46 protein-coding genes and 1 pseudogene (1 of these 47 running past the window's edge) are annotated in these 57,671 nt (G+C 33.3%); 17 read left to right on the forward strand and 30 right to left on the reverse strand.

Going from position 1 to position 57,671, the window contains the following annotated elements; translation table 11 throughout:
- From IWX83_RS12095 to IWX83_RS12110, 4 genes are all read left to right on the forward strand, one after another.
- Positions 1-180 (forward strand): transposase domain-containing protein (locus IWX83_RS12095; protein ID WP_196829956.1); only part of this gene is annotated, 180 nt, incomplete at its 5' end.
- Between the two features lie 181 nt (positions 181-361).
- Entirely contained in the window at positions 362-1,648 is a 1,287-nt protein-coding gene (locus tag IWX83_RS12100; protein WP_073352938.1) for an anthranilate synthase component I family protein, read from the forward strand.
- A 27-nt stretch (positions 1,649-1,675) separates the two neighbouring features.
- The gene (tilS, locus tag IWX83_RS12105) at positions 1,676-2,986 is read left to right on the forward strand and encodes a tRNA lysidine(34) synthetase TilS (RefSeq protein WP_196829958.1); all 1,311 of its coding nucleotides are present in this window, start codon (positions 1,676-1,678) and stop codon (positions 2,984-2,986) included.
- Entirely contained in the window at positions 2,986-5,019 is a 2,034-nt protein-coding gene (locus tag IWX83_RS12110; protein ID WP_196829960.1) for a protein-disulfide reductase DsbD, read from the forward strand. The genes tilS and IWX83_RS12110 overlap by 1 nt, the downstream gene beginning before the upstream one ends.
- Before the next feature lie 119 nt (positions 5,020-5,138).
- Here the strand turns inward: IWX83_RS12110 and IWX83_RS12115 are convergent, their stop codons facing one another.
- From IWX83_RS12115 to IWX83_RS12135, 5 genes are read right to left on the reverse strand one after another with little or no spacing between them, the layout of a single operon-like run.
- A complete protein-coding gene (locus tag IWX83_RS12115; RefSeq protein WP_196829962.1) occupies positions 5,139-6,212 on the reverse strand; it encodes an alanine/ornithine racemase family PLP-dependent enzyme in 1,074 nt (357 codons plus the stop codon).
- Positions 6,212-7,363 (reverse strand): alanine racemase, encoded by a 1,152-nt coding sequence (alr, locus tag IWX83_RS12120; RefSeq protein ID WP_196829964.1) that lies wholly within the window; start codon positions 7,361-7,363, stop codon positions 6,212-6,214. The genes IWX83_RS12115 and alr overlap by 1 nt, the downstream gene beginning before the upstream one ends.
- A complete protein-coding gene (locus tag IWX83_RS12125; RefSeq protein ID WP_073352942.1) occupies positions 7,353-8,495 on the reverse strand; it encodes an amidohydrolase in 1,143 nt (380 codons plus the stop codon). The genes alr and IWX83_RS12125 overlap by 11 nt, the downstream gene beginning before the upstream one ends.
- Positions 8,496-8,501: 6 nt before the next feature.
- On the reverse strand, positions 8,502-8,936 hold the full coding sequence (locus IWX83_RS12130) for a GNAT family N-acetyltransferase (RefSeq protein ID WP_073352943.1): 435 nt from the start codon (positions 8,934-8,936) through the stop codon (positions 8,502-8,504).
- Complete coding sequence (locus tag IWX83_RS12135) at positions 8,917-10,389, reverse strand: sodium:solute symporter (RefSeq protein WP_196829966.1); 1,473 nt, start codon at positions 10,387-10,389, stop codon at positions 8,917-8,919. The genes IWX83_RS12130 and IWX83_RS12135 overlap by 20 nt, the downstream gene beginning before the upstream one ends.
- Before the next feature lie 618 nt (positions 10,390-11,007).
- Between IWX83_RS12135 and IWX83_RS12140 the strand changes: the two genes are divergently transcribed.
- Positions 11,008-12,855 carry a CocE/NonD family hydrolase gene (locus IWX83_RS12140; RefSeq protein WP_196829968.1) on the forward strand — a complete coding sequence of 616 codons (1,848 nt, stop codon included), beginning with the start codon at positions 11,008-11,010 and terminating at the stop codon, positions 12,853-12,855.
- Between the two features lie 255 nt (positions 12,856-13,110).
- Here the strand turns inward: IWX83_RS12140 and IWX83_RS12145 are convergent, their stop codons facing one another.
- The 4 genes from IWX83_RS12145 to IWX83_RS12160 form a co-directional block, all read right to left on the reverse strand.
- Positions 13,111-14,427 carry an ammonium transporter gene (locus IWX83_RS12145; RefSeq protein ID WP_196829970.1) on the reverse strand — a complete coding sequence of 439 codons (1,317 nt, stop codon included), beginning with the start codon at positions 14,425-14,427 and terminating at the stop codon, positions 13,111-13,113.
- A gap of 329 nt (positions 14,428-14,756) precedes the next feature.
- Positions 14,757-15,134, reverse strand: a complete 378-nt coding sequence (locus tag IWX83_RS12150; RefSeq protein WP_073352947.1) for a PH domain-containing protein — start codon at positions 15,132-15,134, stop codon at positions 14,757-14,759.
- A gap of 9 nt (positions 15,135-15,143) precedes the next feature.
- Positions 15,144-16,451, reverse strand: a complete 1,308-nt coding sequence (locus IWX83_RS12155) for an amidohydrolase family protein (protein ID WP_196829972.1) — start codon at positions 16,449-16,451, stop codon at positions 15,144-15,146.
- A 70-nt stretch (positions 16,452-16,521) separates the two neighbouring features.
- The gene (locus IWX83_RS12160; protein WP_196829974.1) at positions 16,522-19,512 is read right to left on the reverse strand and encodes an amidohydrolase family protein; all 2,991 of its coding nucleotides are present in this window, start codon (positions 19,510-19,512) and stop codon (positions 16,522-16,524) included.
- A 233-nt stretch (positions 19,513-19,745) separates the two neighbouring features.
- Here IWX83_RS12160 and IWX83_RS12165 point away from each other — a divergent pair, with 233 nt between their 5' ends.
- From IWX83_RS12165 to IWX83_RS12175, 3 genes are all read left to right on the forward strand, one after another.
- The gene (locus IWX83_RS12165) at positions 19,746-21,281 is read left to right on the forward strand and encodes a YifB family Mg chelatase-like AAA ATPase (protein WP_073352950.1); all 1,536 of its coding nucleotides are present in this window, start codon (positions 19,746-19,748) and stop codon (positions 21,279-21,281) included.
- Between the two features lie 442 nt (positions 21,282-21,723).
- Positions 21,724-22,329 carry a transposase gene (locus IWX83_RS12170; RefSeq protein WP_073352951.1) on the forward strand — a complete coding sequence of 202 codons (606 nt, stop codon included), beginning with the start codon at positions 21,724-21,726 and terminating at the stop codon, positions 22,327-22,329.
- 242 nt (positions 22,330-22,571) lie between these two features.
- On the forward strand, positions 22,572-23,270 hold the full coding sequence (locus IWX83_RS12175) for a pseudouridine synthase (protein ID WP_196829976.1): 699 nt from the start codon (positions 22,572-22,574) through the stop codon (positions 23,268-23,270).
- Positions 23,271-23,531: 261 nt separating this feature from the next.
- Here the strand turns inward: IWX83_RS12175 and IWX83_RS12180 are convergent, their stop codons facing one another.
- The 11 genes and pseudogenes from IWX83_RS12180 to panB all read right to left on the reverse strand — a co-directional run bounded on the left by IWX83_RS12180 (position 23,532) and on the right by panB (position 37,534).
- Positions 23,532-24,197, reverse strand: coding sequence for an RloB family protein (locus tag IWX83_RS12180; protein ID WP_073352953.1), 666 nt, complete (start codon positions 24,195-24,197; stop codon positions 23,532-23,534).
- A gap of 2 nt (positions 24,198-24,199) precedes the next feature.
- The gene (locus IWX83_RS12185; RefSeq protein WP_073352954.1) at positions 24,200-25,576 is read right to left on the reverse strand and encodes an ATP/GTP-binding protein; all 1,377 of its coding nucleotides are present in this window, start codon (positions 25,574-25,576) and stop codon (positions 24,200-24,202) included.
- A gap of 406 nt (positions 25,577-25,982) precedes the next feature.
- Complete coding sequence (locus IWX83_RS12190; RefSeq protein WP_073352955.1) at positions 25,983-27,272, reverse strand: DEAD/DEAH box helicase; 1,290 nt, start codon at positions 27,270-27,272, stop codon at positions 25,983-25,985.
- Between the two features lie 167 nt (positions 27,273-27,439).
- Positions 27,440-28,300 (reverse strand): neutral zinc metallopeptidase, encoded by an 861-nt coding sequence (locus IWX83_RS12195; protein ID WP_073352956.1) that lies wholly within the window; start codon positions 28,298-28,300, stop codon positions 27,440-27,442.
- Positions 28,301-28,377: 77 nt separating this feature from the next.
- On the reverse strand, positions 28,378-32,388 hold the full coding sequence (locus tag IWX83_RS12200) for a PAS domain S-box protein (RefSeq protein WP_196829978.1): 4,011 nt from the start codon (positions 32,386-32,388) through the stop codon (positions 28,378-28,380).
- Between the two features lie 135 nt (positions 32,389-32,523).
- On the reverse strand, positions 32,524-33,306 hold the full coding sequence (locus tag IWX83_RS12205) for a hypothetical protein (protein WP_231379980.1): 783 nt from the start codon (positions 33,304-33,306) through the stop codon (positions 32,524-32,526).
- A 24-nt stretch (positions 33,307-33,330) separates the two neighbouring features.
- Entirely contained in the window at positions 33,331-34,068 is a 738-nt protein-coding gene (locus IWX83_RS12210; protein WP_196829980.1) for a nitroreductase family protein, read from the reverse strand.
- Positions 34,059-35,387, reverse strand: coding sequence for an aldehyde dehydrogenase (locus IWX83_RS12215; RefSeq protein WP_196829982.1), 1,329 nt, complete (start codon positions 35,385-35,387; stop codon positions 34,059-34,061). The genes IWX83_RS12210 and IWX83_RS12215 overlap by 10 nt, the downstream gene beginning before the upstream one ends.
- 145 nt (positions 35,388-35,532) lie before the next feature.
- Positions 35,533-36,222 (reverse strand): RluA family pseudouridine synthase, encoded by a 690-nt coding sequence (locus IWX83_RS12220; RefSeq protein ID WP_196829984.1) that lies wholly within the window; start codon positions 36,220-36,222, stop codon positions 35,533-35,535.
- Between the two features lie 56 nt (positions 36,223-36,278).
- Positions 36,279-36,592 (reverse strand): annotated as a pseudogene (locus IWX83_RS12225) (four helix bundle protein).
- Positions 36,593-36,715: 123 nt separating this feature from the next.
- Positions 36,716-37,534 (reverse strand): 3-methyl-2-oxobutanoate hydroxymethyltransferase, encoded by an 819-nt coding sequence (panB, locus tag IWX83_RS12230; protein WP_073352961.1) that lies wholly within the window; start codon positions 37,532-37,534, stop codon positions 36,716-36,718.
- Positions 37,535-38,084: 550 nt separating this feature from the next.
- Here panB and IWX83_RS12235 point away from each other — a divergent pair.
- On the forward strand, positions 38,085-40,517 hold the full coding sequence (locus IWX83_RS12235) for a glycosyltransferase (protein ID WP_196829986.1): 2,433 nt from the start codon (positions 38,085-38,087) through the stop codon (positions 40,515-40,517).
- A gap of 428 nt (positions 40,518-40,945) precedes the next feature.
- Here the strand turns inward: IWX83_RS12235 and IWX83_RS12240 are convergent, their stop codons facing one another.
- The 6 genes from IWX83_RS12240 to IWX83_RS12265 form a co-directional block, all read right to left on the reverse strand.
- Complete coding sequence (locus tag IWX83_RS12240; protein WP_196829988.1) at positions 40,946-41,098, reverse strand: hypothetical protein; 153 nt, start codon at positions 41,096-41,098, stop codon at positions 40,946-40,948.
- Between the two features lie 167 nt (positions 41,099-41,265).
- The gene (locus IWX83_RS12245) at positions 41,266-41,436 is read right to left on the reverse strand and encodes a hypothetical protein (RefSeq protein ID WP_175547740.1); all 171 of its coding nucleotides are present in this window, start codon (positions 41,434-41,436) and stop codon (positions 41,266-41,268) included.
- A gap of 334 nt (positions 41,437-41,770) precedes the next feature.
- Positions 41,771-42,181 carry a hypothetical protein gene (locus tag IWX83_RS12250; protein ID WP_073352962.1) on the reverse strand — a complete coding sequence of 137 codons (411 nt, stop codon included), beginning with the start codon at positions 42,179-42,181 and terminating at the stop codon, positions 41,771-41,773.
- 125 nt (positions 42,182-42,306) lie between these two features.
- Entirely contained in the window at positions 42,307-43,479 is a 1,173-nt protein-coding gene (locus tag IWX83_RS12255; protein WP_231379982.1) for a cation:proton antiporter, read from the reverse strand.
- Positions 43,480-44,339: 860 nt separating this feature from the next.
- On the reverse strand, positions 44,340-44,792 hold the full coding sequence (locus IWX83_RS12260; protein ID WP_196829990.1) for a Gmad2 immunoglobulin-like domain-containing protein: 453 nt from the start codon (positions 44,790-44,792) through the stop codon (positions 44,340-44,342).
- A 424-nt stretch (positions 44,793-45,216) separates the two neighbouring features.
- Complete coding sequence (locus IWX83_RS12265; RefSeq protein WP_073352965.1) at positions 45,217-46,644, reverse strand: L-serine ammonia-lyase; 1,428 nt, start codon at positions 46,642-46,644, stop codon at positions 45,217-45,219.
- A gap of 238 nt (positions 46,645-46,882) precedes the next feature.
- Here IWX83_RS12265 and IWX83_RS12270 point away from each other — a divergent pair, with 238 nt between their 5' ends.
- Positions 46,883-49,390, forward strand: coding sequence for a M14 family metallopeptidase (locus IWX83_RS12270; protein ID WP_196829992.1), 2,508 nt, complete (start codon positions 46,883-46,885; stop codon positions 49,388-49,390).
- An 87-nt stretch (positions 49,391-49,477) separates the two neighbouring features.
- Here IWX83_RS12270 and IWX83_RS12275 read toward each other — a convergent pair whose 3' ends face one another.
- A complete protein-coding gene (locus tag IWX83_RS12275) occupies positions 49,478-49,651 on the reverse strand; it encodes a hypothetical protein (protein WP_196829994.1) in 174 nt (57 codons plus the stop codon).
- A 531-nt stretch (positions 49,652-50,182) separates the two neighbouring features.
- Here IWX83_RS12275 and pyrR point away from each other — a divergent pair.
- From pyrR to IWX83_RS12310, 7 genes are all read left to right on the forward strand, one after another.
- Positions 50,183-50,722, forward strand: coding sequence for a bifunctional pyr operon transcriptional regulator/uracil phosphoribosyltransferase PyrR (gene pyrR, locus IWX83_RS12280; protein ID WP_066076432.1), 540 nt, complete (start codon positions 50,183-50,185; stop codon positions 50,720-50,722).
- A gap of 47 nt (positions 50,723-50,769) precedes the next feature.
- Positions 50,770-51,696: an aspartate carbamoyltransferase catalytic subunit gene (locus IWX83_RS12285; protein ID WP_196829996.1), complete on the forward strand. Its 927-nt coding sequence runs from the start codon at positions 50,770-50,772 to the stop codon at positions 51,694-51,696.
- Between the two features lie 74 nt (positions 51,697-51,770).
- Positions 51,771-52,103: a ribonuclease Z gene (locus IWX83_RS12290; RefSeq protein WP_066076426.1), complete on the forward strand. Its 333-nt coding sequence runs from the start codon at positions 51,771-51,773 to the stop codon at positions 52,101-52,103.
- A gap of 10 nt (positions 52,104-52,113) precedes the next feature.
- Positions 52,114-52,326 carry a hypothetical protein gene (locus IWX83_RS12295; protein WP_196829998.1) on the forward strand — a complete coding sequence of 71 codons (213 nt, stop codon included), beginning with the start codon at positions 52,114-52,116 and terminating at the stop codon, positions 52,324-52,326.
- A 73-nt stretch (positions 52,327-52,399) separates the two neighbouring features.
- Positions 52,400-53,305, forward strand: coding sequence for a ribonuclease Z (locus IWX83_RS12300; RefSeq protein WP_073352968.1), 906 nt, complete (start codon positions 52,400-52,402; stop codon positions 53,303-53,305).
- 96 nt (positions 53,306-53,401) lie between these two features.
- Entirely contained in the window at positions 53,402-54,046 is a 645-nt protein-coding gene (gene pdxH / locus IWX83_RS12305; RefSeq protein WP_073352969.1) for a pyridoxamine 5'-phosphate oxidase, read from the forward strand.
- A gap of 164 nt (positions 54,047-54,210) precedes the next feature.
- Positions 54,211-54,714, forward strand: coding sequence for a CAP domain-containing protein (locus IWX83_RS12310; protein WP_073352970.1), 504 nt, complete (start codon positions 54,211-54,213; stop codon positions 54,712-54,714).
- Positions 54,715-55,186: 472 nt separating this feature from the next.
- Here IWX83_RS12310 and IWX83_RS12315 read toward each other — a convergent pair whose 3' ends face one another.
- The 3 genes in view from IWX83_RS12315 to IWX83_RS12325 are tightly spaced (at most 42 nt apart) and all read right to left on the reverse strand, a layout consistent with a single transcriptional unit that may run on beyond the window.
- Positions 55,187-57,127: an OmpA family protein gene (locus IWX83_RS12315; RefSeq protein WP_196829999.1), complete on the reverse strand. Its 1,941-nt coding sequence runs from the start codon at positions 57,125-57,127 to the stop codon at positions 55,187-55,189.
- A gap of 42 nt (positions 57,128-57,169) precedes the next feature.
- Complete coding sequence (locus tag IWX83_RS12320) at positions 57,170-57,565, reverse strand: hypothetical protein (protein WP_073352972.1); 396 nt, start codon at positions 57,563-57,565, stop codon at positions 57,170-57,172.
- A 12-nt stretch (positions 57,566-57,577) separates the two neighbouring features.
- A protein-coding gene (locus IWX83_RS12325) for a type IX secretion system membrane protein PorP/SprF (RefSeq protein WP_196830001.1) crosses the window boundary here: on the reverse strand, positions 57,578-57,671 show its final stretch. 815 nt of this gene lie beyond the right edge of the window; only the last 94 of its 909 coding nucleotides appear in the window; the start codon falls outside the window, past its right edge; it ends in the stop codon at positions 57,578-57,580.

Consider the following 57,671-nt stretch of genomic DNA (forward strand, 5'->3'; position numbering starts at 1 on the left):
GATGCTGCTCAAAGAGCGGCTATGGCCTATACCTTTTTTACTAACTGCAAAAAGCATAACGTAAATCCTTTTGAGTGGCTAAAATATACCCTTGAAAATATCCAATCTATAAACCACAAGAATATTACAGACCTGTATCCCCACAATTACAAGCAGCTAGCGGAATCTAAACCATTGTAAAATTACGCTCCTATCATTAATCTTATTGAACTAAACAATATGTAGTTGCTCGGGTGGATACGAAAAAACCAAAATTGATTCTGCTTTACCAAATTTACAAAAAAATAAGCTATTTTTAGTAAAATCAATTATTGAAGGTTTATTTTTTATTGTAATTTTGAATTTTAAATACCAATACTTTTTGAGAACTTCAATTTACAAGACCATTTCTGATCCAAAACTGTTTAAAGAACAGCTTTTATTATGGTCTCAACAGTTTCGAGAAATCATTTATTTGGACAGTAATGATTATCCACAAAATTATTCCAGTTATGATTGTGTTCTTGCTGTTGATGCATTAACATCCATTAAAACTGATTTTCACAATGCTTTTGAAGACTTGAAACAATACCAGCAAAGTACCAAAGACTGGCTTTTTGGCTATTTATCGTATGATTTAAAAAATGATATTGAGGAGTTACAATCTCATAATTTTGACGGATTAGAATTTCCCGATTTGTATTTCTTTCAGCCTAAAAAACTGTTTTTATTGAAAGGAAATGAACTCGAAATTCAATACCTCAATATGTGTGGTGATGAAGTGGAGGAAGATTTTGAAGAAATAAGTGTTCAGTATTCAGTGTTCAGTAATAAGGATTCACAAACAGCCATTCAACAACGAATTCGGAAAGAGAATTATCTTCAAAAAGTGGCTAAAATTTTGGAATACATTCATCGTGGGGACATCTATGAAGCCAATTTTTGCATGGAGTTTTTTGCCGAAAATGCAATCCTAGATCCTTTTAAAAAATTTATAAAACTTAACGAAATTTCTCAGCCTCCATTTGCTGTTTTTTTTAAAAATAATACACACTTTTTACTTTCGGCGACACCAGAACGCTATGTAAGGAAAGAAGGAGAACTGATTGTTTCGCAACCGATTAAAGGAACTTCAAAACGATTTTTAGACCCAATTGAAGATGAAAAATCAAAAAATGAATTGGCGGCAGATGCAAAAGAGAGATCAGAGAATATTATGATAACGGATTTAGTGCGAAACGACCTATCACGCACTGCACAAAAAGGATCTGTTGAAGTAAAAGAACTCTGTAAAATTTATTCTTTTATGCAAGTGCACCAGATGATCTCAACTGTTATTTCAAAATTAGATGCGCAATATTCGGCTTTAGATGTTTTGAAAACAACTTTTCCAATGGGGAGTATGACTGGAGCACCAAAAATTTCGGTGATGAAAATCATTGAAGAACTTGAAGAAACAAAACGAGGTTTATATAGTGGAGCAGTAGGGTATTTTACACCAAACGGAGATTTTGATTTTAATGTAGTTATTCGAAGTATTTTATACAATCAAGAAAAGAAATATGTTTCATTTTCTGTAGGAAGTGCCATTACTTCGCAGTCTATTCCTGAAAAAGAATACGAGGAATGTTTGCTAAAAGCAAAAGCAATGCGAGAGGTTTTAAGTTAAATCAAAAGGAATTAATTAAATTTGAATATGCTACAAAAATTTCAAAATCACCTGTTACATAATTTTCAGTTTCTACGCGGTAAAAAGATACTTATAGCTACTAGCGGTGGCAAAGATAGTATGGTGATGGTGCATTTGTTGCAGCACTTGGACTACGAAATAGGAATTGCACATTGTAACTTTCAACTTCGCGGAATAGAAAGTTTTGGAGATCAGAATTTTGTGCAGGAATATGCTTCCGCAAATAATATTCCAATTTTTATAACACAATTTGACACCAAAGCCTTCTCCGAAGATTATAAAATATCTACTCAAGTTGCGGCTCGCGAGCTGCGATACAATTGGTTTTATGAATTATTAGAAACAGAAAAATACGATTATATTCTTACCGCACATCATGCTGATGATAATTTAGAAACCTTTCTTATCAATCTGTCACGTGGTACTGGTTTAGAGGGATTAATAGGTATTCCAGAACAAAACGAAAAAGTAGTACGCCCACTTTTGGCATTTAGCCAAGAAGAAATGGAAGAATATGCGATTTTACATGGTATACAATGGCGTGAAGACAGCAGTAATGCCTCTGATAAGTACCTTCGCAATAAAATCCGCCATCATGTTGTTCCACTGTTAAAGGAATTGAATCCCAATTTCCTCTTATCGTTTCACAAAACACAAGGATATTTGCAACAAGCTCAGGATATGGTCGATGATGCGGCTATTATGGTGTATCAACAAGTTGCACAGCAAGATGGCGATACCATTTATTTTGATTTAAAGAAATTACAAAAGTTACCGAACTACAAATCGTATTTGTACCAATGGCTCAATGAATTTGGATTTAAAGCATGGGTTGATATTTATGATCTAGTCGATAGCCAATCGGGTAAATGTGTTTATTCTTCGGAATACCGCTTGCTAAAAGATCGGGATTCCTTACTCTTGAGCCGCCTGAATGAGGAAGATGAAATTCAGGAGTATGCAATTTTAGAAAATCAAAAAGAAGTTAATATTCCCTTAAATCTTACCTTTTGCAAAGTAATGGACATTAGTATCGGTTCAAATAAAACTATATTTGTGGACGCTGATAAATTACACTATCCATTGGTTTTGCGCCACTGGAATGAAGGCGATCATTTTCAACCTTTTGGGATGGATGGTAAATCAAAAAAGATCAGTAAACTGTTTAAAGATGAAAAATTATCCTTGATTGAGAAAGAAAGCAAATGGCTTTTATGTTCCAATACTGAGATAGTTTGGGTAATAGGTCTTCGTCAGGATGAGCGCTTTAGAATAGACAACACAACAAAGAATATACTTAAAATACAATTAGAATAATGAAGAAACTACTATTTATACTTCTTGCTTTTTTGGCTTTTGCCAATGGAAATGCCCAGATTTTAGATCCAGCAAAATGGACTACTAAAATTGAAAAAAAATCCGAGACTAATTACATCCTAACCTTCAATACGGTTATAGAAAATGATTGGCATTTGTATTCGCAGTTTACTCCAGATGGTGGGCCATTACCATTAGAAATCATCTTCAAAAATCAAAAAGGAAATTTTACTTTAGTAGGTAAGGCTAAAGAAAGTAAAACAAGAACGGCCTATAATGACATTTTTGAGGTTAACGAAACATTCTTTGAAAAGAAAGGTCAAATCCAACAAGAAATTACAATAATAAATCCGAAGCTTACGGAAATAAAAGTTGATTTTAATTATCAGGTTTGTAAAGATGTTTGTATTAATATAGAAAAGAGTTTCACGTTTACCATTCCTGCGGCTTCAAAAGCAGCAGAAATCGCTACTATACCAACAAATTTAACGACAATAGATTCAGCTAATGTTGACACTGTAGTTACAAATACAGATGCAAATAAAGAACAGGTTGTTACTCCTGAAAAAGTTCCTGTTCTGGATACGAAGCCTTCCAAACAAAGGGGATTGTGGTCTATTTTCTTCATTGCTTTTTTATCTGGATTTGCTGCATTGCTTACGCCATGCGTCTTCCCGATGATTCCTATGACGGTAAGTTTCTTTACGAAACAAAGTAAAACAAAGGCAAAAGGAATTAGAAATGCCATTATTTATGGAATTGCTATCATCTTCATTTATGTAGTTTTAGGATTCTTAGTGACGTGGATTTTTGGTGCCGATGCACTGAATGCGTTGTCGACCAATGTTTGGTTTAATATTATTTTCTTTGTTTTGTTAGTCACATTTGCGGCTTCATTTTTAGGTGCTTTTGAGATTATGCTGCCTAATTCTTGGGCAAATAAAGTAGATAATCAGGCCGATAGAGGCGGAATAATTGGAATTTTATTTATGGCTTTGGCACTTGCGATTGTATCTTTTTCATGTACCGGACCAATCGTAGGAACCCTTTTAGTCGAAGCTGCTTCTAAAGGCGGAATCGCACCTATTGTTGGAATGTTCGGATTTTCATTGGCTTTAGCCTTACCATTCATGTTATTTGCGATGTTCCCGGGTTGGTTGAATTCTTTACCAAAATCGGGTGGTTGGTTGAATACCGTTAAAGTAGTTTTAGGATTCTTAGAACTGGCATTGGCCTTCAAATTTTTGTCGAATGCAGATTTAGTATTACAGTTGCATTTCTTGGAAAGAGAAGTTTTCTTGGCCATTTGGATTGCTATTTTTGGAACATTGGCATTCTATCTTTTTGGAAAAATTACACTTCCACATGATAGTCCCATGACACATATTTCTGTGGGCCGATTGTCTTTTGGCTTAGTAGTTTTGGCTTTTACAATCTATTTAATTCCTGGTATATGGGGAGCGCCATTAAAATTAATTTCTGGTTTCCCACCACCAATGACTTATAGCGAAAGCCCTTATGGTGTAGGAAATTCAAAAGGCAGTTCAAACGCAACAGCTCAAATTTTGCCGGAAGGCGCACATTTAGGGCCGCATGACCTGATTGCTTTTGAAGATTATGAAAAAGGATTGGCCTACGCCAAATCAGTAAATAAGCCGATTTTGCTTGATTTTACAGGATATGCTTGCGTCAATTGTAGAAAAATGGAAGATTATGTTTGGTCCGATCCTGCGATTCTAAAAATATTACAAGCAGAAGTGGTGTTAATCTCTCTTTATGTTGATGACAAAAGAGAATTACCAAAAAGCGAACAATATGTATCCAAAGAAACGGGGAAAGAAATTGTAAGTATTGGAAATAAATGGAGTGATTTTCAAATTACCAAATTTAAAGCCAACGCACAACCGTATTATATCATTTTAGACACAGAAGGTACTATGTTATCCGATAAACCAGAAAGTTATAACTCCGATATAAATGCTTACAAAGGTTGGTTAAGAGAAGGAATTGACCGCTTTGTAAAGGTAAAATAGCACTTAGCATCTGGACAAAATAGTAAACGTAAATTGCACTAATTTCTAAGAAGTAATCTTTAGAAATTAGTGCAATTTTTTGCTTTTGATCTAGCAATGCGCCTCGCTTAAGTACTTTACTACTCGATTGTTTTTTCGATGTAATCTGAATTTAAAAGATACAAAGCACCCATGTACCTAATTTTAAAAGCAACTAAATCTCCAATTTTATAAATCTTTTTAGAATTTGAAATGTCAATAACAAGCATATCAGAACTGGCATCTACAATAGTAATATCAGCATCATCCGATTCTAAATACTGCGGTTGCATATCTAACAACCCAATATCTAAGATGGCTCTTAAGGACGTGATTCCTAAATCGGTAACGTCATTCATAGAAAAAGAATTTCCTGCGACATTCTCACCTAATTCACCTGTAGGTGTATTTGGTTTTTCGGTAATTTCTATAATTTCAGCGTATAATTTGAATACATCGTTATGCATTCCCTCCATAGTATCGCCGGTAAATAGATCTTTTCCAAAAAAGAGCGCTTCGCCTATTCGAAAATGATTGACAGCCATTGGGCGGGCATTTTTAAGTATAAGCGGAATTGCCACGGAGGTTCCACCAGAGACAAACGGAATGCTTATATTGAATTTAGCTTCAATTAATTGCTTATATAAACTCAATTGAATGAGCTTGTCTTGCGTAGGCATTACACCGCTAAGGCAATTGAGATTAGTTCCTATTCCTGAAATCTCGATGTTTGGCATTTTTAAAATAGTACCGTAAAAAGCGATTAGCTCTTCACCCATAACACCTTCTCGAAGGTCACCCATTTCGATCATGATAATGACTTTATGAATCTTATTTTGCTTTACAGCTTCGTTAGAAAGCAATTGTATGGTGTAGATTTCAGTATTAAAACTGATGTCGGCATACTTAACAATACTTTCAATACTTCGTTTTGCTGGTGGTTTTATATAAACAGTTTGAATTTCTGGATCCAATGCTTTGATTTTTTTTAAATTGCTCACTCTGGAATCATGAATTTCCCGAACTCCTAAAGCAATTATTTCTTTGAGATATATTTTATTTCCACATAAAAGTTTGGAAACTACGCCCCACTGGATATTTCTAGATTTAAAAATGTGATCCAGAAAGGCATAATTTTCTTCGAGTTTTTTGCGATATAATTTTATAAAGGCCATTATTCTATAATTTTACGTGGAATTGCTTTAGAAATCCGAGTTAATAATTCGTAATTAAGTTGGTTGCTGAAGTCACTAAATGAGGCTACAGAAACGGATAGCTCTTTTTGCGTACCAATCAGCATAACTTCATCTTCTTTTTTTGCTATATCGACATCAGTCACATCAACGGTCATCATATTCATATTTACGGAACCCACTACTATGCAGCGTTGGCCGTGGATCAGTACCCGTCCTTGGTTGCTTAAAGAGCGACTGTATCCATGACAGTAGCCAATGGGGATAACCGCAATTTTCATTTTCCTTTTAGCCATAAAACTGCTGCCATAACCTATGAAATCGCCAATATTGACTTTTTTAATACTCATGATCGTGCTTTTCCAACTGATAACGCGTTGCAGCGGGTCAATTTTGCTTTTTTTAGAGTTTAAATAGGTTACAAATACTTCTGGACTGGACCACAAGCCGTACTGCATTATTCCAATACGCACCATATCCATTCTCGTTTGCGGAAACATTATTGATGCTGCAGAACAAGCGGAATGTCTTATTTCAGGTTTCAGGTCATTTTTACAAAAGTATTGGTATATTTCTTCAAATTTCTTAATTTGCTTATCAACTCTGTAATATTTGTCTATACTTTCCGCTCCGGCATAGTGTGTGCAAAGTCCTTTAAAAGTAAGCTGCTCTTTCCCTTTTTGTAAAAAAGAAATCACATGACTAAGCTCATTCTTGTCAAAACCAGTCCGGTTCATTCCAGTTTCAACTTCAATATGTAAAATCGCTTTTTTATTGAGTTTTTTTGCTGTTTTTGAAGCTTGTGTTAACCTGCTTTTATCAAAAACAAAAAATTCAACATTGTTTTTAATAACCCATTCCATATCTTCATCCTGAACAAGACCCATAACCATTACGGTCGCTTGATCTTGTAAGGCTTCTTTCACTACTTTCGCTTCTTGAACGTCAAATACTGAAAAATGGGTTACACCACACTGATACGCCATAGTTACAAACTCTTCCGCGCCATGACCATACGCATTTCCCTTTACAACCGAGGAAAGAACTACTTTTTTACCGAAAGTTTTTTTTAGAAAATCGATATTATTTTGATAGGCTGAACGGTTAAGTTCTATAAGTGAATTAGTATGCATTTGTAATTTCTTTACTGATTTGGTAAAAAATAGCCACTCCTGTTGCAATAATTTCATCTGGGAAATCATAATCAGGATTGTGTAAAGCAGGTGTGTTTATTCCAGATCCCAGACCAAACATAGCGCCAGGATACTGTTGTGTAAATAAACCAAAGTCTTCACCCCAAGTAAATGGTTTGTCTTTTTCAAGCAATGCAAAATTATTTATTTTTGCTGCTTTTTTGATTGCATCTACTGCCATCTTATTATTCTCATTGGCTTGAAAGCCCTGTGTCCATTTAATTTTACAACTCAAGTTATATTTATTTGCAATTGTTTGAGCTACATTTTCTAGCGTACCTTCTATTTTTCTCATTTGCGAATTGCTGTCACTCCGCACTGTAAAATGAACTTCTCCTGCGCCCGCAGAAACGCCATAGGCTTTTTTGCCCATTTTGGTGTAAATTGGAGTAATTAAGCAAAAGTCTTCTTGAGCAATATCGGCCTGAATAATTGCATTGAATTCCGTAATGATAGCGGCTATCGCCAAGGCAGGGTTAATTCCTTTTTCAGGTTCACCTGCATGGGAAGTCTTGCCTTTTAATTTAATTATGATACTATTGACAGCACAAGTAAAAGTATTGTTTTTAACTACAATTTGATGCATTTCATATCCAGGCAAATTATGCAAAGCAAATACATAGTCGGGTTGAAGTATAGCAAATTTTGGATCTAAATATACTTTTTGTGCTCCAGTGCCATCTTCCTCAGCAGGTTGAAATAGTAAAATTACATTCCCTGATACTGGTCGTTTTTGATGCAATTCTATGGCTAAACCGCATAAAATAGCGATATGACCGTCGTGTCCACATTTATGAGAAACTCCTTTGGACAGGGAGCGATGTTCAAAAATATTAATTTCTTCAATTGGTAAAGCATCTAATTCGCAGCGAAACAATATTGTTTTACCGGTTTTTGTACCTTTATAAATAGCAGCTACGCCAGTTTTTCCTATTTCCGTAATTACTTCATCAGGAGGATAATTTTCAAGGAAAGAAAGAACACGTTTTGCCGTGTGAATTTCTTGTCCTGAAACCTCAGGATGTTGGTGTAATTCCTTTCTTAAAAGAATGAGTGCGTTTGAATTTTCCATTTTGGTCTATTTTATGAGACGCATTTCTAAGTATTTGTTGGTAAAACCTAATTTTTCATATAATTTTTTAGCCGGATTATCAGGTTCTACATGTAGCGCAATATTTCCTTCAGCGATCGATATGGCTTTTTGCATTAATTGTTTTCCAAAACCTTTTCCGCGTTGACTATTGTCTACGGCGATATACACTAAAATATTTTCGGGAATAAAATCTTTCATTCCAGTATTGTTTAAGATCACAACACCTACAATTTTTTGTTCTTCGATACCAACTATGATGTTTCCTCCTTTACTGGGATTCATAACATAATCCATACATTTAGTAATATCCGCAACGGTATCGCCGTATTGTTCTAAATGAGCATAAAGAAATAAGGCTATAATTGGATTGGTATAAACGGCATCTTCTCCTGTTGTATCGTTAATTTGTTTGAATTCCATTTTGTCTTTCTTTTTTATTAGTATGATAAAGTGATAGTGTAACGAATAATAGCAGTGAAATGCTAATTCCGTAAATATTAGCATCTAAGTGCTCTGGTAATTTTATACCTAAAGGTAGTTTATTCTCGGTGACGATTAGTAAAATTGTGGTTGCACCTCCAAAAAGCATACTCCAAAAAGCAGCAATTGGATGACTTTTCTTCCAAAACAAAGCGCCTATTACTGGAATGAATAAGCCTGAAACCATAAAAGCATAGGAGTACAGCATCAGTTCTAGTACATTTTGCATTTGTGAGGCCAATAAGATGGCGAAAAATCCAACAAGTAAGGTTACAATTTGTGACAGTTGAAGTTCTCTTTTATGGCTCATTTCTTTTTTAGAAAATTTAGCGATAATATCAGTAACAATATTTCCAGAAGCAGCCATCAAGCAACTATCCGCAGTGGAAAGTATTGCTGAGAAATAAGAAGAAAGCATTAATCCCATGAGTCCTACTGGAAGTATAGTGGCTAATAAAATAGGCAATCCCATTTCGCTATCCATCGAAGCGGCATCGGTAATTCCGTTAAACATTCCTTTTGTTGCCGCCACTTTTGCCAGCATTCCCAGAATTACGCCCATAAAGGCCATTATCGGCCATTCAAAAACACCGGCAATCAGCCATGCTTTTTTCGCCTCTTTTTCGCCTTTGCTGGCATAAATTCTTTGGTACAAGGTCATTCCCACAAACCAAATAGGAATTATAGTGATGGACCAGTTTAAGATTTGATACCATTTTACATTGGTCAGCGATAAATATTCGGGTGCTAAGGTAGTTTTGATTGCATCGTAACCTCCCACGGCAGTATAGGCAATAGGAATTCCGATGAAAACTAATCCTCCAATTAAGACTAACCATTGGATTGTATCGGTATATATAACTGCTTTCAATCCACCTATAGCGGTATAAATAACTGCTATAAGGCCCATAACTATTAAAGCCGTTTGTAGATTTAGTCCTTCTATGGTCGCGGAAGCTAATTTGGCTCCAGCCAAGACTTGAGAACTGGTAAATCCTATATATCCAATAGCCGAAATTATTCCCGCTAGCAAAGCGACTTTAGCGTTATAGAAATGGCCAAAAATTTGTGGAAAGGTAAAAAATTTATATTTATGTCCTAAAGCACTCACTTTTGGAATAAGATAAACTGCACTTAGCCAAGCTCCTAGTAATCCCGTAAATAACATCCAAGAACCGGAGATTCCCATAGTAAATCCCAGTCCGCCTAACCCAATTGAAAATCCACCACCAACATCTGTGGCCACTACCGATAAACCGATGTGCCAACTGCTCATATTTCTGCCGCTTACATAAAAATCTTCAGCAGTTTTATTCTTGTTGAAAAAATAAACGCCAACTCCTAGCATAGCAAGCATATAAACAACAAAGATTACATAATCTATTATGTGCATTTTATTAATTTTCGATTATTTAATAGCCTGTAAATGGAATTTTTCCAAGAGGCAAAGGATGCAGTAAACTGCATTAATATAAAGACGTTTTTTTCAGAATTAGTTCCGAAAGAAGAGATCTTGATTTTGGATTAAAAGTTCGTAAAATGAACAAATAGTAATCGCAAAACATAATTTGGTATTTTACAAAGGTAGGTTAAATTTACCCAAAATGCCCCATAAAAAGGTCTTTTCCAGTTTTTACATACTTTTATAGAGGCTTTTTTTTGTGTTTTTTATTAAAAATAAATCAATATAAATTACATAAATAGCTGTTTTAAAGTGTTTTATAAAATATTTTTTATTTTTGTTTCCAAAATATAAGATTTGCTTTTTAAATTTTATAAAAAAGGGATATTTCACTTCAAAAAAATATAAAGGAATAGTTTACAATTGCAATTTGAATGAAGATTTTCTTATTAAATTCTTTTATTTTAAATTGTAATTGATAGTAAGAAAGTTATTTATTTTTTACAAAATCCTAAATCAGGAGTAATCATTAAAAAAAAAAACGGTGAAGGATATTATATTCGAAGAGATTTTTTATCTTTAAAAACTATTTAAACTCAAAAAATACAGATGAAAAAACTATTAAGTATTTCTCTTCTTTTTATTGGTGTGATTCTTTTTGCCCAAGACAAAGCAGTAAATTATGTCGCTAATAATTACACTAAAAAGGAAGTACATATCAAGATGCGCGATGGAGCAGAATTGTTTACGGCTATTTATACTCCAAAGGATGTTTCTAAAAAATATCCAATTATAATGCAAAGAACTCCATATAATTCAGGTCCTTATGGGGAAGGTCAATTCAAGAGAAGTATTTCTCCAAGTGAAACGATGATGAAAGAAGGATATATCGTCGTGTATCAAGATGTACGAGGCAGGTTCATGAGCGATGGATTATATGATAATATGCGAGGCTTTATTCCAAATAAAAAAGGGAAGTCAGCTATTGATGAAGCTTCAGATACGTATGATACAATTGATTGGCTGGTTAAAAATGTGGCCAATAACAACGGAAATGTTGGGACTTGGGGGATTTCATATCCTGGATTTTATGCTACATATTCTTTGTTGAGCAATCATCCAGCTTTGAAAGCGGTTTCGCCTCAAGCGTGTATTGCCGACTTCTTCTTTGATGATTTTCGTCATAATGGTGCTTATTTGTTGAGCTATTGGAAAGTAACGCCATTATTTGGCCCTCAAAAAACAAAGCGTACTACCGAGCCTTGGTATAAATTCAGCAACATAGGAACGAATGATGATTATCAGTTTTTCTTGGATGCTGGACCTTTATCAAATTTGGACAAATATTATGGTAAGGAGAATGAATTTTGGCAGCAGCTGAAAGACCATTCTAGCTATGATGATTTTTGGCAAAAACGTGGGATATTGCAACATTTGAACAATATTAAACCAGCAGTAATGACAGTTGGAGGTTGGTTTGATGCGGAAGATTTATACGGTCCATTAAACACCTATGCTACTATCGAAAAGAGTAGCAAAAACTACAACACGATCGTTATGGGACCATGGAGTCACGGCGATTGGGCTAGAAATTCAGCAAAACAAGTGATTGGTAATATTAATTTTGGAGATAGTATTTCTGGTTATTATCAAAAAAATATCGAAGCTAATTTCTTCCGTCATTTCTTGAAAAATAATGGAAAAGGTGAAAATAAATTACCGGAAGCGTATGTTTTTGATACGGGTAGAAAAGAGTGGAAAACGTATGAAACTTGGCCTCCTCAAAATACTGAAAAGCAAGATTTCTTTTTGCAAGGAAGTCAATTGACAAAAATGGCAAAGCGTAATATTTCTTTTGAAGAATTCATCAGTGATCCTAAGAAACCGGTTCCTTATTCTGAAGACATTAAACAAGCAGGGCTAACGCCAAGGAAATACATGACAGATGATCAGCGTTTTGCTGCTCGACGTCCAGATGTTATTGTTTTTGAAACAGAAGTATTGGCCGATGATATCACATTAGCAGGAGAAATATTGGCTAAATTACAAGTTTCAACAACAGGAACTGATGCGGACTGGATTGTTAAAGTGGTAGATGTTTTTCCAAGTGACGAGTCAGAGACGAAAGATGTGGCTCCTTATTTGAAAATGAGCAATTACCACATGATGGTCCGTAGTGAAGTAATGCGCGGTCGTTTTAGAAACAGTTTTTCAAAACCAGAAGCTTTTGTTGCCAATGAGAAAACAGCAGTAAATATTAAACTGCAAGATGTGTTTCATACGTTCAAAAAAGGACATAAAATCCAGATTCAGGTTCAAAGTACATGGTTTCCGTTTATTGATTTGAATCCGCAAACGTTTGTTGATAATATATTTTATGCTAAACCAGAGGATTTCCAAAAACAAACACATAGAATATATAATGACTCTAAAATTGAGTTTACAATATTAAAATAAGACGGTAATCTAGTTCTGTGCTAAAAAAGCATTCCACTATACTAAAAGCAAAATCCCAATCTTTTTCTTAAGATTGGGATTTTGTTTTTAAATGACTGAGACTAAAACTAGTCTGGTAAATTCAGTTTTGAAAGATAGTTTTTCTTGTCTAAATAGATTCGCAGACCGCACTAAATCATCAGTATATAAATGACTTTATTGCAAAAAAAACACTCTGAATTTCAGAGTGTTTTTTGATTTCATCTAAAAATAGATTTATAAAAACTCACCATGTTGAGAAATATCCAAACCTAATTCTTCTTTTTCTTCGCTTACACGAAGTGGAGTAATTTTGTTTACAATAAAGAAAAGGAAATAAGACATTGAAAATGCAAACACTGAAACCACAACTAATGCTGTTAATTGGTTTAAGAATAATGTAGCATCGCCAAAAATTAGTCCTTGATTATCACCTACAACAGAGTTGATTGATTTTGAAGCGAACACGCCCGTTAGAAGCATACCAACCATTCCACCTACACCGTGACAAGCGAAAACGTCTAAAGCGTCATCAATTTTTCCTTTGTGGAAACTTCTAACCACTAAATTACTCACAATACTGGCAAAAATACCGATGAACAAAGCATGAGGAATACTAACAAAACCTGCGGCAGGAGTAATGGCCACTAGACCTACAACTACACCTATACAAGCTCCCATTGCAGAAAGTTTGTGACCGAGAATTTTATCAAGAAATACCCAAGCCATTCCAGCGGCAGCGGCAGCAACTGTAGTCGTACCAAGTGCCTGAACTGCTAGGCCATTAGAACCTAATGCTGAACCTGCGTTGAAACCAAACCATCCAAACCACAATAAACCGGTTCCTAATAACACATATGTAATACGCGCTGGATTTACTTTTTGTCCTTTTCTTCTTCCTAAGAAAATGGCTCCTGCCAATGCTGCCCATCCAGCACTCATGTGAACAACTGTTCCACCTGCAAAATCCAAAACTCCCATTTTAAAGAAAATACCATCTGGATGCCAAGTCATGTGTGCTAATGGTGCATAAACAACTAATATGAATAAAACCATAAATAGTAAGTACGCCCAAAAACGTATTCTCTCTGCAAAAGCTCCAGTTATTAATGCTGGTGTAATTATAGCAAATTTTGCCTGAAATAAAGCAAATAACATAAAAGGTATTGTAGGTGCAAGGCTCCAAGCAGTATTTGTACCGACACCTTGGAAAAATAAATTCGGTAGAGGGTTTCCTATAATCCCTCCAATTGATGGACCAAAAGACAATCCGAAACCAATAACAACCCAAAGTAGGGTTACAATTATCATAGCCATAAAACTTTGAAGCATGGTACTGATTACATTTTTCTTACCTACCATTCCACCGTAAAAGAAACCTAAACCAGGAGTCATGATTAATACAAGTGCTGTAGCAACAATCATCCAAGCGGTGTCGCCAGTGTCAAATTTGACAACTTCAGCAGGTGCGGGGCTGTCTATTAGAAAATAATTTGAAAAAAGGGTCACTACCAAAATGGTGATCAATAATACACTTAAAATAATTTTTCGCATTGTTTTTAGTTTTAAATTTCGATAAAAATAGAAAAATACTGAATATACCCCCTTAAAAAATCAGTTGAATGTTTAATTTTTATGATTTAAATAATCTATACCCCTTTTTATTGTGGGTATTATATAATTTAATCTTAATATCTATAATTTGTTAAAATTAGGTTAAAGAAATATTAGTATAAAGCCCAGTAACGCGTTATTTTTAGAAAAAAAATCTATTGAATTCTAATTACGGGCTCTCATTTCCAACTAAAAATGGGTTAAACTAAAAAAGGCACTAATTGTTTGGATTACAATTAGTGCCTTTCGATGCTGAAAATTATGTTTTTTTATTTCAACGTATGTTGACTTAAAATTTTATAGACTTCATTAATATTATTTCCACCTTTTCCAAATTGCTTCACAATTGGATTATTATCGTGGTTTAACCAAATTTTTAATTCGGCATCCAAATCTAATATTCCTGCACTTTCTTTAGAGAATTTCTTGATACTTGAATATGGAATCGACATATAATCAACTTTGCTACCTACCAATTGTTTTTCGACTAGAATCAGCCTTTTATTGGTAAAGATAAACATATCGCGAATGAGCTTATATGCTTTTTCAATTACCTCTCCATCAATTAAGATAGGCTCGAATTCCTTCGAAACATTTTCAATGTTAACTTCAGATGCATTGCCTAAAATGGCGTTAAATAGTCCCATGATATTATTTTATTTTTGATTGTATTTAGTCTTGTATCTCTCGTTCAACCTAGTTTGATGCGTTTCTAAACTGATCATTCTCCCTTGAATAAAAGCATTTGTTAATTTATTGGTTCTCATATCTAAAGCATCACCTTCGGATATAAATAACGTAGCATCTTTTCCTTGCTCTAAGGTACCACATTGCGCATCAATTCCTAATATTTTTGCAGTATTTGAAGTGATTAATTGTAACGCTTTTTCTTTATCCATTCCGTAAGCAGCGCATGTTCCTGCTAAAAACGGTAAGTTTCTGGTATTCATCCTTTCATGAGCACCACTATTTTCTAAACCAACCAAAACACCTTTGTCTGATAATAATTTAGCTGCCTTGTAAGGCAAATCGATATCATGATCATCATTGTCAGGCATGTCATGAACTCTCCTTAATAACACACCAATATTGTTTTTTTGTAATAATTCAGCAACTTTGTAGGCTTCATATCCACCAACAATAACCATTTTCTTAATACCATTTTCTTTGGTAAATTGCACCGCATCTATAATTTGCTTTTCTTCATTGGCATGAATGAATAGTGTTTGGCTTCCGTCATATATACCTTTCGTGGATTCTAAAACTAAGTTTCTTTCTTTTGAACCATCGCCTAAATAGGCTTTTGCATTAGATAAAAATCCTGATAATTCTAAAATTTGTTTTGTATAATCTTTATTGGTTTCGATATTTCCGGGTTCAAATAGTGATCCACCTCTTCTAAAAGTAGTTGGGAAATTTACATGAATTCCGTCATTTTCTTTTACCAAAGCATCTGTCCAGTTCCAGGCATCCAATTGAACAATTGAGGAAGATCCAGAGATTGTTCCACCACGAGGCGTAATTTGAGCCATTAAAATACCGTTGGGTCTCACGGTTTCTATTACTTTTGAATCGGCGGTGTATGCAATAATACTTCTTACATTTGGATTCATAACTCCAATTTCATCTTCATCATCGGATGATTTTACAGCATCAATTTCAACAAGTCCCAATGTAGAGTTTGGTGCAATAAATCCTGGATAGACATGTTTTCCGCTGGCATCAATCGTTACATCGTATGCTCCTGCAGCTAATCGGATTACTGTAGCATCCGCAACCAAAGTGATTTTTCCATCCACAAATCCGATGGCGCTATTTTCAATTATTTTACCATTCCCTAAATGCGCTGTTGCATTTAGAATTAAAACAGATTTTGATTGTTTAGCGGCAGGTGTTTGTTGTGCTCTTGTAAGTATTGATATACTACATACCAACGCTAAAAGATATATTTTTTTATTAATCATATTTATACGTTTTTTAAAATTGCTTAGCTTTTTTATAAAAGCTCGGGTTTTTGAAATTCAAATTGTTCCGTTATTCTTCCATCGAATCACAGTGATATTCTGTTTTTTCCTTCTTTTTAGGTTCCTGAGTATTCATACCTTTATTTTTTTCTTGCAGTAACTGACCAATAAGCTCATTTCTTTCTTTAGCAATTGCCACTCTTTGCGCTTCATCTTTTTGCGCATCATAATACACAACTCCTTCAATTAAGGTTTTTTCAGCTTTAGCATAAATAGACAACGGATTTGCATTCCATAATACGATATCTGCATCTTTACCCACTTTTATACTTCCTACTTTGTCATCAATATGCAACAATTTAGCAGGATTCAGTGTTACGAATTTCCAAGCATCTTCTTCCGAAATGTTACCATATTTCACTGCTTTTGCTGCCTCTTGATTCAGTCTTCTTGACATTTCAGCATCATCAGAATTGTAAGCTACTACAAGTCCTGCATTGTGCATAATTGGTCCGTTGAAAGGTATAGCATCATTTACTTCAAATTTATACGCCCACCAATCTGAGAAAGTAGAGGCTCCAACGCCGTGTTCTTTCATTTTATCTGCCACTTTATATCCTTCAAGAATGTGAGTATATGTATTTACTTTAAAATTAAATTTTTCGGCAACATTCATCAACATCAAAATTTCCGATTGAACATAGGAGTGACAAGTAATAAAACGTTCTTTGTTTAAAATTTCGGCTAATGTTTGTAATTCTAAATCCACTCTTGGCGCATTTCCTTTTGCTTTTTTACCACCAGAATTGTATGCTTTCCAAGCCATATCATATTCTTTTGCACGTTGGAAATAATCTGTAAAAACTTGTTCAACTCCCATTCTGGTTTGCGGAAAACGAGTAGGATTAGTGATTCCCCAATTGGCTTGTTTTACATTTTCTCCCAAAGCAAATTTGATGAATCCTGGTTGATTTTTATACAGCATTTCTTCTGCAGAAGCACCCCATTTCCATTTTACAATTGCAGAGCGTCCACCAATAGGATTAGCGGAACCGTGTAATAATTGCGAAATAGTTACTCCACCAGCTAAATCTCTGTAGATATTAATGTCTTCTGAATTTACCACATCTTGTATTGTTACTTCGGCACTGGAATTGTGTCCGCCTTCATTGACACCGTTTGAAATAGCGATATGTGAATGTTCATCAATAATTCCGCTGGTTAAATGTTTGCCTTTGGCGTCAATGATTGTTGCAGCTGCGTCAGAAATATTTTTCCCGATAGACGCGATTTTTCCGTTTTTAACTAATACATCCGTTTCTTCAAGAATCCCTTCTTTTTCATTGGTCCAAACAGTAGCATTTTTGAATAATAAGGTTTCTGCAGTTGGTTTTTTCAAATTACCATAAGCAACATTTGGAAATGTTGTTGGGATAATCATGTTGTTTTTCTCAATTTTGGAGGAATCCACCACTTTTACGAAAGGTGCCGTTTTTACAGCCGACCATTTTACTTCATTTCCATTAAATAAAACGGCTTTTCCAGAAAGATTTTGTGTGTCTTCAATGTATCCAATTAATCTTGTAAAGCTGGTTTTTGTTGAATCATTAGGTTTGATTACTGTCGAAATCCAATTGTTGGTCATCGTCAGTTTTGAGTTTACTTTTTTTGCATCAACTGTTGTAATTTCTGATTTTGGTGCGCTAATTTCGCCATTAATCTTCCATTTGTATTTTTCATTGTTAATGGTTAAATCATAATTCCCACGAATATCTTTTGTAGTCAAGTCATTTATAACAAATTTGTTTCCTTGAACCCAGTTTTCATAGAGTATTGTTTTTTCTTCGAAAATTTCTCCAGAAGTAATAACGAAATTGGCTAAACTTCCTGTTTTCAAAGTTCCCATTTCGTTACTTTTTCCTAAAAGTGCAGCAGGAATTGTAGTCAATGCTTCTAACGCTTTTGTTTTATCAAAACCATATTTGATGGCTCTTAAAAGATTAGGTCTAAAATCTTCCATCTTCTTTAACTTGTCTGTCGTCAATGCGAAAACAATTCCGTTATCAGCTAAAACTTTAAGGTTAGTAGGCGCTTGGTTCCAAAAACGCAAATCTTTCAATTCCATTTGGTTCGCTTGATTTGGATCAGAAACATCATAGGCTTCAGGGAAATTGACTGGAATAATAAATTTTGAATTTGTTTTTTTGATTTCCTCAATACGTTCAAATTCGTTTCCGTTTCCTTTTAGAACATAATTTAAACCAAATTCCTTCGCTATTTTGGCAGCACGCAAACTGTTTAATTTGTCTTCAGAAGCGAATATTTGGATCAATTTTTCATTATTTGCTAAGGCTTCTAATGATAAATCTTTGGTTTTTGAATTGCCTTTTTTATACCAATCCAAATCATGATACATTTGGCGTAATAATGCCATCATTCCCATTAAAGAACTTGGGTAGGATTGATTTGTGGTTACACTTTTAGTAAACGCAAAGTGATTGGTTACTTTATCAGAAAGCAATTGATTCTTTTTTTCAAAGTTGTTCAAAGCGATTAAAGTTCCTGATCCGCGTGCAATTCCGTCCGGGATATGAGTTCCCACAACACCAAATCCGGCTTTTAATAATTCTTCGGCTTTAGTTTGGTCGTATTTGAAAGCCTCGTAGGCATTCACCTCGGAACGAATGCTCTCATTCCAATAAAAACCGGATCTTTTTGTATCATACAAAGGGTTTCTTTCGGTGATTCCTTTTGGTTTTTCAACTCCAAAACTGGTATACATATCAATAAAAGATGGATAAATGGATCTTCCCTCCAGATTGATTGTCGTGCAATTTTTTGGGATGGAAATATTTGTTCCAACACCAATAACTTTTCCGTTTTGAATCAGTAATGTACCTTTTTCGACAATTTGTGTGGGCGTTACATAAATTCTTGCATTGGTAAAAGCGGTAAAATTGGTGTTTTTGTTTTGAACACTTTCATTATTCGGAAAGTATTCTTGTGCGTAGGTTTTTGGCAGTAAAAAACTAAAAAAGAGAAGTAGTACAATTTTTTTCATAATGTGGTTTCTAATTATTTCCTAAAAGTAGAAAAATGTTAATATTATACCTTCAATTTTTTAAATTTTAACATTTCGTTTTTGCGAATAATAAATGGTATTGGGTTAATCATCATACTATTTGGAGTGTTTTTTGAATATTTTATGTTATTTAGTATTTTATCAGAAGTTATGTAAGATTTTTTATAATAATAAGAAAAGTTTTCTCTAATTTTAGAATAAAATAAATACAGATGCTAGTTAAAGTTTTTGGAAGTGCAGTTTTTGGAGTCGAAGCCACAACGATTACTGTTGAGGTAAATATTGATAAAGGGATTGGTTATCATTTAGTTGGCTTGCCAGACAATGCCATCAAGGAAAGCAGTTATCGAATTGCGGCTGCACTTAAAAATAATGGGTACGCCATGCCCGGGAAAAAAATAACGATTAATATGGCTCCCGCTGATTTGCGCAAAGAAGGTTCTGCGTATGACTTAACTTTAACTATCGGAATTTTGGTCGCTTCCGGACAAATCAAAGCGGAGGATATTGATAAATATATTATTATGGGAGAACTTTCTCTTGATGGCAGTCTTCAGCCGATACGTGGCGCTTTGCCAATTGCGATAAAAGCCAAAGAAGAAGGTTTTAAAGGTTTTTTTCTTCCAAAGCAAAATGTAAAAGAAGCAGCAATTGTTGCTGGATTGGATGTTTATGGAATCGAAAACGTTCAGGAAGTGATTGATTTCTTGGAAGGTAAAGGAACCCTAGAACCGACAACTATAGATACACGGGCCGAATTTTATAAAACATTAGATTTTCCCGAATTCGATTTTTCGGATGTAAAAGGACAAGAAAGCATCAAGCGTTGTATGGAAATTGCCGCAGCGGGAGGACATAATATTATCTTGATTGGTCCGCCCGGCGCAGGGAAAACGATGCTGGCCAAACGATTACCTAGTATTTTACCGCCGATGACGTTACGTGAAGCCTTGGAAACCACTAAAATTCATAGTGTGGCAGGGAAATTAAAAGAAGTAGGTTTGATGAATCAACGCCCTTTTCGTAGTCCGCATCACACGATTTCGAACGTCGCGCTTGTTGGTGGAGGAAGTTATCCGCAACCGGGTGAAATTTCTATGGCGCATAATGGCGTTTTATTTCTGGATGAATTACCGGAATTTAAAAGAGACGTTCTGGAAGTAATGCGTCAACCTTTAGAAGATCGTGAAGTGACAATTTCGAGAGCCAAGTTTACGGTTACCTATCCTTCCTCTTTTATGTTAGTGGCAAGTATGAATCCAAGTCCAAGCGGTTTTTTTAACGATCCAGATTCTCCACAAACATCTTCTCCACACGAAATGCAACGGTACTTAAGTAAAATTTCCGGACCTTTATTAGATAGAATCGATATTCACATCGAAGTGACGCCAGTTCCTTTCGAAAAATTATCTGATGACCAAAAAGCAGAAAGCAGTGTTGACATTCGTAAAAGAGTGACTGCTGCTCGAGAAATACAAACGGAGCGCTTTGAGCAAATGGAAAACATCCATTACAATGCACAAATGAATACCAAACACATTAGGGAATATTGTGCTTTGGATGATGTTTCCAAACAATTATTGAAAACTGCAATGGAACGATTGAATCTTTCCGCTAGGGCCTACGATCGTATTTTGAAAGTGGCCAGAACTATCGCTGATCTTGATGCGGCTCCAATAGTGGTTTCCAGTCATATTGCTGAAGCCATTCAGTATAGAAGTTTGGATCGTGATGGCTGGTTGGGTTAAAATAGATTTCAGTTGTATAGATTATGCTCCGCAAAGTCTCCGACTTTGGGATAGTGAATAGATTATGCTTCGCAAAGTCTCCGACTTTGAGGTAGTGACTCTCGGTTTTCAACCGAATTTATTTTTGATTGTTTGATTTTTATGTCAGTCACAGACTGACGAACGCATCCTCAAAGTCTCTGACTTTGCGGAGTATGTAACATGGTGAATTAGATTTGATATTTTTGATTTTATGTCAGTCATAGACTGACGAATGCATCCTCAAAGTCAGAGACTTTGCGGAGCGAGGCGAGTAATTTATAACTTCGTTACAAACTGACGAACGCATCTTGAAAATCAGATATTTTGTATAGCGGAAGCAAAATTTCAGATTTTATGCTCCGCAAAGTCTCCGACTTTGAGGAAGTGATTTTCAGTCTCTGACTGACCCTAAAAAGACACAATGAAAGATAAAGAAGGATTTATAATTCGAGACCAATCCAAACTGCATTTTATAACCGCGGCGGTTGTAGACTGGGTTGATGTTTTTTCTAGAAAAACCTATAAAGATTGTATTATCGAAAGCTTGGATTTTTGCATTAAAAACAAAGGAATGATTTTGTATGGATTTGTAATTATGTCCAATCACATTCATTTAATTATTCAATCAGAAAACAATAAATTATCTGACTTGATTCGGGATTTCAAGAAGTTTACGGCAAAGACTATTTTGAGTAAAATAGAAACTGAGCCAGAAAGTAGAGCCGATTGGATGCTGAAACGTTTTGAATTTGCGTGTAAAAGTCACAGTCGAAATGAAAAATATCAGTTTTGGCAATATGGGAGTCATCCTGAAGAAATTTTTTCAGAAAAGTTATTTTGGTCGAAATTGGATTATATTCATTTGAATCCTGTTCGAGCAGGAATAGTGGCTAAGGCTTCTCATTATATATATTCCAGTGCTTCTAATTATGTGGAAGATAGTGGAATTATAGCAATTACAAAAGTTGATAATCCGGTAATTGATGTTTTGAAACCGCAATCGATTAGTACTTTTGATAAGTGGTGAGAAAGGTCAAAGACCTTATTACGCATCCTCAAAGTCAGAGACTTTGCGGAGCGTTATTAATTGATGTTTTGAAACTGTAATCGATTAGTACTTTTGATAAGTGGTTACAAAGGTCGGAGACCTTATTACACATTCTCAAAGTCAGAGACTTTGCGGAGCGATCGAGCAGGGAAAAAAGAAAAGTATAGAAATAAATAAGTCAAAAAAGAGATTTCGATAGAAATCTCTTTTATTTTTGCCACATGTTAGAAATCCTATACCAAGACGAATATATTATTGCAATTAATAAACCAAGTGGATTATTGGTTCACAAATCATTTTATGCGCGCGATGCAAAAGTGTTTGCTATTCAAGAATTGAGAAATCAAATAGGAGGGCAACATGTTTATCCTATTCATCGGTTAGATCGCAAAACATCTGGTGTCTTGTTATTTGCGTTGGATACAGCCGTTTTGAAAATCATGAATGATCGTTTTGCCACACGCGAAGTCGAAAAAAAATATTTAGCAATTTTACGTGGTTGGTCACCCGAAGAACTAACGATTGACTATGATTTAACAAATGATGATGGCATTGTTCAAAATGCAATAACCTACTTTCATCGCTTGCAAACTACCGAAATTGAGTTAGAATTTAACAATAAACAAACGTCTCGATATTGTTTGGTAGAAGCGATTCCAGAAACGGGGCGTATGCATCAATTGCGAAAACATTTCAAACATATTTTTCATCCCATTTTAGGAAGTCGTCCGCATGGTTGTAACAAACAAAATAAATTATGGTTGGAGAATTTTGAACTGAAAGGAATGATGCTTCATGCACATCAGTTAATTTTTAATCATCCTATAACAAATGAACAGCTTATCATAAATGCAAAGATTAATGAAGAGTTTAGCAGAGTTGGTACTATTCTTAAGCTAGATTTGAAAGAGTATGAATAAAATATTGATTTGTAAAGTAATGCTCTAAATTGTTGTTGTATTTGGAAATAACAGTTTTCAGTATAAAGAGGAACAGATTTCAGATTTTTGATCAACGATTTTTGATTTCAGATTTTAAGCACAACGTTTTATAAAGTCTCCGACTTTGAGGAAGTGACTTTATATTCTTAACCGATTTTGTTTTTAAAATATTTTAATTTTAAGGTCAGCATGAGACTGAAAAAAAAACATACTTAAAGTCGGAGACTTTGCTTAACGGGCTTATTCTTTCTGTAGCTTTTCAATTAATTTATAAATGTGTGAACCTAATTTTTTAGGATATGTTTCATTGTTATTATCTAATTTTTTAGCTATTTCAGTAGCCGCTTTTGTCAAAGGTAAAAATAGTTCCGGATTTGGGTTTTTATTATAGCCAATACCTTGTAAATCGCTTAGAACTATATCGATATGATTTTTATTTTTATTGAACTTAGCGTTTTCTAAAAGCTTTTTTTGTTCTTCATCATCATACTCAGAAATATCTTTTAAGTGCATAATCAGCCATATTTCAAAACAAGGATTACTCATTGCTAAGAAAAAGTTGTTCTCTTTATTACAGTCTATTACTAATTGATTGAAATCTATTTTATGAATAGTTTCCCAATGGTCTCTATCAACAATAAGCCAAAATTCGTCTGTTTTTTTAAAGGGGTAATTTGCTTTAGCTTTTTTAAGTAATCTTTTAACACTTAGTGGGTCTGTTCCAGTATTGACCTCTCTTTCTAAAGGAATAATTTCTATTATTCCTGAATCATTAAAAAACTCAGACATTCTAAAATCATTGAAGTATGTGACTTCAGTTTTTTGACCTTCATAGGATAAGATATACAATTTTTCCGCATCTTTAAAACTGCCTTCCCTCATTAATGGTATTGGTTCTCTTGGCATACTTAGTTGATTTGTGGGATAACAGTTAAATTATCTCTATTGCCAAACTTAGGAACACCTTTATATCTACCTAACAAATAATCACGTCTGACTTCCTTGTCAAATCTAATGCTGTAGTCTTCTAAAGAATGAAGTCTACTAGCTCCTGACTTGTCTTTAACGACAAACCATATTTCATCTTTTCTTAATAACTTTTGAGTTAAAAGAGTTGATTCGTGACTTGCAACGATAAACTGACTATTAACATTTTTACACTTGGATAGAAAAAAATCAAATAAGTCATATATCAAATTAGGATGTAAACTTCTTTCCATTTCGTCAATTACAAAAACGTTATTTCCTTTGAAAAAATCAATTATTAATGGAATTAAATCCATTATTCTTCTTGTTCCGTCTGATTCATCTCTTAAATCAAATAACTCATAGCCTCCTCCAGAAATTTTATGTTTTGTTTTTAAAAGCTGAGCTCTTATTGAGCGGTCTTTATTCAAAGAAATAACATAATATTTGTCATCTTGGATGTTAGAAATAAACGCATTAGTTTTTTCTGATTTATCTCCCACCAAATCATTCTCAATATCTTTTAATATTTCACTTGGAATATCAATTTTTTCTATGTCAACTTCTTTAAATTCTATTCCGTCAATACCAGTGTCAAAATACCCAAGCATTTCAGTAAATACTTTATTTAAATCGGTGTCTTCTAATAATTCAAACTTCTTTCCAACATTTTTTGAATTTGGATATATTACAGTTAGGGCATTTTGAAACCAATCAATAACATTGATAAGATCGTCAATGTTCGAAACATTTTCCTTTACTTTTCTTGTTCTAATTTCAGATAAGAATAATTGATTTTTCTGAGTTCCTTTTGCGGTAAATTCTAAAAATTGTTTTTCCTCCGTTTTTTTGTTTTTGCTAAGTATTGCTTCAAGGTCAAATTCTTTTGTTCTATTCTTATCTCTAGTGAATATTTTTTTTTCCGATTTTTTTGAAATTTCGTAAAGCCATTCTTCTATTATTTCCTTAGAATTAAAAATAAAACCGTAAGCATAATTTTTATCTTTGTGCTGTATTTCGTATTCGATTCTTGAATTATGTTTTAATTGCTTTTTATCTAATTTAAAATTACTATATTTTATAGGTTGTTCCGCCTTGTTTCCTTTTAAAATAAGCTCTTTTCCGAATTCGATAGCTTTAATCAAATTGGATTTTCCAGATGCATTAGCACCATAGACAACTGCTGTTTTAAGAGCGGAAGTTCCTTTTATTGATTTGGATTTATGATGTGATTTTAGAGTTCCTTTTCCTGGGATAAGGGAAAATACTTCTCTGTCTTTAAATGACAAAAAATTCTCAATTGTAAATCTAATTAGCATAATACTATCTGTTTTTTATACAAATATAGTGAAAAAATCACATTTGAAGCTTTTTTTAGGTCTAAAGTTGATTAGGGATTTGTTTTTCAGCTTGTTACACAAAAAATAGATATGTGTAAAAAAAATCATACTAAGCCACCTAATTTAGGTTAGATATCCATCACAACAGCCTACTATTTATTTCAAATATATTAAATTTTTCTTACAAAGGATCTGTCTGTTGTAAATTCAATGTAGTATTTTGCAAAATGGTATTATGAAAATAAAAACGCGCTATATAGCCCCGATAGAAATGAAAAACCTAGTAAGAGCTGGTGTTCAGCTCTTACTAGGTTTGTAATGTATAGCGGGAAATACGTTCTTAAAAAACGAAAATATGCTGCTCCTAAAAAACAATAAAAATTAATTATCTATTAGAACGTCTGTCATTATTTTGACTTGGACGTCTTGGACCAAAACTGTTATTGCTGCTGCGGTTTGTAGTGTCGGTTTTTGGTTTTCGCGGAGTTGAATCGCGTTGTTGTCTTCCTTGCCCTTGTTTAATAGGTTCAGTTGATGCATTTGGGTCTGCCTCAAATCCTGCAAGTTGTTCTTTAGGCAATCTCAAACCTATTAATTTTTCAATATCACGTAAAAAAACAGTTTCATCAGGACTAAACAAAGAAATAGCTTCGCCACTTGCTCCAGCTCTTCCTGTTCGGCCTATGCGGTGAACATAATCTTCTGGAATATTAGGCAATTCAAAATTTATAACGTGCGGTAATAAAGGAATGTCTAGACCACGTGCTGCAATATCTGTCGCAACAAGTGCGGTTATACTACCATCTTTAAAACCAGCTAACGCCTTGGTTCTTGCACCTTGACCTTTGTTTCCATGAATGGCCGCTGCTACAATACCGGCGTTGATCATGCTTTCACATAATTTATTAGCCCCTTGTTTAGTGCGGGTAAATACTAATATTTGTTTCCAGTTGCCTTCTGTAATAAGTTTTATTATTAATTCTGTTTTTTTCTCTTTAGCAACAGGATATATTTTTTGAGCGATTGCTTCTACTGTAGTATTTTCAGGTGTTGCTTCAACTTGAATAGGATTGTGCAAAATTCCCATCGCTAATTTCTTAATGTCTTGTGAAAATGTTGCTGAAAATAGTAAATTCTGTCTTTTTGCTGGTAGCACTTTTAAGATGCGTTCTATATCTCTTAAAAATCCCATGTCTAGCATGCGATCAGCCTCATCTAAAACTAAAATTTCTACTTTAGCGAGTGAAACTAGACCTTGATTTTGCAAATCAATAAGGCGACCAGGTGTTGCTACTAAAATATCTACACCGTTTCTAAGTTGAGCCGCTTGTGGATTTTGATTTACACCACCAAAAATAACGGTACTTCGAATATCTAAAAATGTGCTGTATTCTTTAATGTTTTCAAAAATTTGAGCAGCTAATTCTCTTGTTGGGGTTAATATTAGCGCACGAATAGGTCTTTGTCTTAATTGTTGACCTTGCGAAATTATTTGTAAAATGGGTAACGTAAAAGCAGCTGTTTTTCCAGTTCCAGTTTGTGCGGATGCTAAAACATCTTTCCCTTCTAATATAGGTTTAATTGCTTTTTGTTGTATTGGAGAAGGGGTTGTGTATCCTTTTTTGCTGATCGCTTTTAATAAAGCGTCAGATAATCCTAATGAGTTAAATGACATAAATAGTGTTTATAAAGTAAACACTAGTATGTAGGTTACTTTTTAATTGGGCGCAAAGGTACTGTTAATTTTTCCGATGTGCTTTTGATTACTCCGATTTGTTTAAATATAAGCACAAAAAAAATCGGAAAATTATCCCGATTTTTAAATTCTTATTGATTTGTCATTTATCTTATTTCTGCAAAAGTATCGCCTTGATTGATATCACCTGTTTTATACCCTTTCATAAACCACGCTTTGCGTTGTGCTGAAGTTCCGTGTGTAAAGGATTCTGGAACAATATGTCCTTGAATTTTAGCTTGAATGGCATCATCTCCTACAGCGTGCGCTGCGCTTAGGGCTTCATCTATATCGCCTTCTTCTAAGAAGTTATTCATTTTTTGATTGTAATGTGTCCAAACACCTGCGTAAAAGTCAGCTTGTAATTCTAAAGCGACCGACAATTTATTGGCTTGAGATTGACTTTTTCCTTCTTGCATTTGCCTCATTTTAGTTGAAGTTCCTAACAAGGTTTGTACGTGATGACCAATTTCGTGTGCAATAACGTATGCTGTTGCAAAATCGCCTCCTTGCGCACCAAACTTAGTTTTTAGCTCTTCAAAAAAGGATAAATCCATGTAGACTTTTTGGTCCGCTGGGCAGTAAAATGGTCCAGAAGCTGATGTAGCACTTCCGCAGCCAGTTTCATATGAATCTGTGAACAAGACTAAATTTGGTCTTTCGTATTGCAGATTATTCTCCTGAAATATTTTCCCCCAAACATCCTCCGTATCTACTAATATGGCTTCTATAAATTTGCCTTCTTCAATTTCGGCTGCGGTTAAAGCGCGTTGTTCAGTTGGATTTGTTTGTTTTCCTTGAGTCTGTTCTAAAATAGTACCTATCATCTGACCATTTTCTCCACCAAAAACATTCAATAACAAGATGACTATTCCAATAATTCCACCACCAATAATGGTTTTGCCACCCGAAGACATTCCTCTACGGTCTTCGAAATTTTCGCTATTTCGTCTGCCACTCCATTTCATAATCTGTTATTTTAGTTATTTAAATCAAAATATAAAAATACTAATTTAAAACAATAAATAATCATCCTGTGATTAGGTTATTGAACCCATTTTAAAAATGTATCTTCAATTATTCCTTTGATAATTGGTTTTGGAATATAATCATTCATGCCTGCATTCAGACACTTTTCTTTTTCCTCTTTTTCTGTACCAGCAGTGATAGCTATTATTGGCACTTTTTGACCGGATTTTATATTCCGAATAATTTCTGTGGCTTCATAACCATTCATAATTGGCATTTGGATGTCCATAAAAATAATATCTGGATTTATTTTTTCAAATTGCTCCACAGCTTCTTGACCGTTTACTACTTGAAAAATGGCAGTAGGCACCGATAAGTTTTTTATAATAGTTTTGAGCAACAACATGTTTACTTTATTGTCCTCTACTATTAAAACGGTTATTATTTTAGTGGTGACGTTGGTTCTAACTACGATGTCTTTAATAGCATTAAAATCTGTATCGAATAAGCTGATACTTTCGGGTGCTTCATTACTAGTTTTTAATTTTAAGTCAAAATAGAAAGTACTTCCTTTATTGACTGTACTCTCTAATTGTAAATGACTATCCATCAAGCCCAACAACTGATTCGAAATTGTTAAACCCAATCCTGTACCACCAAATTTTCTAGTGGTGGAGCTGTCCTCTTGCGAAAAGGCCTGAAATATTTTCTTCTTATTTTCTTCTAATATTCCAATGCCGGTATCGATTACTGCAAATCGAATTATATTTTCCGAATTATCTAATTCCTTGATTAAAGAAACTTCTAATTTTATACCACCTTTTAAGGTGAATTTTACAGCATTGGCTAATAAATTGATTAAAATTTGTTTTAATCTCACGCTGTCTAACCAAAAATATTTAGGGATATTGGATGCAATACGAAGTTCTAAATCTAATTTTTTTTGATTGGATTCGTATAAAATTAAATCAATTACAGGTTTTAGCAATTCATGAATATCATATTTTTCAATGTACAAATCTAGTTTACCGGCTTCTATTTTTGAAAAATCAAGAATGTCATTGATAATGTCTAATAGGGAATGAGCGGATTGACTGATAGTGGTCATATATTTCTCCTGCGTAATTCCAAGATTAGTCTTCATTAATAAATCAGTGAACCCAATAATTCCATTTAAAGGCGTTCTAATTTCATGACTCATGTTAGCTAGGAATTCAGATTTAGCTTTGTTGGCGGCTTCTGCTAATTCCTTTTGTTGCATAGCGGTTTCGGTTTTTTTTCGCTCCGTAATATCAATAAAAATGCCTTCGATAAATGCAATTTTTCCATCTTTATAAATGGTATCACCAAATTCCTCTACCCAAACTACATGGTTGTCTCTATGTATGATTCGGTACGTTAAGTGAATGGCTCTTTTATTTTCTATGGCATTTTTTTGTGCTGTAATGGTCCGTTTTTTATCATCTGGATGAATCAAGTCAATAAAAGATAATTCATTATTGATAAAACTTGATTTAGGATAACCTGTTAGTTTTTCAATTTCATCATTAATGTATATTTTGGTGTTATTTTTATCATAATTAGAGAGATAAACGGTTCCAGGAATATTATTAGCTAACAATCGGAATTTCTCTTCACTTTCATTAATTGCGGTCTCGTTTGCAATACGCTCAATTGAAGATGCAATGTTACTGGCTAATGTTTGCAAAATATTGACTTCATCCTCTGACCATAATCGTTCTTGATGGGTGTCATCAAATCCTAAGAAACCATGAAATTTGTTTCTTACAAAGATTGGAAAAAGGATCAAAGACACAACGTCGACATTAATTAGTTTATTCCGTAGAGAAATATTCTCAATTTTAGGAATTAAGGCGGTATATATTTTATTATTTAAAAGGGGTGTTATGAGTTCTTCAAAATAATCGTGTGGTAAATTTTGAAGTTTAATATTATTTTCAGATAGTTTTATGTTGTGTATTATCCACCGGTATTTTTGACTAATTAGATCAGTATTTACATCATTTTCGTAATAATAGGCTCTATGGGATTTAGTCGCTTTTCCCATGATTACCAGGACATCGGAGAAAATAGCATTGATGTCATTGCTGTTCAAAAATTTCTCCGTACAAAGTGCCATGGCAGATAATAGCTCACTTTTATACTCTAATTTTATTTCTGCCTCGTATCTGCTATGTGATATTATCGTTAACGAAAGAATGTCAGAGATCGTTCTGGCAAAAATAATATCGTCATTATCCCACTTCCTTTTATTTTTTGCCGTTTCTAAGCTGATTGTTCCTGTTAATTCGCCACTGATAAAAACAGGGATGTCAAGTTGAGATTTGATATCATATTTTAGAAAATAATTTTCTTTGAATTCGGATAATTCCCATTTTTTTAAAACATCTGGTGCGCTAATTTGTTTTTTGCTTTTTATAGATTCAAAGTAAATAGGATAATTTTCCTTTTCAATAACATATCCTTTGCTGTAGGTATTGGTTTCTAATTCGTATAAATTTTCACAAGTAATAAGTTCTTCTGAATACTTCCAGTAACTAACGCGACTGCATTTTGTAGCTTTTGCAGCGGCTTCAATGATTTGCATTATACTAACATCCAGATTTTTATAACTGCTAAAATTGGTTGTGGATAGCTTTTTAATAGTTCTGTTGTAATCTTCTGTTTTTTTCTGACGAATTTTATTTTCTAATTCAATATTTTTCAACTTAGTAATATCTCTTGCAATACCGGAATATCCTACTAGTATTCCAGTATCATTTCGATTGATAATTACTTTTTGGGATACCCATAATTCTTCGCCATTCTTCTTTAATAATGGAAATTCAATCGTAGGAAAGTCTTGCTCATTTTCTAACAAATTCTGATAAAAGCTCCTGATTTTAGTACCGTAATCTTCACGTATGAATTCTAAATAATGATGGGATAATAGTTCTTTTGGATCGTATCCTAAAGTTTTAATTGTAAATTCATTCACAAAGATAAAATTGCCAAGGTTGTTTACCTCAAAAATAAGATCCGTTGCGTTTTGAATTAAATTTTTATATTGATTTTGTAAATTGATTTCACTAGTTACATCTTGACCGATGCCAATAATTAAATCATCAGAAAATTTCTTGTCATTCCACTGAATCTGCTTATAATCTCCATTTTTACATTTAACTTTTCGGGTGAAAATTCGATCAACTTTAAACTTAGTATGATAGTCTTCCCCATAGAATTCAGTATCTTCGGTTACTTTCCAGTAACCCAATCCCATTACTTCGGCTACAGTATACCCTAAAATACTTTCTACATTTTCACTACAAAAAACAATTTCTCCTTTTTTATTTGTTGCTAGAATGAGAGAATTTCCTTTGTTGATAATTTGATTGTTAAACTTCGTTACATTATTGCGGTTTATCCATAGTATGAAGCGAATGTAATTTATAATTACTATTACGGCAGAGTTGATAAATAATACTAAAATTGTTTTAAATGGGACTAATTCAAAAACATAAATAACAACAAAATAGGCAATGACCGCCAATACAAACCCCCAGTACAGTTTTAAAGATTTGAGGACGATGTATGAAAAAAATAACGTTACTGCGAAAGCTTCGATAGGAATAAGATCTGTGGGAGTTACTATTAAATTTCTACAAATTGAGCTAAAGTAGAGTAGAAAGCAAACAGTAAAAATTTTTTGAATATTTCTGAATATTAGTGCAGATTTGGTGCTGATAAAGTACAAGACCAATAAGGCAAACCCAATACTGCAGTTGACTACTAGCAAGCTTTTAGGTCTAGTTTTTAAAAATTCAAATGTAATTTCTATAATGGGTAGTATAATTCCTAAAAAGAAAAGATAAATTTGATATTCCTTTTTCTTTGTAATGGCTTTGGCACTTTTTTCCAGTAAATTACTTTTTAGTCCATTTCTTAATTTGAAAATTTTATAAATAAGAAAAAGGATTAAAATAAGGACGACAATACTAAATAGCACATTAATAGCCAATGAATTAGAGATCCCCAAGAAAATAATTTCAAGTGGAGAAGTATATAATTGGCTATAGTAGAATACCATAGATTGTATTGGCTTAGGTTAAAAACTAAATTAGTGAGGGCTATTTTGGCTGTCAATTTAGTAATTTATTTTAAATTAAAAACCAAAACAGATTGCCATTTCTATGATGGTTTTTTATTCAAAAATAATTTGTAGTTATAGGGTAGCTTCTTGATCAATTTCAGTGTCAAATCCAATTATTTCACTATAAATGACATAGTTTAGAGAATATAAAAAAGGAAAAGTGAAGAAAATTCCAATACAACATCCTACTAATCCCACCATTATTGCAAAAGTCCCAACAACAATTAAACCCAATAAGATCAGTGGTTGTTTTGATACAATCATCAGACTTGTTTGTATAGCTTCAACGGCTTTTAATTTGCCGAAAATAATAAGCGGAATCATTAAGATGGTGAATAAAGAAACAGTCAAGGTATTAACAAAACCCAGAATTGGAATTTGTGCGTAATCAATTATCGCAGAGAGGCTGGAGCTCACTATAGAGACGAGTAATGTAGCGATGAAAAGTTCCTTGAAATAAGGCGCTTTAAAAAACTCAAACATAGTTGATACATGAAATTCTTCATCTCTTTCAGCGCAATAAGCCATTTTTATTAATCCAGCAGTAAATGGGCTTAAGGACGAACCAATTAAAATGGAAACTGCTGAAATAATTAATAAAATATTTAAGGAAAGTGCTTCTGGTCTTAAATTTTCTGGCTTTAGAAATTCTAAAGTGGCGGCACTACCAAAAATGGCAATGATTACGCCAAATACTACTATACTTAAAAGGAAAAAAAATACAAAAAGAACCAAACCGCCATAAAGCGCAATTTTTTTATAATTTTCGAATGCATGGTTGAAAACAGTGCCAAAATCCAGTTCGTATCCATTATTTTTAATTCTTTCTATGCGATTTTGAGTAGTATTCATCATTTGGTTTTGGTATTATTTAATGAGTTATATTTTAAAATAGGTTTCTTCAAAAGGGATGCGGAACCGCTCCCCATAAATACCATTTGTAGCTCTGATACCACATCCTACAATCATATTTATTTCAGCAGAAGCGGGTAAATGTAATATTTTTTTAATTATCAGCGAATCAAAACCTTCCATGGGACAGGTATCATAATTTATGGCTGCCATACTAATCATAAAATTTTGTGCCGCGAGTCCAGCACTTTTATGTGCTACAATCCGCATATCACTTTGTCGAGCCTGCCTGTAAATGGGCTTGAATATTCCAATAATTTGAAAAGCAAGAAATTTGATCATTCCAATGATTCCAAAAAAATCAAAATAAAGGGCAGGAACAATTTTTTGATAATAATTTAAAGCAAACTTTTCTCTCTTCGAATAATCGGCTTCCGCTTTATTGCCATATTGAGTTTTTAGATACTCAATATTTGATTTAACTCTTTTGCGCCAAAGGTCTTTTCGAGTTACAACGATAACTAGTTGCTGCGCCGTTTTTGCGGCATTTTGATCAAAACTCGCTTTCGCAATCTGCTCGATGCGATCCGGAGACACTACATGGTAGAACTCCCAAAGTTGCATATTACTGCTAGTAGGTGCCAGAGCCGCTAACTCAATGCAGTCTTTTACTTTCTGAACATCAATTGCCTCGTTCTTAAAAACACGGACAGAGCGTCGGTATTTAATAGCTTCGCTCACTGATTTTTCAGTGCTTAAATCCATTTCAATAATTTTTGAATGGTTTGTAATTTATCTTTATATGGAGCGTAGCGCAGCGGTAAATCCAGCCAAGTTCCTCTTTTTACGATCGCTTTTTTATGGGAAAAAATATCAAAACTCAATTTTCCGTGATAAGCACCCATACCAGAATTTCCAACACCGCCAAAAGGAAGCTTATTGTTAACCAAATGAATTACGGTATCATTAATGCAGCCGCCGCCAAAGGAATATTTTTGTAAAACTTCATCAACAAAGGATTTGTTTTGAGTAAATAAATACAATGATAGTGGTTTTTCGAAGCTCAAAATTATTTTCTCAATATCTGCTTTTGTTTTATAAGAAAGTATGGGAAGTATGGGACCAAAAATTTCCTCCTGCATGACTTTACTGTCCATTTTAGGTTCGTCGAGTAAAGTAGGAGCTAGGTATAAGCTTTCTTTAGTAGATTTTCCTCCAAAAAGCGTTTTTTGATTTTCCAATAAGCTCAATTGACGTTCCCAGTTTTTTAAATTGATAATTCTAGCATAATCAGGAGATTCTTCTGGATTTGCTCCTAATGCTTTTTCAATTTCCAGAATTAAGAATTTCACTAAAGTGTCCTTCATTTTATGGTGTACCAAAATATAATCAGGAGCAACGCATGTTTGTCCTGCATTTATAATTTTTCCCCATACAATACGGCGGGCGCTCAATTCTAAATTAGCCGTTTCATCAACAATGCAAGGGCTTTTTCCTCCCAACTCCAGAGTAACAGGAGTTAAGTTTTCGGCGGCAGCCTTCGCTACTATTTTCCCCACAGCGACACTTCCTGTAAAAAAGATATAATCCCACCGTTTTTTTAACAAGTCCGCTGCCACTGTAGCATCACCGGTAACAACCACCACCTCTTTTATGGGGAAAGTTTCACTTATAATTTTTGAAATAATAGCAGCAGTGTGTGGCGTAAGTTCGGATGGTTTTAACGTCACTTTATTTCCAGCGGCTACTGCGGCCACAAGAGGACATAACGCTAATTGAAAAGGATAATTCCATGGTGAAAGTATTAAAACATGGCCATACGGTTCACTGTAAACATAATCTGAAGAAGGAAAATTCAACAACGAAGCACTAACTTTCTTTGGCTTAGCCCAAGAATTTATATTTTTTATAGTTTCTTTTAGATCACTAATCACATAATTGGTTTCAGTTAAAACAGCTTCAAAAGCAGGTTTTTTGAAATCATCATACAAAGCCTTAATGATCGCTTCTTCATGCTTTGTAATGACATGTAATAGTTTTTTTAAGGATTCTTTTCGGTAATTTATGTCGGTTTTATGATTCATTGGATGATTTTAGTTTTAAAAATACAGATTATTATTTTAATCCAAGTTTCTATTCCAAATAAAAACGAAAAAACAGGAAAAATTATTCCTGTTTTATAATGTATAAGTCTTTGAAGTATCTATTTTGTTACTATTCTAATAAAAATTAAATCGCGTTCCAAATCACGTCGTTTGGTACTGCAGCAACTATTTCAATATTTTCTTTAGTTACAGGATGTGTAAAAACTAATTTTCGAGCGTGCAAATGAATTCCACCATCGGAATTACTTCGGTCAAAACCATATTTCAAATCGCCTTTTATTGGGGAACCAATAGCTGAAAGTTGCGCCCTGATTTGATGGTGTCTGCCAGTATGAAGATTGATTTCTAGAGCGAAATAATTGTTGAGTTCTTTAATTATTTTGTAATCTAAACTAGCTAGTTTACTGTCGGGAACTTCTTTTAAATGTGCTTTTGAAGAGTTGTTTTTTTCGTTTCTTTTTAAGTAATGAACGAGTTTATCTTCAGACTTTAAAGGTTTATTTTTGACAATACACCAGTAGGTTTTTTGAGTTTCCCGGTTACTAAACAACTCATTCATTCTCGTCAATGCTTTACTAGTGCGGGCAAAAACGACAATTCCAGTTGTTGGTCGGTCTAACCGATGCACCACTCCTAGAAATACTTCTCCGGGTTTGTTGTATTTGTCTTTAATGTATTCTTTGACAACGTCTGACAAGGGTTTATCACCCGTTTTATCGCCTTGTACAATATCGCCTACACGCTTATTGACCACAATGAGGTGGTTGTCTTCATGCAGAATTTTGAGATTAGATTTGTCTGAAACTATTTTCATTTTGATTTTTGTAGTGTTGGAATGTAAAGTATTAGACTTCTTATATGTTTAGATTCTTAGACAATTCTTGCAGTTTTGAAATTTAAGAAAGTCTCTAATAAAGTCGCTCTAAATCTTAAAGTCGTTTTTATAATTTCTTCTCGATTATTTGCGAACTGATTTAAATCTCGTGAAGTTATAAAACCCAAATCTGATGAAGTAAGAATTTGTGTTTCGACTTCATAAGCGGAACCAATATCGATTTCTAAAACTGTGCAAAGTCCTTATTCGATTGTCTTGACAGTCCTTCAGCACTATTTGACGGAATAGAAACAGAAGCCCCGCTTGATTGATTTGTTAATCCAAATTTTTTTTCGCTGGGCAAAGACAAAGTGACTTTATAATTTCAGAAGAAAAAAAGCTACTTTTTTTCCAAATCTCCAAATCCTTAAATATATGAACTTCTTTTTTTTAGTCTGACAATTTAAAAAACTAACGATCTAAAGAGTCTATTTTAATATTGCTCATTTGCATTAGGGAAATCACTCGATTTTACATCGGCAACATACTGGCCAATGGCTTTTGTCATTCCTTCATACAAATCCATATATCTCCTCAAGAAACGAGGGCTAAATTCATTATTCATTCCTAACATGTCATGAATTACTAGAACCTGACCGTCAACTCCGCCACCGGCACCTATGCCTATAACAGGAATCGATATGCTCTGAGCTACTTTCTCGGCTAAATGTGCAGGTATTTTTTCTAAAACTAAGGCGAAGCAACCTAGTCTTTCAAGTAATTTAGCATCTTCGATCAACTTATGTGCTTCTTCTTCTTCTTTAGCGCGAACGGTATAAGTCCCAAATTTATAAATGGATTGTGGGGTTAATCCCAAATGGCCCATAACAGGAATTCCTGCGTTTAATATTTTCTTGATAGACTCTTTAATTTCTTTACCACCTTCTAACTTTACTGCGTGTCCACCGCTTTCTTTCATAATTCTAATAGCAGATCGCAAGGCTTCTTTCGGGTCTGATTGATAGCTTCCAAAAGGTAAATCCACGACAACTAAAGCTCTTTCTATAGCTCTAACTACAGAGGAGGCATGGTAGATCATCTGATCTAAAGTGATAGGCAATGTTGTTTCATGACCTGCCATGACATTTGAAGCGGAATCACCCACAAGAATCACATCGATTCCAGCACTATCAACGATTTTTGCCATAGTGTAATCGTAAGCCGTTAGCATAGAGATTTTTTCTCCGTTAGCCTTCATCTCAATCAGTGATTTCGTGGTAATCCTTTTGTAATCTTTTTTAGCGACAGACATTTTTATGTTTTTTATGATTGTAAAAGTAGTGAAACTAATTCTTTTGTGACAAGTAAATAGATTTGCCTTTTTTAAAAATAGATACTTTTTATGGTGATTTCTGGTTCTTGTTAATTTTTTGAAATACGAATGCGCCTTATTTGGATGACAGACGTGTTAAATATCAAAAATCTGTAAGTTATGTAATATTCAACTTTAATAGTGTAACAAATTAGAGGACAAGAGTCGCAACTTTGTTTTGCACTTTACTGCATCAAAATATTCCTTTTAAAGACTAAATTGGGATTCTGAAAAAAAAAGCAATTATTCCTTATAATTTGGTTTTGCTTTTTAAAAGGTACGTTTTCTCAGTCCTGGCAATATTTAGGTCGAAAATCGAGTGTTTTGTTTTGCATTTTTTGGTTTGAGAGTTAAAATTTTCAACTTTGATATAAGGTCAATTCGAGGGAAATTTGACTGTAATCAAAAGAAGTAGTAAAGCCAAAATTATCCCTTTTACCCCGCTATGTTTAAAAAATTATAGAAGAATTAATGCTAAATCCTTACTAAAATGAAAACAGCACTTACGTATACCAAAATCAACAATCAGCTATTTAAACTCAAAGATTTGATTGATCCTGCAGTTGAATCAGAAAACAATAAAACGGATGAAATTACACAATTAGTCAGTATCCCAAAGGGTGAATCCCCTGAAATATTGATAATTTCGTCATATCCTCCTAGAGAATGTGGGATAGCAACCTATAGCCAAGATTTAAAAAATAGTATTATTCAAAAATTTGGTAGTGCTGTATCTGTTAAAATTTGTGCTTTAGAAAACAAGAAAACAACAGCCACGTATCCCACAGAAGTAAAATATCATTTGATCACTTCGGAAAAAGACAATTATGAAGAACTTGCGGTAAAAATTAATAATGATGATCGCATCTTTATGGTTTTTTTAGAGCACGAATTTGGTTTATTTAGTGGTAAAAATGGGAGCTACATAATTGAATTGTTAACTCATTTAAAAAAACCGGTAGCAACTACTTTTCACACCATTTTGCCAAAACCAGATCATGATTTAAAACTAATTGTTCAAAAAATTGCCCAACTTTCCGATTCAATTGTTGTAATGACTAAAAATTCCTCGGCAATTTTGATTAATGATTATGGTATTTTGGATGAAAAAATAAAAGTTATACCGCACGGTACCCATTTAATTTCTCCAAAGGAAAAAGGTGTGAAATCTAAAATTCATTTGGAGAATAAATTAGTTCTCTCCACATTTGGATTAATTAGCGAGGATAAAAGTATAGAAACAGCTTTAGAAGCTTTACCTCAAATTATAAAGAAATTTCCTTCCGTTATTTATCTGATTATCGGGAAAACACATCCCGAAGTTGTGAAAAATGAAGGAGAAAAGTACAGAGAATATTTAAGTGCCAAGGTAATGGAGTTGAACATTCAAAACAATGTCCAGTTTATCAACAGCTACTTGTCACTTGAAGATTTAATCGATTACTTGCAACAGACCACCATCTATTTATTTACTTCTAAAAATCCAAATCAAGCCGTAAGTGGCACCTTAGCGTACGCAATGGCATGCGGTTGCCCCATAATTTCTACTCCAATTCCGCATTCAAAAGAACTTCTAGAAGGTGCGGGAATTAATTTTGATTTTAAAAGCTCAGGGCAACTTGCGAATGCTGCAATAAAATTATTATTGGACCCCAAATTATTAAAACAAATGCGATCCAATGCTTTGCATCGAATTAATCCAACGGCTTGGCAAAATATAGCCATTTCTCACGTTAAATTAGCGCAGGAAATTAGTAAGGGAAAGCAAAATGCTTTGAAGTTTAAAATGCCAGAAATTTCTTTGGCGCACATTAAACGATTGACCGCTAAGCATGGGATGATTCAGTTTTCTACAATCGATATTCCTGATTTGGAAACGGGATACACACTTGATGATAATGCCAGAGCGTTAATTGCTGTTACAAAACATTACTACCTTACTGGTGAATTAGACGATATAGAGCTGATAAATACCTATTTAAATTTTATTTTATTTTGCCAAGAATCGGATGGATCTTTTCTAAATTATGTAGATATTGAGTGTAATTATTTCGAAAAAAACCATCACGAAAATCTTGAAGATTCAAATGGTAGAGCAATTTGGGCATTGGGTGAATTTATGACTTATGCACATTTGTTTCCTGAACGAAGAATAGAAAAAGTGAGACTCGCTTTAGATAAATCGCTCCATTATATAAATAAATTTCAATCACCAAGAGCAATTTCTTTTGCAATTAAAGGCCTATACCATTATAATTTAAAGAAGAAAAGCACAGAGATTGAAAACTTGATTGTTGCGCTTGCGGATAACTTGGTATCAAAATACAGAGGTGTTTCAGAAAAAAAATGGGATTGGTATGAAGATTATTTAACTTATGCCAACAGCCTTTTACCAGAAGCAATGCTTTATGCTTCCATGAGTTCTGGTAGTTATTTATATAAAGATATAGCCAAAAAAACATTTGATTTTTTATTATCAATAATATTCAAAAACAATCAGATTAAAGTAATTTCAAATCAAGGTTGGAAACTTAAAGGTAAAAGCCCAAATCAATTTGGAGAACAACCCATAGATGTGGCTTATACTATTTTGGCTTTGAATCAATTTTACGAAATCTTTCAAGAAGTAGGCTATTTAGAAAAAATGAAAATTGCCTTTAGTTGGTTTTTAGGCAATAATCATTTAAGTCAAATTGTTTATAATCCTTGTACAGGAGGATGTTATGACGGATTAGAAGAAACACATCTCAATTTAAATCAAGGTGCTGAATCAACAGTGAGTTATTTATTAGCAAGATTAATTTTTGAAAAAAGGGTAAGCCCAAAAGAGGGATCGGAACGCTATTCAGACTTGCAACTGAGTAAAAAAAGAGAAAAAGCGTCAAAATTATTAAATAAAATTCCAAAAGATATTTCTGAATAGCTTCAAAATTTAGTTTCTTATCCAAAGAAAACGTTTTTTAATTCAGCATTATAATTTGTAAATCGTTTTATCTAATTTTAATAGTATTCTTGGTCGTATTAAAGGATTTCATATTTAGCTTTTTTTCTCTTTTCTTTAATAAGGAACGGGTTTGATTCCTCTTTTGAGACACGAATTCGTAGTCTTCAAACGGTATGGAATGAGAAACAATTTTATAATACTTTTCTAGTGACCATTTGTCAGTTCTATTTTTGAATATTTTGAACGCATTATTTAAAATAGTGCATTGTATTAGATTGTTTACTTTTATAATAAATCTAAAGGTTTTATTCCTGGAATCATTGGGTTTCAATCACGATTCTGTTATTTTAATTCGTACTATTATGTAGTCAATATTCTGATTTGCAGGTATTTATATTTTATCTTAATTAATTACATAACGCAATTAAAATTCCTATTTCTGCATCTAGATCTCTAGTAATTCCATGAAATTCGTCACCTACAGTTATAAGCTGTGGAGACAATAAATTGGCTTTATTGAAGTCATTTGCTTTTTGAATCAATTTTTTGAACTTTTCCATAACTGATTTTTGTTCTTTTGCACCACTATTGATACTATCACCTTTTAGAAATAATCTTTAATTTTTAGTGAAAATTTATTATTTATTTCAGAAATAGTGAAATAAAAGAAGATTTAAAAAGTCAATTGACTAAGCTTGAAAACTTTCATAAAAGGGAAAGATAACAATTAATATGTGTCGTCATTCAAATCTGATTCTTCTTCTGCAGATTTTTTGTAATCATTATTCAAGAAATAAGTGTACTTCTTTTTATCTTTTTGATTTTTTCTAAAAAGGAATACAATCAAAATAATTGCGAAGAAAATTACAATACCAATAATAATCCAGTTGATTTCCATTTTTTTAGGTTTAAAGAATTAGTGACGTTGAAAGATTGTGTTAAAATTTACAGCAAAGATAATTAGTGTTTAAACAAAGTGAGAGACTCGTGCTTCTAAATTAGATAGTAAACGTAATGTATTTCATGATGAATTAGGATATCCAGACCATAAAATAGTGTTGGACGAATCATAGCTTTCAATTTTACAAAAGCGAGTAGGCGAACATTCCTTTTAAAATCAACAGATTGTTTTCTTTATTTTAATTCTTATCTGCTTGAGACCTATTGAAATCATGTCATACATCTAGAATTTACACTACGAAAATAGTAAATAGGTTTATTATTCCTCTTTTCTATTCACTATTTTTTGTTCTGAAAAGATGAATAAAGACGGATAAGAAGAAGATAAAAAACACCCAATCATTTATCCCGTAAATGGAATAAAATAGTCCAGCTAATACATCTTTTTTATACACGTCGTAAACATTATTATTTATGATCCAATTGGTCCAAATAAAACCATAAATAAATTTTTCAATGACAAAAATTCCAACAAGCCATCTGACTTGATGGTACTCCTTTGCCACTGACATGTAAGCTAATCCCCAAATGAGTATCATAAGTAATCCAAAATTGGACATTACTTCTGGATCAAATTCAGGAATTGTGGAATTTGTAAATAATTTCGAAAAAATTAATACTGTGGCGTTCATTAATCCAGCAATAATGAACCCTTTTGTAATAGTCGTCTTTTTAATGATCATATCTCTATTAATTTAATTTGCAGATTTGCTTAAGCACAAGTATTATAAGTTAATCTTCTAATTCACAACTTTTAGCTCTTATAAAGTAGTATAATTGTCATTAATATGTAGCTAAATTAGTTAATTTATTCTTGTTGTTGCTTTCTATTTGTCATAAGTCCAAGCATCATAATCAATGCTGTCAAAATTATCACTTGAATAATAAGTGATTTATTTACCAACGAAATGTTTTGTTCCGGCCCAATTGCGAGGAAAAGTAATATAGTAATTAGGCCTCTTGGAGCGATAAATAGCAAAGGAGATAATGACAGTTTAGAAATTTTTAATTGGATTGCTCTGAAAACAAAAATTGCAGTTACAATTCCTATGGCCCATATCAACGTATCCATATTCAAGATTTCTTCAGTTTGGATAAGATAGCCAAAAAGTAAAAAGAAAAGTGATCGTACTAAAAATGCTGCTTCAATTGTCAACTCCTTAAATTTATTAACCTCTGCATTCAACTCATCCGGTTTTAATTTTTCAATCCACTTAAATTGTTTTAATTCATCAAGATTGCCCAAAAATAAACCAAAAAGGAAAATGAAAATTAGTCCAGGCAGATGATACACTTTAGAAACAGCATATATCAAAATAACTAGTAAAATGATGGGAGCAAATTTTATGTGGTGGTCGATTTTATTGAGCATGTAAGCAAGTCCAATCGTTGCAACAAAGGAAATAACAGTAATAGCAATAAGTTGTAAACCAAAATATCCAAAGGACGAAAAACCAAAGGTGTCATTTAGAGCAATAAAATTAAAAAATAAAACACCAATGATATCGGATAAACTGCTTTCATAGATAATAAACTCTTTATTGAAAGAGGTCAACGACTTTACACTAGGAATTGCAATAGCACTGCTTATTATACAAAGTGGTACAGCATTCGTTAAACTGTCTTTAAAGGAGAATTGCCCATAATGATGAAATAAAAATGAAAGTAGAAACGCTAAAGCCAGCATTGGAAAAAGAGAAACTAAAAATGATTTTTTGATTAAAGAAGCTTTGGATTTGTTAAATTCCAATTCAAGAGAACCTTCGAGAACTATCAATATCAGTCCTACAGTACCGAAAAATGGAAGTATAGGCGTGAGGTTGGGTATACTAATTTCAAAGAAGCTCGTCAATTGTCGGACAACAAATCCTAAAAGCAATAATAAAATTACCGAAGGCACTTTTGTTTTAGACGATGTTCGCTCAAAAACATAAGCTAATAAAAGTAACGTACATATTGTGATGATAATTGTTATTGTCATAATAAATCTTTGTGGTTCTTGAAGAATTTCACGTATTATTTGTAGCCTTTTTGCGGTTACACAATTGGAAAATAATAGCTTTTCGCTAAGATAATACTTCTTGCCCAAAAAAACTTTTGACTAGTATAAATTTCGCGGTAGCTTAAATCTTGCTTTCCACTTCTTTTTTAGTTTTTTTCGGGCTAAAGGGATTTAAATACAATAATCACGTTTATACTGTTTTATAAATACGACAATGAGATTTAGAAAAAGTAACGGATTCAATTTTCTTACAGGGTGAATATTTTATTTGAAAAGAGATAAGCAACTAATTGCGATAGTCCTCTTTTTTCAATTTTAGCTTTCTACATTCAAATTGCAGAATACATAGAAAATAAGGACATTCAGCTTGTTTTTTTTTTATTGGAGAATACTAATCTTACTATTAATATATGTTTTTGACCTACGTGCTGCTTGACCAGTTTCGAAACTTTTTCGGCCCTATTGATGCCTATTTATTGCTGCTATTTTTATTTATAATTTTTTTTCTGCTAGAACCTGAACCCTTTTTAGTTTGACACAATTTTATTTTCTGGAAAGTGCTTTTATGCATTTTATAAATTCCGATTTGTTTTTTAATTAAATTTTATTGGTTAGTTTTTTGAAATTAAAACCATAAAAAAAGAAATAGTAAAAGGGAAAAGTATACTTATTTTATTAAAAATTATTCTAAAATAATAAAGAATGGCTTGTAAGTATTTAAAGAGTTGATAGGGAATAATTTTACTTTCAATGCATTACAAAAGTTGTAAGCATAAAGAACTTCATCTCTACGCAGAGGTTACTTTTAGGTTGCTGCAATCGATTTCCTTTTTAGGACGTTATTTTAGCGGTATAGGAAGTTCATATTGGCGACTACCATCTTGTGGACTCGCCTCAAACAAAATTAGATTTAGAGTTGAATATTCCTCCTTTTTTTCAACATCAATTGTAAAGTCAAATTTGCCCCATTCAGGTGCTCCCGCATCAGTCGTTACGTAACCCTTTTTTAATTCATTGTGTCCATCCTCAACCACCCAGTTAAAAGTTGCTTCAAAAACTTGTGCTTGTCCTTGCACTCGGAATTTATTATCTGCCACTTTTTCTAGTGTTACCTGTCGAAAACGCTGATTTTCGTACTGTTTTACAATAGTTTTTTGTGGTTCAATATGCTGTACAACTTGAGCGGTATCGGTGGAAATTATTGTGTCAATGTTTTTTGAAGCATCGCTTTTCTCTTTGTTACAGGCAAATAATAGCAAGGGTAGTAACCAAATAGTTGATTTTATATTCATTGTTTTCTATTTTGAAATTTCGTTTTGACTTTGATATATCTCCGAAAATTGCTCTTATATCTGCTCATTGTTTGCTAATAATTTTTACAAATGTTTGGTATAATTATGGTCCAAAAATAGCTACTTGTTGCGTACTCACCTGTATTGTGGATCTACTTGTAACCAATTAACAAATCCAATGGTGAAAATAAAGCAGAAAAGACTAAGTTTTTAAAAATATAATCCCTTTTGCTTTTCTTATAAGTACATCAATCAAAAAATAAATGAGTGCCAAATAAAGAGGGAATTGTTTTGGTAGATTCCATTGGTAGACTATTAATCACATTAAATTATTGACATATAGTGTCTTATTTTTTTGTTAATCATTGTAAAAAGATCCTATCCGCGCTGAAACAAGATAAAAAATGTTACCGCAATGGGCGAATTAACAATCTGCCATATTAACGGCAATTGCCAGACCACCTTCGGAAGTTTCTTTGTATTTGTTGTTCATATCTTTGGCAGTTTGCCACATGGTTTCTACCACTTTGTCTAAAGGAACTTTTGCGTTTTCGGGATCGGTGGCTAAGGCTAATTCGGCGGCATTAATGGCTTTTATGGCACCCATGGTGTTGCGTTCAATACAAGGAATTTGGACTAATCCGCCAATAGGGTCACAAGTCAGTCCAAGATGATGTTCCATGGCAATTTCAGCTGCCATTAATACCTGCTCTGGTGTCCCACCCATTAATTCACATAAAGCGGCAGCTGCCATCGAGGAGGACACTCCAATTTCAGCCTGACAACCGCCCATCGCTGCTGATATAGTAGAACCTTTCTTGAAAATACTGCCTATTTCACCGGCAACCATAAGGAATTGTTTGATTTGTTTTTCACCAGCTTGGTGGTTTTCAATCACTAAGTAATACATTAAAACAGCTGGAATAACGCCAGCACTTCCATTAGTTGGAGCAGTTACCACGCGTCCTAATGCTGCATTGACTTCATTTACTGCAAGTGCAAAACAGCTAACCCATTTCAGGATTTGACGAAATTTGACTTCTGTTTTTCTAATTTCTTCAAGCCAACTTTGTGGAGAATTATAATTGGCTAAACCAATTAGGTTTTGATGCATGTCAAATGCTCTTCGGCGTACGTTTAATCCTCCAGGAAGTATCCCTTCAGAATGACAGCCTATGTACATGCATTCCAGCATGGTGTGCCAAATACGGATCAATTCGTGATCAATTACGGCTTCCGTACGCATTGATTTTTCGTTTTCAAAAACGATTTCCGAAATGGATTTATTTTCGTTTTTACAATACGCTAATAGTTCTGATGCTTTATCAGTAGGATAAGGAAAAGCACATTTTATTTGTATTTTCTTTTTAGCGTTAATGCGTTCCTCTTTGACTACAAATCCTCCACCAATAGAATAAAAAGTAGATATATATTCGCTATCATCGTTCATAAAAGCCGTGAACGTCATTCCATTGGCATGAAAAGGAAGGAAGTTTTTATTGAAAATGATATCCTGAAGAAAATAGAAAGGGATTGGTTTTTCGTTTGCTAAATTAATCTCGTTTTTTGATTCAATGGATTTTATAATGGCAGCAATATTTTCTATAGGAATGTATTCTGGATCTTGTCCGCTCAATCCTAGCATTACGGCTAAATCCGTTGCGTGCCCTTTTCCAGTCAAGGAAAGAGAACCGTATAGGTCTATTTTTACTCGGGTTACAGCATGAAGTAACAACTCGTTTCTCAATTCACCTAAAAAGCGTTCGGCAGCTCTCCATGGGCCAAGTGTGTGTGAACTCGAGGGGCCTACACCAATTTTTAGCATGTCAAAAACTGAGATACATTCTTCCATCTATTGTTTCATTTTGTGATCGACAAATATAATAGATTGTTATTAGTATCCGAATTATATGCAAAATTTTATTAATTATTTAATAAAGAATAGTACTGTAATCTTAGTATTTCTTAATGAAAAATGAATTAATGATAGAGAATAGCTTTGGTATAATCCGTATTTAATTAATAGAAAATTTAGCTTGTGAAAGACTTCGTAAATTGCTATTTTTGAGGCATAACTAACCCAAAATAATATGAAAAAGACTATTTTTTCTTTTTATCTAATGCTAACTCTGGTACTCAGTGTTCAATCACAGGTGCAAAGTCCTTCAGAATTTTTACCGAATTACGGAAAGCAAATAACGTATTACCATCAAGCCGAAAATTATTTTAGGCATCTTACGGAAAAATCTCCTTTAATAAAACATCAAAAATATGGAGTAACTCCTGAACAAAGGGATTTAAATGTATATTTTATTTCTAGTCCTGAGAATTTGGCTAACTTGGAACAAATTCGAAATAATAATTTAGCCGCTATTGGTTTGTCCACTAACAAAAGCCAAATGATTGGTGATAAATTAATTGTATGGTTGAGTTTTAATGTTCATGGAAATGAATTTGCTGGAACTGAAAGTGCTATGACTGTAGCCTATGAGCTGGTAAATCCCTCAAACGCCGAAACTAAAAAGTGGTTAGAAAACACTATTGTAATCTTGGATCCATGCATCAATCCTGATGGATATTCCAGATATGGGAATTGGTTAAGAGAAATTTCAAGTAAAAAAACGCATCCCGATTTGTCAGACAGGGAACACATGGAAGTTTGGCCAGGGGGAAGGTACAACCATTATATCTTTGATTTGAACAGGGATTGGGCGTGGCAAACCCAGCCGGAAACCCAACAGCGTATCGCATTGTACAACCAGTGGATGCCTCAAGTACACACGGATGTACATGAAATGGGATATGATTCTCCCTATTTTTTTCCACCGTCAGCGGAACCTTTGCACGAATATATTGAAAAGTATCAAAAAGATTTTCATTACACGTTAGGTAAAAATATATCTAAAAAATTTGATGCTCAAAACTGGATGTACAATACAGGGGAGCGTTTTGATTTGTTTTATCCAAGTTATGGAGATACTTATCCTACTTACAATGGAGCAGTAGGCATGACTATGGAACAAGGCGGAATAGGAGCTGGGAGAGCAGTTACAATGAGTAACGGAATCACATTGACTATAAAAGATCGCTTAACCCATCATGCAACGGCAGTTCTTACGGTTGTAGAATCAGCGGCAGCACAAGCGGATGTTTTGCTGAAAGGTTTTAGAGGTTTTATGAATAATTCTCGAAAAACGGTCAAGGGAAATTATAAAATGTATGTGATGAAAAACAATCCGAAGTTGGTTCAAATGGCGGATTTGTTGAAAAAAAACAATGTAGAATTCAGTTATGCTGATGCTACTCAAAAAGCATCCGGATTTAATTATACTACAAAAACAGAGAAAGGTTTTACAATTGAACCAAATGATTTAATTGTGAAAGTAGATCAGCCGAAAGCCGTTTTTGCGCAAGTGCTTTTTGAACCAAACCAAAAATTAAATGACAGTTTATCGTATGATATTACTTCATGGGCGTTGCCTCTGGCTTATGGAGTAGAAGGGTATGCACTGAAAAATAGTGTAGCTGTTAAAACAAAAATGGCAATTGAAATGCAGGAAAAAGTCATTCCGCAAAACGTGTATGCGTTTCATATTCCTTGGAATAATAGAATTTCAGCTCAGGTTTTGTCGCTGTTGCATCAAAACAATATTAAAGTGCGATCAGCAATGAAGAAAGCTGTTTTTGGAGAAGTAATTGTGGAGCCGGGTGGTTTGTTAGTCACCAAAGCAGATAATCCTAAAATAGTTGATTTTGAAAAAACAATTGCAGGACTAGTGAAAATGAAAACGGATTACAATTATATTGCTACGGGTTTTTCCTCGAATTCGAAAGATGTAGGAGGAGAAAATTTTAATTTATTGAAAGCGCCAAAAGTGGTTTTATTATCTGGAAAAGGGGTTGGTTCCACTGAGTTTGGTGCCGCTTGGTATTATATGGAAGAAACAATTGGTTATCCAGTAAGTGTGATTGAAGTAGACAATTTCAACAGATTAAACTTGTTCAATTATAACACGTTAATCTTAGCAGATGGATATTATGAATTTTCCGAAGACCAACAAAAGAAAATTGGAGAATGGATTAAAAACGGAGGAAAAGTGATAGCAATGAATAGTGCATTAACACTTTTTGAGGGAAAAGAAGGCTATGCATTAAGTCCATTTGCATCCGAGGAAGATAAATTGAGTTCTGAGAAAGAGGCTGAAGAGGAAGCGTTAAAAGAACGTTTTTTAGATTTTCAAGATTCGGAGCGTAGGTATATTTCTAAATCAATTCCTGGCGCTATTATCGAGAACATGCTGAATAAAACACATCCAATGTCTTTTGGTTTAGGGGATAAATATTTCAGTCTAAAAACGGAAGATAGACATTATTCGCTACTGAAAAAAGCAACCAATGTCGTTTATGTGCCCAAAGATTATAAGAGTTATGGTTTTGTTGGAAATGAAATAAAAAAGAAATTGAATAATACGGTAAGTTTTGCAGTAGAAAGTAAAGGTGACGGATCTGTAATCTATATGGTCGACAACCCTTTATTTAGAGGTTTCTGGGAAAATGGAAATTTATTATTCAGTAATGCTTTGTTTTTAGTAAATTAAAAAGCCACAATATTGAAACCATAAAAAAGAGCCCAGCAATGGGCTCTTTTTTATTGGGATCAAATTACCATTCGAAAGTACCGTTACTTATTTTCTTCCGAAAATTTTGCTGATTATAAAAATTAGTACGGCCAGTACTGCAACAACTATAAATATTCCAACGCCTACTCCAGCTTTGAATATTCCTTCTATTATTGAACAGCTTGAGAATGATAGTAATACTATAAAAAGCATCAATAAACGAGTTAATTTTTTTTGCATGATTAATTAGTTTAGGTTAAAAATGTAAAATTATTGCTTTCAACTAAGCAGTTTGTTATATAATTTAGAGGGGTATTTATATAATTCAAACAAAAAATAGCTTAAAATGGTATCTAAATTGCCCATTTAAGTATAAAGGTAAAACAAAAATATGTACAGTTGAACAGTAGTGTTTTATATTTTGACAAAACATAGTGGAATAAAAAACGGTATTATTTAGTAAAATGAAGTCTACCTAGATAAACTATTTCAATTCCTGTTGAGACGGTCAAGTATCAAATTAGGTCATAGGATTTTTTGATGTTGCAACAGTATTTTTTAATACGTCTATTGATTATCAGGGAAGTTTGTCCAATTTAACTTTACACAGTGTTCTAAAATCCATTTCCAAAATGCTTTAGAATAGTTTTGTAAAAAAGCAATTTGGTTTTTAGCAGATAAACGAGTAATGATGTTTATTTTCTCTCTTTTTAATTATAAAATCCTAAATCGGAATTCGTATATTTGTCAAACCAAACAATATAATCTACTATGAGTCAAAAAGTATTACTTACTGCAAAAGAAGTTACTATCATATTACATCGTTTGGCCTGTCAATTAATTGAAAAACACTTAGATTTTTCGGATACAATTTTAGTTGGAATTCAACCACGAGGTGTTTTTTTAGCGGAACGCTTGAAAGAAATTTTGGAAAATGAATACCAAACTCCTGAAATTCAATTAGGTTATTTGGATATTACCTTTTTTAGAGATGATTTCCGAAGAACCGACAAACCATTGGAGGCCAATAAAACTAAAATTAATTTTATTGTTGAAAATAAAAAAGTCATTTTTATAGACGATGTTTTGTTCACTGGACGAAGTATCAGATCTGCTTTGACCGCTATTCAATCTTTTGGTAGGCCTTCAGAAATTGAACTATTGGTATTAATCGACAGACGTTTCAGTCGCAATTTGCCTATTCAGCCAGATTATAGAGGAAGACAGGTTGATGCAATCAATAACGAAAAAGTCAAAGTGAGCTGGAAAGAAAATGAAGGGGAAGATGGTGTCTATCTAATTACAAGTTAGATCGTTTTTAAACGCTAACTATTAAAAACTAATAATCGTAAACAGCAATGAAAGAATTAAGCGTAAATCATTTGTTAGGCATTAAATACATCAATAAAAATGATATTGACCTAATTTTTGAAACAGCCGATCAGTTTAAAGAAGTCATCAATCGCCCCATAAAAAAAGTACCTTCTTTAAGAGATATTACCATTGCCAATATTTTTTTCGAAAATAGTACGAGGACAAAACTTTCTTTTGAACTTGCTCAAAAGCGTTTATCAGCTGATGTTATTAGTTTTTCAGCTGCACAATCCTCTGTCAAAAAAGGAGAAACACTAATTGATACGGTGAATAATATACTTTCGATGAAAGTTGATATGGTGGTAATGCGACATGCAAATCCGGGAGCTGCTTATTTTTTATCCAAAAATGTAAAAGCAAGCATCGTTAATGCTGGAGACGGTGCGCATGAACATCCTACGCAAGCTTTATTAGACAGTTATTCGATTAGAGAAAAACTAGGAGAGGTCGCTGGGAAAAAAGTGGTTATTGTAGGGGATGTTTTACATTCTAGAGTAGCACTGTCTAATATATATGCTTTGCAAATGCAAGGGGCCGAGGTGAAAGTTTGTGGGCCTAAAACGCTAATTCCCAGACATATTGAATCGCTTGGAGTTACGGTAGAACCAAATCTTAGAAAAGCACTTGAATGGTGCGATGTGGCAAACATGTTGCGTGTACAAAATGAGCGGATGGACGTGAATTTTTTTCCCTCAACAAGAGAATATGCACAACAATATGGAGTGGATAAAACACTTTTAGATTCTTTAGATAAAGAAATTGTCATCATGCATCCAGGACCGATCAATCGTGGTGTGGAGATTACTAGCGAAGTCGCTGATTCAAGCCAATCAGTGATTTTAAACCAAGTAGAAAATGGCGTTGCAATTAGAATGGCTGTAATTTATCTTTTGGCATCAAAAATTCAGTAGTTTTAGGTGAAACTTTGTAAATTAGCTACTTGTAATCGAAAATACCGCTGGGTAGTTTCATAAATATAGTAAAAATGAAAGTAGATCAAAAAGGACATACCGTAACGATTAGAGATACACAAGGGGATTTTATGTCTTTTCTTATGAAGGTTACGCACCAGTATAAAACATTCGAAAAACACAACATAATGATTGATCTTTTGTTACATAAAGATTTATCTACCAATGATATTAAGCAATTTATGCCTTTATCGAAACAACATAAAAAAGCAAAAAAATCTTTTGTCATAATTACTTCTGATTTTGATTATAATGCCGTGCCTGCTAAACTAACCGTGGTGCCTTCCTTATTAGAGGCGCACGATATTATAGAAATGGAAGAGATTGAAAGAGATTTAGGGTTTTAACAAATATCTTATGGATTTTTACAAAAACAAAAAAGACGCACATCTTTTAAGCATTATTCTATTCGCATGTTTTATAATTTTAATGGGTCTCAATCTCTATAAAGTTTTTACTACTGACGATTCATACAGCAAATGGGGAGTAGGTGCAAACTTATTATTAGCAATTTCTCAAGGGCTACAAATTAAAAAATATAACAAGGAAAAAAAGGATATTATTTTGTAATTAATTTTTACATAGCGAATTATGAATGTTCCATTTTTAATTCTATCGTAACTTCTAACATGAAATTAAAAAATTGAAACTAACAATACTTGGTTGCTATGCAGCTACACCACGAACTTTTACCAATCCCACCTCCCAGATTTTAGAAATAAAAAACAGACTTTTTTTAATCGATTGCGGAGAAGGAACGCAAGTGCAATTGCGCAAGAATAAAATCAGGTTTTCGAAGATTAATCATATCTTCATTTCTCATTTGCATGGGGATCATTTTTTTGGATTAGTCGGTTTAGTATCCACATTTACTTTGTTGAACAGAACTACCGATTTGCATATTTATGGACCAAAAGGAATTAAAGAAATTATTAAATTGCAATTGCGATTGTCTAATTCTTGGACAAATTATGGTTTGTTTTTTCATGAACTGGAATCGCTGGAAAGCGAGATTGTTTATGAGGATGAGAAGGTTAGGGTGCAAACCATCCCATTAAAACATCGAGTGTACACAAATGGTTTTTTGTTCCAAGAAAAAATAGGGGAGAGAAAACTGAATTTAGATGCAGTCCAGAATTATGAAATTAATAGTTGCTATTATCAAAAAATCAAAAATGGTAAAGATATCACACTAGAAGATGGGAGAGTTATTGAAAATGACAAATTGACTTTTGATCCTATTCCAACTAAGAGTTATGCTTTTTGTTCTGATACCGTTTACCATGAAGCTATTATTCCTATTATAGCCAAGAGTACTGTATTGTACCATGAATCTACCTTCCTGCAGTCTGAGGAAAATCTGGCTAAAAAGACATTACATTGTACCGCTAAAGAGGCAGCAACCATTGCTCTGAAGGCTAATGTAGGACAATTGATCTTGGGCCACTATTCAACACGTTATGAAAAAATTGAATTGTTTAAAGACGAAGCCGAAACCGTTTTTTCAGAGGTGCTTTTAGCCGATGATGGGAAAAGCTTTGAGTTTTAAATAAATAATTGAACGGCACGAGAAAATTGGTTTAGGGAATTTTGAATGACACTACGCAAATCAGTCTAGAAATGAACATTTTTAAATTAAAAATATATGAACGACTTAAGTAATTACAGAAAATCGTACGATAAGAGCGAGCTATTAGAAGCTTCTATCCCCGAAGATCCAATCAATTTGTTTAACAGATGGTTTCACGAAGTAGAGGACTTTGGAGGTGATAGTGAAGTAAATGCAATGACCGTAGCGACAATTGGCTTAGATGGATTTCCAAAGTCTAGAGTTGTTTTGTTAAAAAAGTTTAATGAAGAGGGTTTTGTTTTTTATACCAATTACAATTCAGAAAAGGGGAAGGCTATTACAGAAAATCCAAACGTATGCCTCTCTTTTTTTTGGCATACCCTAGAACGTCAAGTAATCATTAAAGGGATCGCTAAACGAACTGCAGAAGACATATCAGATCTTTATTTTGAATCGCGACCTGAGGGGAGTAAATTAGGAGCAATTGTGTCCAATCAAAGTGAAGTGGTTCCTTCCAGAGACTATTTAGAACAAAACTTGAAACAATTAGAAAAAGATTTTGAGAGTATGGTTATTCCAAGACCAAAGCATTGGGGCGGATTTCTTGTAACTCCTTTAGAGGTAGAATTTTGGCAAGGAAGACCTAATAGATTACATGATAGAATTCGGTATTCTAGCCAACAAGATTATTCTTGGAAAATAGACCGTCTTTCTCCTTAATGTAAGAATTATATATATTTAATTATTTTTATGATGTAGTTCATCGATTTTTTTAGGTATTTAAACGGTAAAAGATGTATGTTTGAGTAAGAAATAAAAAACATAGTATTATATATTAAAGTTGTTTGCCCCACAATCTACTTTAAACCTAACCTACCAAAGTTATGAAAATAAAATTACTTCGTGCATTATTGCTCGCTGCTGTGATATGCACTATGAATTCCTGTTCCTCAGACAGTTCTGAAATTGAAACCGCTGACGCAACCGTTCAAAAAGTAGTTGCATACTCATACAATTCCATTGAGTTAGAGACTATGGATTTAATAAATGCCCACAGAGTTAGTAAAGGTTTGAATCGCTTGGAGAAAATCAATCACATGTCTTATAAATCTGAAGAGCATGATAATTACATGATCGCAAACAATGTAGTTAATCATAATGATTTTGCTGCGCGTTCTGAAAACATTATGAAGATTTTAGGAGCCAAATCTGTAAGTGAAAATATAGCTTATAACTTTAATACACCACAGGCAGTTTTGAATGCGTGGTTAGCAAGTCCTGGTCATAAAGAAAATATAGAAGGTAACTTTACCCATTTTGGAATTGCAATAAAAGAAAATCCAGTAAATGGTAGAAAGTATTATACAAATATCTTTGCAAAAATTTAAGTTGAGTTTTTTATATTTAAGTGGCGGTCTTCCCCCCAAAAGACAGCCATTTATATTTTAAAAACAGTTTAGAAAAAATCAGTGTTAATTTAAGATATTAACTGTTAATGATTTTTCTTTAGATGTGTTTTAAATTATAATTATTTTTCATTTAGGAATGTAAGGTATCTTATTCTTTATATTTTTTTTGTAATTATTCGTAGTTTTTATATTCCTACTTATCTCGGCTTGATTTATCATTTACAAAATTTTTATACTACTAAAATTTTAGACATAGCTATTTACTAGTCTACAAAGGAGATAATTGACAAATGATATGCTCAAATGTAATATCTTTTGATTCCATAAATTATATCATTTATATCCCTAGGAGTTATTTTTATTACGCGGAGAAAATAGATGAGGAAAATAATTGAAATAAAAATAGACTGTCTTTATGGGACAGCCTATTGCATTTACTTAGGGATTTATTTTACAGGGCAGTGATAATAAATTCACTTCTTCTGTTTAGCTGATGTTCTTCTTCTGTACATGATACTCCATCGGTACATTTATTTACTAATTGAGTCTCACCATATCCTTTGCCACTCAATCTATTCTCATTTACTCCATTTTTAACTAACCACTTAATAGTTGATTTAGCTCTTCTATCTGATAAAGCTTCATTGTATTTAAACGAGGCGCGGCTGTCAGTATGAGAGCGAATATCCAATGTCATCGTTGGATTTTGGTTTAGAACATCTAGTATTTTTTCCAAATCTAAAGCGGCTTCTTTTCGAATATTAGATTTGTCTAAATCAAAATAAATCATTTTTATGTTAAAACATTTACCAAGATCATCACCAATAGTAACTTTACAAACAGCATTCTCTAGCGCGATTGGTAGATATGTTTTTCCATTTTCGTCTGCAATCGTTATCGATACTTCTTTTACGGTATATTCTGGTTTTTGAGCTCTTACGTAATATTTTTTACCGCATTCAACAGCAAATGAATAAGCACCTTTATCATCTGAAACGGTGGTGCTGATGCTATTAAATTGATTGTCAAGCAACGTTATTTTAGTGTTAGGAAGCAACTCTGCAGTATCGATGTTGGTAATTTCGCCGTATAATAATTGTTTACATGTAATTTTTTTTAGTTCTAAAAATTTATAAATGTCATCATATCCCATACCACCATCCCGGTTTGAAGTAAAAAAGCCTCTTCTAGATTTTGTATCTATTAAATAAGCAAAATCGTCTTTGGGAGAATTAATATCAGAGCCTACATTCTGTACTTTGCTAAAAGAACCGTTTGGATTAATTGTAGAAACAAAAACATCTAAACCTCCTAAGCCGGGATGTCCATCTGATGCAAAATAGATTTCGTTTTCATCATTTACAAACGGAAAAGTTTCTCTTCCTTCGGTATTAATAGTTTTGCCTAAGTTTTCGGGTATTCCATAACTTCCATCATTATTTATTTGAACTTTAAATAAATCAGATAGACCCAAGGTTCCAGGCATATCAGAAGCAAAATAGAGCATCCTACCGTCTGGACTTAATGTTGGGTGCGCTGTACTATAATTATCACTGTTAAATGGAAGCTCCGTTATTTCAGTCCATTTATCATTTTCTAAAGTAGCTTTGTATATTTTTATTAAAGTAATTTGATTAGTATCTTTTCCTTTCTTTCCATTTATAAAATTATTTCTGGTGAAGTACATTGTTTTCCCATCATTTGTAAAAGTAGGAGTAGATTCGTGGAATTTAGAGTTGATATTGGAATCAAATTTATGAGGATCAGAGGGAGTCATATTTTCTCCTAAAGTAGAGGCATATAAATTTGTAAAATATTGATTAGTCCATTTGTGTTTTCTTTGTCCAAGACTTCCAGTATCCCTAGCTGATGCAAAAACAATTTCATTGGAATACAATGCAGTACCATAATCAGAGTAGATAGAGTTTATTCCAGCATCTTCAATAGTATATCTTCCGGAATTAGCTTTAATGGCATCTAGATAATTTTCGTTTTCCAAAAAAAGTTTTCCTCGGCTGTCGTTTCCGGCTTTTTTGTTGAACAACTCTAAAAGTTCATTTGCTTTTTCATTTTGGCCAATTGATCTCAAAGACTGCGCATAACGAAAATAATATTCTGGTTCTAAGTCTGAAGTATTCATGGCAAATAATTCGCCATACCATTTTGCAGCTTGTTCCAATTCTGCATTAAAATAGTAGGAGTTGCCTAATTTTTTAAACATGTCTGCCGATTTGTATCCTTTTTGAGCAACTTTTTCATAAGTTTTTATGGCATCTATATAAGCATAGTTGTCGTACTTTTTATCAGCAGCTGCAACCTTTCCTTGCTGGCAGTGTGCACTAAATGAAAAAGCGGTTAATAAGGTTATATAGAGGAGTATATTATTTTTCATAATAATTGTTTTTAAAAGAATTTTGGCGTTATGATTTTGTCGTTATTTCCGATTTTTTTTCTCGTGTAATAGCCTTGATTTTTGTTTTAATTTTTCCAATATTTCATGTGCAATATCATTTTGACCAATAAATGCTAAAGATTTAGAATATTGGTGATAATATTCAGGTTCTAAATTAATACCCATGGCAAATAATTCACAATACCATTTAGCAGCGTTACCAAAGTCTGCATTTAAGTAATAAGAATCTCCAATTTTTTTAAATAGATCAGCTGACTTATATCCTTTTTCAGCAATCCTTTCATAGGTTTTGATTACATCTACGTAGACATATTTGTCACTTGTTTTTTCAGTTATAAATAATTTGGAATCTTGAGCATTTCCTTTAAAATAAACTAGACTAATTAGTATGATGCAAAAGAATGTGTTTTTTTTCATGCTATTCACTTTCTAGAAGAATCGAGGAGTTATAATTTTACCATTATTTTTAAATATTTCATATCGCAAAAATATTTCATGTGAACCAGAATTATAGTTGTTCAAT

The sequence above is a fragment of the Flavobacterium sp. CG_9.1 genome (genome assembly GCF_015751645.1).
In the GTDB taxonomy this organism is placed as follows: Bacteria; Bacteroidota; Bacteroidia; order Flavobacteriales; family Flavobacteriaceae; genus Flavobacterium; species Flavobacterium xanthum.

Coding starts and splice junctions, on each gene's coding strand:
- tilS (WP_196829958.1), top strand. CDS start 1,676: ATGCTACAAAAATTTCAAAATCACCTGTTACATAATTTTCAGTTTCTA.
- IWX83_RS12110 (WP_196829960.1), top strand. CDS start 2,986: ATGAAGAAACTACTATTTATACTTCTTGCTTTTTTGGCTTTTGCCAAT.
- IWX83_RS12115 (WP_196829962.1), bottom strand. CDS start 6,212: ATGGCCTTTATAAAATTATATCGCAAAAAACTCGAAGAAAATTATGCC.
- alr (WP_196829964.1), bottom strand. CDS start 7,363: ATGCATACTAATTCACTTATAGAACTTAACCGTTCAGCCTATCAAAAT.
- IWX83_RS12125 (WP_073352942.1), bottom strand. CDS start 8,495: ATGGAAAATTCAAACGCACTCATTCTTTTAAGAAAGGAATTACACCAA.
- IWX83_RS12130 (WP_073352943.1), bottom strand. CDS start 8,936: ATGGAATTCAAACAAATTAACGATACAACAGGAGAAGATGCCGTTTAT.
- IWX83_RS12135 (WP_196829966.1), bottom strand. CDS start 10,389: ATGCACATAATAGATTATGTAATCTTTGTTGTTTATATGCTTGCTATG.
- IWX83_RS12140 (WP_196829968.1), top strand. CDS start 11,008: ATGAAAAAACTATTAAGTATTTCTCTTCTTTTTATTGGTGTGATTCTT.
- IWX83_RS12145 (WP_196829970.1), bottom strand. CDS start 14,427: ATGCGAAAAATTATTTTAAGTGTATTATTGATCACCATTTTGGTAGTG.
- IWX83_RS12150 (WP_073352947.1), bottom strand. CDS start 15,134: ATGGGACTATTTAACGCCATTTTAGGCAATGCATCTGAAGTTAACATT.
- IWX83_RS12155 (WP_196829972.1), bottom strand. CDS start 16,451: ATGATTAATAAAAAAATATATCTTTTAGCGTTGGTATGTAGTATATCA.
- IWX83_RS12160 (WP_196829974.1), bottom strand. CDS start 19,512: ATGAAAAAAATTGTACTACTTCTCTTTTTTAGTTTTTTACTGCCAAAA.
- IWX83_RS12165 (WP_073352950.1), top strand. CDS start 19,746: ATGCTAGTTAAAGTTTTTGGAAGTGCAGTTTTTGGAGTCGAAGCCACA.
- IWX83_RS12170 (WP_073352951.1), top strand. CDS start 21,724: ATGAAAGATAAAGAAGGATTTATAATTCGAGACCAATCCAAACTGCAT.
- IWX83_RS12175 (WP_196829976.1), top strand. CDS start 22,572: ATGTTAGAAATCCTATACCAAGACGAATATATTATTGCAATTAATAAA.
- IWX83_RS12180 (WP_073352953.1), bottom strand. CDS start 24,197: ATGCCAAGAGAACCAATACCATTAATGAGGGAAGGCAGTTTTAAAGAT.
- IWX83_RS12185 (WP_073352954.1), bottom strand. CDS start 25,576: ATGCTAATTAGATTTACAATTGAGAATTTTTTGTCATTTAAAGACAGA.
- IWX83_RS12190 (WP_073352955.1), bottom strand. CDS start 27,272: ATGTCATTTAACTCATTAGGATTATCTGACGCTTTATTAAAAGCGATC.
- IWX83_RS12195 (WP_073352956.1), bottom strand. CDS start 28,300: ATGAAATGGAGTGGCAGACGAAATAGCGAAAATTTCGAAGACCGTAGA.
- IWX83_RS12200 (WP_196829978.1), bottom strand. CDS start 32,388: ATGGTATTCTACTATAGCCAATTATATACTTCTCCACTTGAAATTATT.
- IWX83_RS12205 (WP_231379980.1), bottom strand. CDS start 33,306: ATGATGAATACTACTCAAAATCGCATAGAAAGAATTAAAAATAATGGA.
- IWX83_RS12210 (WP_196829980.1), bottom strand. CDS start 34,068: ATGGATTTAAGCACTGAAAAATCAGTGAGCGAAGCTATTAAATACCGA.
- IWX83_RS12215 (WP_196829982.1), bottom strand. CDS start 35,387: ATGAATCATAAAACCGACATAAATTACCGAAAAGAATCCTTAAAAAAA.
- IWX83_RS12220 (WP_196829984.1), bottom strand. CDS start 36,222: ATGAAAATAGTTTCAGACAAATCTAATCTCAAAATTCTGCATGAAGAC.
- panB (WP_073352961.1), bottom strand. CDS start 37,534: ATGTCTGTCGCTAAAAAAGATTACAAAAGGATTACCACGAAATCACTG.
- IWX83_RS12235 (WP_196829986.1), top strand. CDS start 38,085: ATGAAAACAGCACTTACGTATACCAAAATCAACAATCAGCTATTTAAA.
- IWX83_RS12240 (WP_196829988.1), bottom strand. CDS start 41,098: ATGGAAAAGTTCAAAAAATTGATTCAAAAAGCAAATGACTTCAATAAA.
- IWX83_RS12245 (WP_175547740.1), bottom strand. CDS start 41,436: ATGGAAATCAACTGGATTATTATTGGTATTGTAATTTTCTTCGCAATT.
- IWX83_RS12250 (WP_073352962.1), bottom strand. CDS start 42,181: ATGATCATTAAAAAGACGACTATTACAAAAGGGTTCATTATTGCTGGA.
- IWX83_RS12255 (WP_231379982.1), bottom strand. CDS start 43,479: ATGACAATAACAATTATCATCACAATATGTACGTTACTTTTATTAGCT.
- IWX83_RS12260 (WP_196829990.1), bottom strand. CDS start 44,792: ATGAATATAAAATCAACTATTTGGTTACTACCCTTGCTATTATTTGCC.
- IWX83_RS12265 (WP_073352965.1), bottom strand. CDS start 46,644: ATGGAAGAATGTATCTCAGTTTTTGACATGCTAAAAATTGGTGTAGGC.
- IWX83_RS12270 (WP_196829992.1), top strand. CDS start 46,883: ATGAAAAAGACTATTTTTTCTTTTTATCTAATGCTAACTCTGGTACTC.
- IWX83_RS12275 (WP_196829994.1), bottom strand. CDS start 49,651: ATGCAAAAAAAATTAACTCGTTTATTGATGCTTTTTATAGTATTACTA.
- pyrR (WP_066076432.1), top strand. CDS start 50,183: ATGAGTCAAAAAGTATTACTTACTGCAAAAGAAGTTACTATCATATTA.
- IWX83_RS12285 (WP_196829996.1), top strand. CDS start 50,770: ATGAAAGAATTAAGCGTAAATCATTTGTTAGGCATTAAATACATCAAT.
- IWX83_RS12290 (WP_066076426.1), top strand. CDS start 51,771: ATGAAAGTAGATCAAAAAGGACATACCGTAACGATTAGAGATACACAA.
- IWX83_RS12295 (WP_196829998.1), top strand. CDS start 52,114: ATGGATTTTTACAAAAACAAAAAAGACGCACATCTTTTAAGCATTATT.
- pdxH (WP_073352969.1), top strand. CDS start 53,402: ATGAACGACTTAAGTAATTACAGAAAATCGTACGATAAGAGCGAGCTA.
- IWX83_RS12310 (WP_073352970.1), top strand. CDS start 54,211: ATGAAAATAAAATTACTTCGTGCATTATTGCTCGCTGCTGTGATATGC.
- IWX83_RS12315 (WP_196829999.1), bottom strand. CDS start 57,127: ATGAAAAATAATATACTCCTCTATATAACCTTATTAACCGCTTTTTCA.
- IWX83_RS12320 (WP_073352972.1), bottom strand. CDS start 57,565: ATGAAAAAAAACACATTCTTTTGCATCATACTAATTAGTCTAGTTTAT.